The sequence below is a fragment of the Butyrivibrio sp. WCD2001 genome (assembly GCF_000424485.1).
Lineage (GTDB): Bacteria > Bacillota > Clostridia > Lachnospirales > Lachnospiraceae > Butyrivibrio.
Genome location: NZ_AUJZ01000004.1, coordinates 57672 through 115342, shown reverse-complemented (window position 1 = coordinate 115342; position 57671 = coordinate 57672). Strand labels below are relative to the sequence as shown.

The following is a 57671-nucleotide window of genomic DNA, read 5'->3' as shown; positions in this document are numbered from 1 at the left end:
GCCTTCAATTACTGCTTGAATGAGTATCCCGATATGATAGGAGTCATAACCGCTGATTCCGACGGACAGCATACAACGACAGATATCACAAGGGTCAAGAGAGAGCTTTTGGAAAACAGCGATGCTCTGATTTTAGGGTGCCGAAATTTTGATGAGGGCGGAATTCCCGCGAGATCCGTGTTTGGAAATAAAACCACCAGCAAGGTGATGGGTGTCCTGACCGGAGTAAAGGTGACTGATACACAGACCGGTCTGCGTGCGATTCCTGCGGGATTTATGCGCTACCTTTTGAATGAAAAGGGTGAGCGTTTTGAGTTTGAGACAAATATGCTCTTAGCCACCGGTTATCTGGGGATTCCGATAAGGCAGGTGGATATACAGACAATTTATATTGAGGAAAATAAATCCAGCCATTTCAGACCAATAAAGGATTCGCTTATTATTTATGCGGTGTTCTTTAAGTTTATTATTTCCTCGCTTTCATCGAGTGTAATAGATATGCTTATGTTTGCTCTGTTTTGCAGACTTTTCAGGAATGTCGAGGATCTTTTTATAGGATATATTCTGCTTTCTACGATACTGGCAAGAGTGATATCCGCCACCTACAATTTTATGGTTAATTACAAGGTGGTATTTAAGGGGAGAGGAAACAAATTCCTTGCTGCAGCCAAATATCTGCTGCTTGCCGTTATTATAATGCTGCTTAGCGGCTACGGAGTTACCTTTATTCACGGCTTCTTTGAATCGGCTCCGGAAGTATATGTGAAAATCCCGGTGGACACCGTATTGTTTTTGCTTAGCTTTGTTATACAGCGCGAATTTGTATATAAATAAATGACTTAGGTTTTGTTGGAGATTAGAGTAATGGATAATCGTCTAAATAGAAAACCGCGCAGAAAAAAATCAAAGAGCTACTACATGGGGATAATGGTTCTTTTTATCATCTGCGTGATGTATATGATAATGTATCCCCAGTTTGGTCCATCGAATGAGGGGAATAATGCCGGAAGTAGCAGCTCTGAGCTTTCAAGCTACGAGCCTGCGGAAAATTCAGCGCAGCTCCTTACAGACGATGCAAAAAGCGATGCCAAAAGTGCAGCAGAGGCTGCTATATCAGCAATTGAAGAGCGTGATGGGAAAACCTACAACTTCCGCTATCCTGACCGCTTATCCGGCCATTTCGAAAAGCATGGGGCGGAAATGGGCTTTTCTTCAGAGGAAGAATATCTTGAAGGAGCCAATGCTCTTATAAACAATCCGGAGGCTCTTCACAAGACTGAAGCCGAGGACGGTGATGATATTTATTATCTTGAATCAACCAATGAAATCGCCTTTGTTTCCACAGACGGATACATCAGAACCTATTTTATTTGCTCAGGCAAAGCTTATTATGACAGGCAATAGGTCCGATTTATAAAGTAATTATAAAGAGAGAATATCCTTATTTAGTAAAAATTTAGAACTGAATTTCGTCTATTCTGATAAAATATTAAGTGTGAGAGTATTTGTAACAATTGTTTGCATTTATATATCAGGAGGACAATATGGATAAGAACCAATTCTCCCGTGCCAATCAGCGAGCGTTTACGGTATGCCTAATTATTGTGGCTACTTGTGCACTCGCTTTTTTGTTTGAGGGTGTTACGGCAGGCTTTTCCGGCGGAAGAATTCTTGAAATAGCTTCCGTTGTGATAAGTATTGCGGTAATGTGCGTAGCGATGGCGAAGTTTAGGGAAGGCCGTATCGGTTCTACGATGATCATGCTTGGTGCAACGGTTACTTTCGTTGTTGTAATGGCTGTCGAAGGTCAGCTCTACTATGTTATTTTCGGACTTCCTATTCTTGTAAGCGGAATTCTTTATATGAACAAGCGCATTATAATAGGCGGAAGTTCGGTAATTCTGCTTATGTATGTCATCACCGCCCTAAGAGTCCTTTCGAAGGGGGAAAGAAGCGGTACAGAAATAGCACTTACCGGAATTGCTACAATACTTACGATTCTGGCATCATATTATACGATGAGCCTCTTGAACGCCTTTAATGAGGAGCATTTTGATACTATTCAGGAAAATGTAAAGGTTCAGGAAGCAGCAAGTCATGATATGGGAAAAATCGCGAGACGTATTTCCAGGCATTTCGACAGCGCTCAGGGTACTATAGCGGAACTCGAGTCGATTATTGAAAATACAAGCTCCGGAATGAAGGATATAGCAAGCTCTACAGAGAGTACCGCAAATGCCGTAACGGATGAAGCCCAGAAGGTGGCAGAGATAAGAGAGCAGACACAGGTTGCGGATTCTCAGAGACAGCAGATGATAGAAGCTTCGCAGAGTACCAAGGAGACGGTTGCTGAAGTGGCTCAGACCATCGAAGTTTTGAGAGACAAGGCAAGAGGCGTCCGCTCTGCCAGCCAGATTACTGCCGAATCTACTAAGGCTGTTCTCAACAAGGTAGAAGAGGTTCAGAAAATTCTTGGTTCGATCATGGCTATTTCAAAACAGACGAACCTCCTTGCACTTAATGCTTCAATTGAGGCTGCCAGAGCGGGAGAAGCCGGAAAAGGCTTTGCGGTTGTTGCAGATGATATCAGACAGCTTTCTGAGCAGACTAATAATGCATCCAATGAGATTACAAAAATTATCGGTGAACTTACAGAAGATGCAAATAAGGCTATGGAGAGTATAGATAATACGGTTGAGTCCGTGGAATTGCAGAATCAGGTAATCCGTGATACCGCTTCCTCATTTGAGACGATCAATCATAATTTCGAGGATCTGATTGATAAGATCAGTGATATCGGAACCAGTATGGAGATGATTGATAATTCCACAAATGAGATAAATGATAATATTTCTAATCTGTCCGCCACAAGTGAAGAAGTTGCTGCACTTTCCAATGACGGACTAAAGAATGCTCAGGAGGCGGTTTTGAAGTTCGAAAGCTTCAGAGAATCCCTGGATGGTATTTACAAGCAGGCACAACGTCTCAAGGAGATTAACTTTGATGCGGATGACTCTGATGACGATTGATTAAGGAGGTTAATATGAGAGTATTATTTGCTGCAGGACGTGTTCGTGAAGTTACAGATGTCGAAGTAGTCGGCATGGATGTCGGCGATGGCCAGATTATTGGAACACAGGTGAATTTTATTATGGCAAACGGAAACAAGGTTGAGTATATCTACAGTCAGGGTGTACCGATTGAGGAATCCGGTCAGAAAGCCGTAGAATTTGTGCAGGAATTATATAAAAACGGCTATGCAGACTTCTCACAGGAAGTTGTAGAAATGCTCTAAAATCTTGTTTTTTTCATAAAGAGAAACAGATCAGATCGCAAAATTTAACAGTATAGTTATGATAATGCACGCGATGATGAGGCTTATCATTCCTACATTTAAAACGGAGTCCTTACAGAATTTGTCCTGAATCGGAGTATTTGGGGAATTCTGTAGGAGACTTCCTTTTTTTACGTAAAAAAACAGCATGATAAGGCCTATTATAGCGACGATGTACTGAATCACGGAATAAATAATGGAACCCGTATTGGAGGGTGAAAGATTGGGATCAATCAGCATCGGCACAAAGGCTCCGAAGAAATTGAAGGTACAGTGCATGATGATGGTATAGATCAGTTTCCTTGTGTAAATATATACATAACCAAAAACAATTCCCAGCGCAAAAGCATAGAAGAACTGGAAAACATTGGTGTGTATAAGTCCGAAAATAAACGCGGATATAATGATGGCATTCCATTCACCATAGCGCCTGCAGTAACCGATCACTGCGTATCTGAACATGATTTCTTCAAAAATCGGAGCAAGTACAACGCTGAGAAGAAAGACCATAGGAAGTGACATATTTGTGAGAGTGGATGACAGAACATCAGTCATGTCCTGTCCGGTAATGCTGCCCATTATTACTGCAAGTATCTGCCCTATAAGGGAGCCGATTATTCCAAGCGGAAACATGTACATGATAAATCTGAAAAATTCTCCCGGGGTAAGCTTCCTTCCCTGAGCCTTCTCCTCAGGAGTCATAAACTGCATACCCTTAAGTGGAAGAAGATCCCTGGTAGCCGGAGCGTTTAAGATGATTATTGAAATCGGAACAGCAATAAGGTATCCCGAGCACATGGTGATTAAGGTTGTGAGAGTGGTGTTAGTCCGGAATTGTTCTATAAGCTGCATATAAAGCTCCATGTTCAGACCGTCACTTGTTTGCGGGGAAGCGCTCAGATACGAGAAGTAATTAACGAAGATATATATAAACATTGCTGCAGCTACAACAACTACGCTGAGTATATTGGAGAAAACCACATAAAAGAGAATTGAAAAACCAAGGTGCGAGAATTTCTTTTTTACAGACATAAATAAACTCCTTTTGATATGAAAAGTAAGTATGTATTTATCATATCCGTTTACGAAATTATACGAAATAAAATCAAGGGTGTAAAGAAACCCCTTCTGTGATATTATAACATCTATGAAAGAACGGGACGAATCAAGAGTCGGCATCAGAAGAACCAAGCGTGCTGAATACCGACGGGAGCTTAAAAAGTTCATAAGTGAAGGAAAAGGCCACTACAGATGCAGATTTGCTGAGGCTGCCTATGAGCTTGGCGATATGTACCGAAAGGGAATCGGAGGTACGGCGGACATATCACAGGCCTATTATTACTATTTGCAGGCAGAGTACGCGGTTATCTTAAGACTCCAGGTCAGAAGAAACAGTGAGGATGAAGCGTTTATAGCCAAAATCAGACTAGCGCTCACAAGCCTTCGAAGAAAGCTTGGCTACGGCAGTGAGAGACTCTACTGCAGTACACATCCCTTTGTGCTTTATCAGGCTCTTGAAGGCGGCTATGAGATTATGATTTCCTTCAGACGAATGAAGAGCGGCAGGATTAAGATTATAGGAGCCAGAATACCCAAGGCAGGCGCGGACGAATGTAAGAGGTCCAGGATGCTTGTCACTTATGACAGATTCCACTATTGCGAGCTCAAGGATTTCGTTATTACCTATGCACAGAATGTTCAGGGCTTGTGGTATGAGAATTCCGAGGATTGTATCAGGGTTGATGCGATTACACTGGTAATGGATGAGATAAAGGGAAACCGCTGTGAATTTTATTACCATGGGAAACTGGTTGCTTATATTTGGGCAGAGGATTACGTGGTAAGTTCGGGTAGACCTAGGTATATCAGGTTCTGAGAGGAAACTGGTTTATTAAAAAATTATAAAAAACGCCTTAAAATCACTTTTTTCGGGTTGTATTATTGCGAAAGTGTGATAAAATCTAATTATATTGATGGGTGAGATATTTTAGTGCAGGCAGGACCTGCTAAATAAATCGTTCTGCGGTTTATGTATTTATGAGGGAGAAAGAGCCGATGGTTTTTACCACCGGCTCTTTTGTGTTATGATTCGTTTTCAGCTGCTTCCATGACGCTCTCAATCTTATTGTGCAGCCAGACAATATCCTGGTCAAAGGCTTTCAACAAAGCTGATGAATATTTGGATTTTCTTATAGCATCGGTTTTTCTCACATCTGAAAGAAGAGACTTAAGCTCATCAATATTCTCAAGAGTTTCTGTCATTTCTTCCTTAAGAGAAGCAGAGCCGCGTATGCAGCCGTCCAGAACACTTCCTATACGGCTTCCCTTATATAGTATCTCACGGGCGGAGGTCATTATATCAGATCTGAAAACCTCCAACGCTTTCAGGTAATCAGCCTGAATAGCATCCTGTTTATCAAGTGTCTCCCTGAAATCCTGATTGAGTCTTGAAAGACTTTGGATCAATATGTTCGTGTAATTAGTACTCTGTCTGTAATACTCGTTACTGGCAGATGAGTACATATCCGCGTATCTGGAAGCATCCCTGTGAGCGGATTCTATGGTGTTTACGGAAGACCTTACGGTCCTAAAGCCGTTTTCCAATGCACCGAGCTCTGCATCAAGGGCAGCAGAGATATCATGAATCTTCCTGGACAGATCTCCAACCTCAGCGGCAACCTTCGTGGAAAAGGCCCTGCTTTCTTCGTTCATATGAGTGGCATCTATAGTTGTATTAAGCGCCAGAAGATCAGCCTCCGATGCCAGGGCTTCGAGCATTTCTTTTTTCTTTGAAAGGCTTTGTACCTGCTTGTGGTACTGATCGAGGGATGAGAGTGTGTACTCAACGGATTTTTTTAATATGTGTGAAAAGGATGAGTAGCTGCGTATCTGCGCAACAAGCTCGGAATCTGGCATATATTCGGCAGAGAGCTTTGGCAGGTTTATCTGCGGAATCTCTATCTCATCGCTGAGCTCCGAATTGTCGGGGAGCTCAGGTAGATTATCGGTTGTCTCCTTTATGGATGAAAGAGCCTCGCGTACCTTTTCTATGGTTTCGTTTAAAGTGTCAACATCGTCTATATGTCCCTTGGTATCATCCACGATGTCGGAGAGCATTTCCTCGAGTTCATCAAAGCTCTCATCCTGATCCGATGAAAAGGATGAAAGGTCACTTTCTATTTGGTCTCTTCTTCCTCTTAAAGCTGTGGGAATGTCACGAATAGGGGAAATGAGGTCTGAGAGCTTTTTCCGCTTGACCACTTCCTGCCTGCTGATGGTAGGAGCAAACTCTTCGAGCGGCACATAATTATTATCAAGTTCATCATCATATTTTCTGCCAAAAAGCGCCAAAGTTCTATGCTCCTCCCCACGGAAATAATAACTTATAAACTCATTATATCATAATATTTTTAGAATAAATTAATTGCATTTAAGGTATGGTTTACCTAAGATTAATGATAGTGGAAAATATGGAGAAACCATATATGACAAGGCTTTTGACATTATATAAAAAGGTAATTATACCGGCTTTTATAATTATTCTATGTACGTTCGCACTTGCAGGCTGCAAAGGCTCTTCTGCAGGGGCGGACGGCGTCAGCACGATTAAAATTTGTGTAGCTATGCCCCGGGATGACTTCAGATGCGACTATGTCAGGCAGTTTGCATCTGATGTTGAGACCGGCACGCAGGGGCGCGTTAAATGCGATGTTCATTACCAGGATGAATACGGGGACCAGCTGCTTATCTATGATGATATGAAAAAAGGAAAGGTCGATGTTTCGATCATAGCTGCACCCTATTTTACTGATATAGTTCCTGAGGAAGGAATAACCGGACTTCCTTATCTTTTCACAGATCATGAGACCGCATGGAAATTTTCTGAGTGTGATATCAACAGAGAAGTGGATGACAAACTGGAAAAAAGAGGCTTTAAAGTGCTGAGTCATTACTGCGGATCCTTCAGAAATCTGTCCAATTCCGTTCGCCCGATCAATACTCCCGAGGATATGAAGGGACTAATAATAGGAACCGTTAAGAGCAAGACTCTGATGGATATGTTTTCAGTGCTTGGAGCAACCTCCTACAGTTATGTGAGCTCTGAACTATATGACAATCTGAACAGAAGGACTTTTGACGGAGCCGACTGGTCAGCAACTACCTTCTATACAAACGAATACTATAAGATTCAGAATTATGTTGCAGTTACCAATCATGCGTATAATTTATGGAACATGGTTATGAGGACAAGCGTGTACAACAGTCTGAGCGAAGAGGACAGAGCTGTCATTGATGCTGCAGCCAAGGTATCCGCGGAGGGAGAGCACGAGGCGGTTCATCAGAATGAAGAGGATATTTTTAAGAAGCTTGAGGAGCTTGGACTTGAGGTTACATATCCGGATCTCAAGCCGTTTATAGAGGCGACCGAGAAAATTCGCGAGAATTACTCAGGTGATTTCAAGGATGTTTACGCCAAGACCAGACAGTGGCTGGATAACAGGTAATCACTAATTATAGTATTTTTTAGTATGAACAAACCCAAAATATGGTATAATTCTTACATAGACGTAAGGGTTATACCATTTTTTGTGATATAGCATCACACGTCTAAACTAAACAGGATGGGGGGAAGTGCATGAAAAAAATCTATGTACTCGATACTAATGTCCTCATTCAGGCGCCACATGCTCTGCGGTGCTTCGATGACAACGATGTTGTCCTGCCGCTGGTGGTACTTGAAGAATTGGATACGCACAAACGCGACGAGGGTGAGCGCGGTGCCAATGTCCGAGAAGTAATCAGGTTACTTGAAGAACTGAGAAAGGAAGGAGATCTTACAAAGGGAGTAGAACTGCAAGACGGAGCGATCCTTAGGGTAGAGAAAAACTATAAGGATGTAGAGCTTCCCAAGGATATGGTGGAGTACAAATCCGACAACCGTATTCTCAGAGTTTGCAAAGGGCTTTCGGATACACATAAGGAGCAGGTAATCCTTGTAACAAAGGATATTCTGATGCGAATAAAGGCACAGCTCCTCGGGATCCAGGCTCAGGACTTTACAACTGAACAGGTAGTATCAGGTGACGATCAGTATGCCGGAAGAATAAGGGTATACGCACCGGAAGAGAATTTTAAAGAGTTTAGAAGAAAGGGAGTACCGGTTGATGTAGTTTATATCTGCGATGAAAACGGAGATAAGATCAAGCCGGAACTCTATGAGAATGAATTTGTAGTACTTCAGAGCGACCAGTCCACCAATAAGACACAGATGGGCAGAGTCGACCACGGAGTTATCAGAAAGCTTGAATTTGAAAAAGCGCAGCCCTACGGCGTAACGCCCAGGAACGCAGGTCAGTACTTCCTTCAGGAGGCGCTAATGCAACCCGCGGACAAGGCACCGCTGGTTATAGTTAAGGGTATGGCAGGAACAGCAAAAACCTTCTATTCACTGGCAGTAGGCCTTGAGAAGATGATAAACAGACCTACGGGAGAGTACAGGAGAATCCTTGTCTGCAGACCTAATTCCCAGTTTGATGATGACATCGGATTTTTGCCCGGCGATGAGCAGGAAAAGATAGGACCTCTTATGAGACCTATAATCGATAACCTGGAACAGCTCATCGATTCGAGCGAGGAAGAGCGCTATAACGATGAGAAAGAACTTCAGGATAAGACGGATGAGATCTTTCAGAGAGGAATCGTCCAGACGGAAGCCCTTAATTTCATCCGAGGCCGTTCAATCCTTAAGACCTACCTCATAATTGACGAAGCACAGAATATGACGCCGGCTCAGGCGAAGGGCATCATCACAAGAGCAGGTAAGGATACCAAGATAATTCTATTGGGAGATCCCAATCAGATAGACAGACCTTTCCTTGATGAGAGGACAAACGGTCTATCCTATGCTTCCGAGCACATGAAGGGCTCCGAACTCTGCTGGCAGATTACACTGTCTACAGAAGAGTGCGAGAGATCCAGACTCGCTATGGACGCTATCGGAAGAATGCGAGACAAAGTAATATTATAAGTGTCAGCGAATACATAATGCCTTCCCCCCACTGGGGGAAGGTGTCAGCGAAGCTGACGGATGAGGGGAGCTCCGGTACGCCGGAGCTTCTTTTTGTTGTAAAAAAGCCTTCCCGGCTATAAAATCAATATAAGCGCGTTTAATCCATTACAAATCTGATAATGAGGACTTTCCCATGAAATCTTTAATGGCTGCATTTTTGACCATAACCTGCCTATTAAGTACAGTAAACTTTGGAGGTGGCATAGTGACAGACAGACCAAACGGTGGCATACGGCAGGGACTTGCCATGTACTGCCAGCCGAGGGACAGCATAGATGTGGTTATGCTGGGATCAAGCCATGTAAATTACGGAATAAATACCTATAAGATGTGGGAGGAATACGGAATCAGTGCCTATGACTATTCCTCTGCAGAGCAGGCGATTTGGATTTCCTACTATTATCTTAGAGAGATCTGTAAATATCAAAAGCCCAAGGTTGTGGTGCTGGACTTCTTTGCGCCCTGCGCCTTTCTGGACAACTACGCCGATAAGTACTATTATCTGAACGATGCGCTTTGCGGCATCAGATATTCCCTCAATAAAGTTGAAATGGTCGAGACCGCGGTTGATGGCGATGAGAATATGAAAAAGAAATATCTTTCCTCATATTATGGAGCCGATTCCGAAGGAGATCTTGCCACACTTAAGGAAGGATGGAGTAAGGACTACAGTTCTTTTAAGGGTTATACACCTTCTTTTAAAATGGCTGCCGTGAATACACCAAGTCCAAATACCACTGATGTTAAGGCACCTTCCGAAAAATCTCAGAAATACCTAAGAAAAATAATCGATTATACATATAAAAACGGAATAGAACTGTACATTACGATAGTTCCCTATAACCTGAATGTAGGGCAGCAGGAGGGCGTAACCCAGGAGGAAGACCTGAGGTACAACTGGCTGGAGAATTACCTGGCGGAGATAAAGAACGAGGGTATAGACAATGTTTATTTTGACTATACTTTTAAACATATAGGTGATCTTGGAATAGACTACGAGGGCGGTACGCATTTTGCAGATGGAAGTTCGCACCTGAATTATTACGGTGCCACACAGTTTGCAAAATACCTTGCGCAGGATTTAAGAAGCAGATACGGCGAAGAAAAACTTCCGGATCACAGAGGTGATGCATATTACAGTTCATGGGACGCAGGCGTGGAAGAGCTTAAGGCAGAGGTTGCCGGTGAGGGCTGGGAATGGCGATAAAGAAGAATAAAAAACTAAGACGCATAATTTTTATAGCCATCACGGTGCTGGTAATAGTAATACTTGCCACTGTACTTATTCTGCTGTTCAGACCGGGGAAGAGTGATAGTACCGGCATGACTTCCTATGACGATCTGAAAGAGACAATCACAGAGGAATCTGCCGGAGACAATATAGAGGCGACTGAGGAAGAACCTGTAGAACAAGCTGTTGTAGATCCGGGCGAAGTCCTTGCAAGTGCAGCATACAAGGAAGGTATCATAAGCAGGGCGACTCAGTTTAGGGATGAGTGTGCTTCTTTGTACACGGATATATCCGGAGACCTTGCCAGATTTTCTCTTATTGATATTGATAAGGATGGGATTTCGGAACTTATAATGCACGATGTTTCCGGAAAGAGAGCTTTCTACTGCAGCTATGTAGGTGAAGCTGTCTCCGAGCCCTTTGAGATTTATGTCGATGAAACTGACGATGATTCTTCATATATGCCGGGCACTTACGCAGCTCTTTTTCTTGAGAAGAATCTCTTTATAAAATATGTTATTTCAAATAACGGCGGCAGAATAGAGTCGCATCTTTACAGGGTTAATGAACAGACCAAAGTTCCGGAACTGATAAATAATGTTGCGGTGGAAAACGGAACTTCATTTATGGCAGGAGACGGAAGCAGTGTTTCTGAGGAGGACTACAGGGCTGTCTTTTCGAATGTGCTCGGGGATGATTACGGTCATTATTTTCTTGACGAGCTTATGATAGCTGACGGTGAGTATGATTTTAAATCCCAGTATTCCTGGGGATCATCGCCGGCTCTTTCACATATGACTCTTGACGAATTATCAGCTAAGATTGGGGGATAATTTACTTGCTTTTTCAGCTTACGACTATTGGCTTTATAATCATATCGGTTTTACTTTTTCATATCACACCGGGGAGATTTCGTAAGTGGGTGCTTCTTGCTGCGAGTGTATTTTTTATATACTGGCAGGGAAAAGCATTCGGGCTTACGGTGCTCCTTTTTATTACGGTGATCTCATACCTTTTCGGGGGATTGATTTCATATTATCAAAAAAGAGATGAGGTGAAACTTGCGCATATATCTACTGCTATAGGCATAGCTATTCCTGCTCTTATTCTCTTTGGCTGGAAATATCTTTATATCGCAGCATCATTAGTCGGAGTATCTGTTCCGGAAAAAGCGGCAGAGCTCGGACTTCCGATAGGTTTATCTTTTTATACATTTCAGGCAATCAGCTATGTTGCCGACGTTTCAATGGGAAAAACTACATTACAGAAGAATCCGTTTATCTATGCGCTTTACATGATGTGGTTTCCTAAGTGGATGAGCGGCCCGATTGAAAGAGAAGGGGCATTCCTTGAGGAGATTAAGAAGACGGAGAGCGTAAAGCTTTTTGACTTTGACAGGACAATTCGCGCGCTGTCATATCTTATTTGGGGACTTTTCATGAAGATGGTTATTGCCGACAGGATAGGAATTCCCGTTGACGCTGCCTTTGAAAATCCGTCGGAATATGGCTTTCTGACTCTTATGCTGGTTTCACTTTTATATACGATGCAGATATACTGCGACTTCGCAGGCTATACCAACATCATGATAGGAATCTCCGCGCTGTACGGAATAGAACTTACACAGAATTTCAGGACGCCTTATCTTACGGAGAATATAGTGGAATTCTGGCGAGGCTGGCATATTTCGCTAAGTAATTTCCTAAAGGATTACATCTATATTCCGCTTGGAGGAAATCGCAGGGGCGGTGCCAGAAAAGCCTTTAACACCTTGGTGGTTTTCTTTGTGTGCGGTATGTGGCACGGAGCAGGACTTACTTTCATAATCTGGGGAATTTTCCACGGAGTTATGAATGTACTTTCAAGCTTTTTGAGAAAGAGCAAAGCGGCATTTCTTGTAAAAGGAATGCTCGGACGAATTATAAGCTTTATTCTGGTATCCTTTGCCTGGATCTTTTTCAGAGCTCCGGATATGAGCGTTGCCGCTTCGTATATCAAAGGGATGATTCCTTTTGTGGGTACAGCAGGAATTAGAACTGGGCTTTCCTTTGAGGACGGACCAATGCTGGGACTCGTGCAGACAGAATGGTGGATTGCAGGATTATCCCTGGTTATCCTTACAGTTATGGATATCATTTCGTACAGGAAAGACACCATCCCGCCTGAAACCATGTCCGCAAGATGGGGAGACATTACCAGAGGTGCGGTGTTTGTTTTCCTCGCACTTGTAATATTGATATTCGGAAAATACGGAGCCGGAGAAGAAATCAGAAGCTTCGTCTACGCACAATTTTAAAAGCCTTCCCCTAGGGGGGAAGGTGGCACGAAGTGCCGGATGAGGGGAATAACCTAATAGGATAAAAACATGAAAAGAATAATAGTTACTTCAATTAGTTTAATAGTATTTTTCTGCCTTCTTTCAGTCGCCAACAATGTCCTCTGCGTTAAGACCGAGGCCGGTGTTACGCAGTCGAGGGCACTATACGATCAGCCTAAAAACACAATAGATGTGGTTATGCTCGGTTCAAGTCATGTTCACTGCGGAATCAACACGGCGAGGCTTTTTACCGATTATGGCATAGCTGGTTATGACCTTTCTTCCGCGGAGCAGCCTTTGCATGTTTCCTATCATTATCTGAAGGAGCTGTGTAAATATCAAAAGCCTAAGGTTGTTGTTCTCGACTTTTTCACGGCAGCAGCTTTTCAGGAGGATTACAAATACCACTATTATTTCCTCGGTGACAGCTTGTATGGCATGCGCTTTTCGCTAAACAAACTGCAGCTGATGACAGCTTGTTTTGATAATAAAGAAGAACTGTGGAATAAATATTTTCCGTCCTTTTTCGGCTATCATGACAGATATAACGATCTTGAGGAAAAGGATTTAGAGGCTGCTTTCGGCAAAGATTACAGCTATTATAAGGGCTTTGTTCCTCATTTTCATAACGAGTCTATGCCCGATCCTGTGATTGATACCGATGAGTGCAAGGCACCGCTTGAAAAGTCGGTGAGATATCTGGATAAGATAATAGAATATACAAAAGAAAATGATATAAAGCTTTATATAACAATGGTGCCCTACGAGCTGAATGTGGAGCAGCAGGAGGGCCTTAAGCAGGAGGAAACCCAGCGCTACAACTGGCTTGAAAATTATGTGAGAGAGCTTAATGCAGCCGGGGACGATCACGTCTGCTTCGACTATGTATTTAAACATCTGAGTGACATCGGTCTTGATTATACCGGAGGCTCCGACATATCGGATGGTAGCTCTCACCTCAACTACAACGGAGCAAATAAGTATTCCGATTACCTTGGAAATACTCTGATTAACAACTACGGAAGAGACCTCCTGCCCGATCACAGAGGTGATGTCGCCTACGATTCATATCTAAGACACGCCGAAGCAATAGATCAGCTTGTCGCTGAAAATCAAGATTAAAGTAATCCTTCCATTTCTTTGCTGTTGTGGAAGACGATTATATTTACGATTCCAAAAATGACACCAATAATGCAACCGCCAAGGTGTGCTACGGTATTGGCATCCTTCTGGAAGAAGCATTCATAGACAATCAGTAAACCAAACAACAGAATATTTATCAGCATGTTTTCTTCCTTAACAAGCTGATCTCTGTTTACGATTAGCCATACCACCATAAAACCTGATAAACCCATGGTGCATCCGCTCGCGCCAAGGGAACCAAAGAACTCGTCAAAAGTAATATTGTAGGCCAGTGTGAGAACATTACCTGCAATACCGGCCAAGGAATACATGATGAAATAAAGACCGTGTCCCATATAGTTTTCAAGTAATGCACCGATTGCAACCAGGCACAGCATATTTCCGAAGATGTGATCAACGTCTGCGTGCATAAAGGTTGCCGTAATCAGTCTATACCATTCTATTTTATCCGTGTAAAAAAATGCGGCGGGATCCAATATCAGATCATCATAGAAATTCGGTGCGATGCTGTTAGATGCAAGATAAACAAGAACGTTTATAATTACAAGAGCTATCGTTACATAAGCTGTCCTATAAATCTGCCCTCTTGTCTTTTTGAAAACCGGACGATAAATATTGTTATCGGACGGGGCTTCTTTGATTTTATTCATAATCCATATTCCTCTAAAGCTTTCTAAAGATTCCCCTCAAAGGCTAATTATATCGCATGTTGAGTATCAAAGAAACATGCAAATATTGCAATTAAAGAGGTTGCGGCAATCGATATTTTTAATTTGTTAAGGAAATTTATAGTACTAGTATTGTTTTATGTTTTTTTTACAAATAAGAAATACTTTATGCTATATAATGAAAAAAGACTATATAAATGGATGTTTTGGTATTCGAAAGGGACAATTATTATGGATAAAAATGAAATAATATGTGCTGAAAACATTGTCGTTGAGGCTGAGCAAACTCCAGGCAAGGTCAGTTTTCATAACTTTCCTGAATTAAAGCAGTACATGGAAAGGGGATTGTCTGTTTATAACACAACAGAATATACAGTAGATAATCTGAAGCAGGCTGAACATGATTTGAAGGAATTAAAGGCGATAAAGAAAAAGCTTACTGATAAGAAGAAAGAACTTGAAACAGCTTATTCTATGCCTATTGAAGAAGTAAAAAAACAGCTAGAAGAACTTATAAATATGGTTAAAGTTCCGCTGGATACGATAGATAAGCTTATTAAAGATAATGCGAAGAAGGCAAAAGAACAAGAGATAATGAAATATGCCAGGACCCATGCCAGTGTTCTTGGAGAATATGCCGAGAAGGTTATTGGAAGTGACAACTTTTTTAATCAGAGATGGCTAAATGCGACATATAAAACAAAGGATTGGCAGGCGGATATTGACGAGATTATCACAAAAACATCAGATGCATTTGAAACCATCGAGAAGATTGGGGGGAATCAGAAAGCTGCATTAAGGGCACTTTATTTCGATAAGCTTTCATTGGATGGGGCAGACAGATTTCTTCAAGAAGCATCTTCTGACAATGATAAAGTTGTCGAGACAAGTGTGGAAGATGAGGATGCTGTTGTTGGATATAAGGTCCTAAAAATATTTGGAACTGATAGACAAATGCGCCAGTTGATGACTGAACTTACTCTTTCCGATATGGAATTTGAAGAGGTTGAAGATGGAATGCCTAAGTCGATGGAAGAAGTCATGACGCCTCATTTTTCTTCCTTTGTCTGTTTTGACATAGAACATACTGGTACATTTGGGATTAGTAAAGGTGATGCAGAATCAGAAATAATTGAGATAGGGGCAGTGAAAGTTAGCAATGGAGAAATAGTAGACCGCTTTGATATGCTGGCAAATCCAGGAAGAAAGATTGTTCCGAGAATTGCAAGACTGACACATATTACAGATGAAATGGTGGCAGATAAGCCTTCTGTTGATGAGGTAATAAAGAAATTTAAAGAGTTTGTTGGCGATGATATACTGGTTGGACATAACATAAAAAGCTGTGATATACCGCATATATCAAGAGCTGCAAAGAGAGCGGGAGTTGCATTTGACAATAAATATTTAGATACAAAACCTCTGGCTAAAAATGTAAAGGATAGTAAAGGCTGGGAAAAGATTACATTGTCATATTTGGCGGAGTATTATGGGCTCGAGCATAAAGAAGTACATAGAGCATGGAGTGATGCTGAAGTGAATGCAAGAGTCTATTTCGAATTACAGAAAGCGGTTCAGTAAATAATGGCATCGGGTTAGCGTGTAATTGTTGTACGGATAAGGAGTAATATGTGTGGAATCATTCTAAATTAGTATTGAAAAACTAGAGAAGATATGAGAGTAAAAAATCATATAGGAAATTATGAAAGGAGAATTATTATGTCAGTAGAATCCAATTTTTTATTGAGATGTCAGGATGAAAAGCAGATAGAAGTTGCTAAGAGTTATCCGGTTAATCTTAATGGGAGAGGACAGAATTATCCTATTGCAAAAAAAATGGAAGTAATGGGGAATGATATTGAACTATATAACTGTTTGTGTATCGATGATTTCGAGAAATATCTTATAGATTGGTGTATTTACATTGCAGAAAATACACCTGATTTACGTTTTGATGCGCATGGCGGATTTACCGTGGATACTGACGGTTACACAGTTATTCATAAGATCAATTATGAGAATGCGACGCTCACTATTGAAACAAGTAGCGGATATGAGGAATATGAGGACGAAGAAGACGAAGAAGATGAGTATGAAGATGATGAGTACGATGAGGATTGGGATGAAGAGAGTGGCATGAGTACATCAATCACTGTTTATAAACTAATAGATGGAAAACTAATACTGAGTGAATAGTATGAAGCACCATTAATATGACTAAACTAATATGATAGGATTGCAACAGTGAGCCCTTTGAGTCCTTCCGAAATAAAATGCGACAGTCATGTCCGAATTGTGAGAAAAAAGCCCTCTGTATGGGAGGATGTCCATTGATGTCTGAAATTGTTTTCTGTAAAAGCAGTAAACGAAAAAGATAGGAAATCAGATATATGAAGAATATTTTTTTTGAAATTGATATGAAAAAGTATCCTAATGTCCTTTTTCTTGGAAATGGAATATTGCGACTGGGAGAAAAAAGCTCTAGTTGGGGTGTGCTTATAAACAACATAAAAATGCGTGAAGGGAAAATTAATATTTCGGATATTCCATATGCTATGCAACCTGAAGCTGTATGTGGAGTAGATGTCGAGGAAATTCAAAGACGCGTTGCAAATAATATCAGTACTGCGCAGGAAACCAATCCTATACTTGCGAATTTGCTTTCACTTCCTTTTGATGCAATATTAACGACAAATTATACTTATGAAATTGAATCAGTGCTCTCTGGGAAACCATTTACAAGAAATGCAAGGAAGGCCGCGTTTTTTGCATTAGATGGAAATACGAAAGTGAATCACAATACTTTTGTATGTAATGTGGTTAGAAAAACAGACGGCTCTATCATTCCGGTATTTCATGTTCATGGTGAAGCTGAACGTAAGCATTCTCTAGTTTTGAGCTATTATAGTTATGCGAAATCTGTCTCACTGTTACAACAATATAACAGAGATAAGCTCGGAAATAATCTTTATCAAAAACAAATACAGGATGAACGACATTTATGTAGGTGTTGGCTTGATTATTTTATAATGGGAAATGTATGGTCTGTAGGTTTGGGACTGGATGTTTCAGAATTTGATATATGGTGGGCGATTGAAAGAAAAGCAAGAGAAAATGCCTCGCATGGAAAATTCAAGGCATACCTTGATAGAATGGTAGAAGAAAAACCACAGGCTGTTTTGCTGGATGCCATGGATATGGAATATGAGATATATCCAGTTTCAAATGGAAACTTTTTGGAAATGTATCAAAAAGCCTATGCAGATATTCAACAAGAAATAATATAGAATACTTTGAATGCTTGTGTTTTAGTAAAAAAGTGTATGTCGAGATATAGTCATGAATATGTACTATAGACATAGCGATTATAGCAGGAGGATGAATATGTCTGCAGATTTGAGCACATTCATAGAATTAGAAGGAACGCAAAAAGAATTAAAATCCATGATTATGGTAATAAAAGAATATTGTGGGAATAAACACGATGCCAGTTTAGAGAATACAAAAATAGGGCAGAAGAAGAAATTTGATGGTAAGAATGATGTCCTTTTGGATGGACTAACTAAAAAAGCGATAGATGATTTTCTCGCAGCAAGTAAGAAAATATATGTTGAGGCAAATGGACCATATGGCAGATATGGAAGAGTTGATGAGGCTGGATTGTTTGAAGCAATCGCAGAAGCAGCGCCTAAAGCAAAATTTAAAGCAAAGACGAATGGGTTCACAACTGGACAGCAGGATATTTTTACAGGAGACCTGAAAAGAGGGAAGCTCTATTTAACTTATAGCTGTCTGCCAGATGATTGGTCAGATTCAGATGAAAATTCTAGTACTTCTGATGAGGATTGGCTTACCGAAGAATGTATATATGATCCTATAAAGAAAGAATACAAAAGAGAGCATTCTGTAGAAGAGTTTGTGCATGAAATGATTAAATTATTACCACTGTCTGAATTTAAAAGTGCTTTTGGATTGTCCAAAGCAGAAATAAGTAATGAGAAGTACCACGATTATATCCAAGAATGCTATTTTTCTTATCAATTTCCGAAGATGAGTTATATCGATTTCAAGTTTGCATTTCCTGATGCTGAAATTGAAGAGAAAGAGTTTAATCAAAATGTGTTGAAGGTTATTGAGAATAATGGTTTGGTGAGCTATGAAGAGTATTGCAAGTAATACTAATGTGTACGTTATTAACAGAAAGTTTTTGTAACAACAGATTCGATTATATAAATTGGCGAGATAACAGTAATTGATGGCATGGTGCGATGCTAAAGCGAATGCATATGTATATCTTAAGCTTATGAATGATGAAGGAGAGTTACATAATGAGCCAGTATAATTCAAGATTGTTTGTTATGGTAAAAAAAGCATCAGTTTGGAAAAAACTTGAAGAGATTTCTTTTGAAAAATATGGTATTGGTGCTCATGCGTATGAAGTATTTAATACAAAAAAGAAATCTGTTGAGTTGGACGAATTCTCATGTGATGATGATCAATTGCTAGGGTTAGTCAAAGAAATAGCAAAAAATATAAAAAATGATGGCGTAGTTATTGCTGATACGATTGAATATAATGTTGATCCATGCGTGTTCGGAGCATATTGTTTTGGGGGAAGAGTTCATTCTTGTGTTTGTGAAGGAGATGATGATGGAAATCTTCAAAGCGATGTGGAGATTAATGACATTCAAAAATGGATTGAACTAAGCGGCTGTGATATTTCTAAAAAGGAAGTATCCAATTTAAAACAGTATTCAATAAAAGCAAAAGAACATAAGCCAGAAAAAGAGGAATCGTTTGAAACAAAAATTATTGTTACAGATACTGAAAAGGGAAATATACAAAATACTCTAAAGCGTGTTCCTTGGTTGAATTCTGAAAAAACTCTATATGACATTATAACTGGTCCTGATTGCAATTTGTTTTATGGAGATGTTTATCAAAACATCTTTTCTGCATCGCTTGTGGTTCCTGAGATGACTGAGAATGATATTAAGGAATTTGTTGAAAAGGTCAAAAGAATTACGGGTGCAAGGGTCTATCTTTGCGTTTGGAAGGGTAAAAGTACAATAGTAAATGTTTGGAAATGCAGTAATGATTTAATTGAGGAAATAGAGGTGGATGAGAAAGAAAAGCTGATTGAGATGGAGGTACATATACCAGGATATTTACCTGTGGGCATTGATGACTTTATTGATGTGAATAAGTACATTGAATTGTAAACATAGTAAAAGTTTAAAGACAGCATTTAAGGAGTGATCAAAATGAGCGGTTCACAAAGTGGAGTTTATTTAAGTGTTAAAGGAAAAAAACTAGTAACAATCTTGGAGACCATGTTTTCAGCAAAATCCATGAAAGAGTTTTTTCAGATAGATAAAGAATATATGATTATTGATTTGGAAAATTATAGAGGACAGGACTGTGCTCTTAGAATTGAAGAACTATCTGAATCATGCGATTTTATACAGGCTTGCCAAAGACTATATGAGTTAGTATATGAAATGAATAAGGAATACGTGGAAAAAAATCAAGAAGCCGTGAAAAAAGCAATTGAAAGCGTGAAGGAAATAGATTGGAGATGCTTTAATTCATGCTTTGAACCATGGGATTTAGATTTGCCTGAAGATATGGAAGACGAAGATATAGGAGGGGCATATTCTTTTTGGCGGTTCGTTTATGATTCTAAAAAGAAGAAATGCGGTTATTCTTTTGAATCAGAGTATTTGCCCAATGGTGAATTTGTAGAAATGAAGGATTTTTTGTGTGATTGTGAAGAAATGCAAGTATTCTTGAAAAAGAATTCGAGCAAGACAGATAATAAAACGGCACTAAAGTCTTTAGAGGGGGATTATGTATCTGAAATAGTGGCGATGTCAAACGGATCGCAAGTAACGGTCATTATAAGAATTAAACCAGAAGAGCATTTTTGGGCTGAAACCAAGGCTAATATTGAGGGGCAAGATTGGTATTTTCTGCTTGAGTGTTATGATACTGTTTACTGGAGTGCATGTTCTGAGAGCGCGATAAATGTGGAAAATAGAAGAGTTGGTAACCACTTCGAATATGTGGATGAAGATAAAGGCTTCTATGAAAGAACTGAGTGTCTGTTTAATATAGAGGTTGCTGAGTATCTCAAAGATCATGTTATATTCTCAAGAGACAAGACTGATTATCACGATGAACAGTATCAGATAGCTAAGGAGGCATTGATAAAGGTAGCTAAGGAATACAAAACAAAAATGTTTGCATAACTATAATGTCTATTATCTGTGTGGGGGCTAGCATTTTTGGTGGTTGAAAGTAGGGTATGGTGTTGATAGGAATACTAATAATCTAAAAGGGGGCCGGTAGAAGTGGAGATGGGGGAGTATATATTTTTAGGAAAACAAAAATAAAAATAAAAAGTAAGAGTAAGAATAGTTGCTTTTGTGTATTGGGATGTCCATTGATTCTGTAAATTGTTTCTTTCAAAAGCAGCATACGAAAAATATAGGAGAAATCATAAAAAATTCAGATTCAAATATTGCAACAAACTAAAGTATTCAATTATTATGGTATTAGAATTGTGATCTGGGCGAAAGCTCTTTGGATCACCGTAGACGGGAAGAATTTCCCGTCATTTTTTTATGAACTTAAGGAATCAAAAACTATTTTTTCGAGGTATTCTTTTTTAGAAAAATTGCTACCATCAGAAAAATAGGCATTATATGCAACTAATGAAGTTCTAACATATCTGGCATTCTTTTCAAATAATTCTCTATTGATTATAAAAACATGCTCATCAATGAACTGACAGCAAAAAGTTACTGTTGTACGGGTATTACCTTCTCTAAACGGATGAATTTTCCAAAGTTTAGCCAGAGAATCAGAAAATTCCTTGGCGGCCTCTTTGGTGCCCATGCTTTTCCACTCTTTATTCCTCATGTCAGACAAAACGTGACGAACGTCTGTAACAATATCAAAAGGGTCAGAGTATTCTATGGATTGACCTCCAAGAACGTCCTCTTCTTTGTAGATGGCAATATTTCTCGATTGTCCAGCCCAATCAAATAGATCCTGAAAGATGTATTCATGCATTCTAAAAAAATGTTCAGTATGATAATCACCGGGAAGCTTGTTTAGAGCAATTTCCTTAAGCCTGTAAACAACATAATCTGCTTCAGCTGAATCCAGAATTTCTTGATTTTTGATCCCAAGTTTGTTTTTTAGGACAGGAGCGTCATCGTAAAGATAAGGGTCACGCATCAGCAGACTCCTTCATTTTGTATTTTTTATCAAGAAACTTTTTGGCATCTTCCATGGTAACTTCGCCGCGTTTTTCTTTTTCTATGTAGTCTTTAAAATCCTGGGTGGGTTCTAATCCGTCTACCTTAATCATGCCTATTGCATAATCCCATGCCTGACTATTTGTCATAGTAAAATCCTCCGTTAAGTAAGTAGATTATACCAAAAAAATGTGAATAAATCATTTCCGTATCAACTATTATGAAAACCCTTTTCTAATACTCTGTGTTCGTATAAAATATTGATATTATGGAAAATACAAACACAGAGAAAAAAACAAATTCAATATGGAGCATTTTACGAATAGTGCTCATTCTAATTCTTCTTGGGGTCATTATATATGAGGGAGTCATGATATATTTTGATCAAAAGGAGTATTCTGTCGCGATTTCGGAGTACGACAACATCGCCGATCAATATGTCATTGTAAAAGATGATAATTCCGAACTATTCGAAAAAATCGATGAGGATTCAGAGGACGAATATCCGAGGCTGGATATCAATTTTGAGGCATTAAAGGGCATCAATTCCGATTTCATTGGATGGCTCTATTTCCCAGCCATTTCCACAATTAACTATCCGGTGGTAAAGGAACAGTCAATCGATCAGTATCTTCATAAGACCTTTGAAGGAACACCAAATAAGGCAGGCTGCATATTTATGGATGTTGATTCTGATGCTGATTTTTGCGGCCTCAGTGACTTCTTATTTGGTCATAACATGAGAAACGGTTCGATGTTCGGTTCTCTTAAAACTATTTATAAAAACAAGGACAAGGATATCCTTGCGGAAAATCCGTATGTATATATTTATACGGAGGATAAGATATATAAGTACAAAGTATTCTCATACTATGCTACAACCGTGGGCTCTTACAGCTACACGGAAGTTAAGAACGAGAGTGAATACGAAGATTTTGTAAATTATGTTAAAAACTGTTCCATGAAGGAAATCTCCGGAGATATTGATTTTTCGGAGCATCCTTCACTTCTTACATTGTCGACCTGTTCCGGCCAGTCGGGCAGTGGAAACAGGTTCGTTGTTCACACTGTAAAGGTCGCTTCCTTTGACAGGCAGTAGCGACGTAATATCGTTAGCGATTATTTTTTCCAAAACAGAAAAATACAATATTTAAAGGCTCCAAAACCGATATATATTCACGACTTTACGTAGATTACAATTAAATCACAGAAACAAAAGTGTTTCAGAGAAAGGAAGGTCGTTATGACTACATCATTAACAATGGCAATCGTAATTGCCGCAATCATTATCATTTCTATTATCATTATTGCAGCCGGATATGTTAAGGCACCTCCGGACAGAGCATACATTATATCCGGTATGAGAAAGGTTCCTCGTATCCTCATTGGACGCGCAGGCATCAAGATCCCCTTCTTTGAGAGGGTCGACAAATTGTATCTTGGACAGATGACTGTTGACATCAAAACAGAGCAGTCCGTTCCTACCAATGACTTCATCAATGTTAATGTTGACGCTGTCGCAAAGGTAAGAATCGGTACTACTCCCGAAGCGATTCAGCTTGCTGCCAAGAACTTCCTCAACAAGAATCCCGAGCAGATCACACTTGATCTTCAGGATTCCCTTCAGGGTAACATGCGTGAGATCATCGGTACACTTGCTCTTAAGGCAATCAATACCGACAGAGACAGCTTCTCAGATCAGGTTATGGAGAAGGCTTCAAAGGACATGAGTAAACTCGGTATCGAGATTTTGTCCTGCAACATTCAGAACGTAACTGATGAAAACGGTCTCATCAATGACCTTGGTATGGATAACACCTCCAAGATTAAGAAGGACGCAGCTGTAGCTAAGGCTCAGGCTGAGAAGGAAGTTGCAGTTGAAAAAGCAAAAGCTGACAAGGAAGCCAATGATGCAAGAATTGCAGCTGATCTTGAGATTGCACAGAAGCAGCGTGACCTTGCTATGAAGCAGGCAGAACTGAAACTGGAAACCGATGCTGCAATGGCTAAAGCCGATGCCGCATACGAGATTCAGAGACAGGAACAGGAAAAGACAATTCAGACCAACACCGTTAATGCCCAGATTGCAAAGGCAGAGCGCGAGGCTGAACTTAAGCAGAAGGAAGTTGCTGTAAAGCAGCAGGAACTTGCAGCTGAGATTGAGAAAAAGGCCGATGCTGAAAAGTACCAGGCTGAGAAGGCCGCTGAGGCAGAGCTTGTAAAACGTCAGAAGAAAGCCGATGCTGATAAGTATGAGCAGGAGCGTGAGGCTGATGCTAAGAGAGCACAGGCTGAGGCACAGAAATTCGCAGCAGAGCAGGAAGCTGCAGGTATCAAAGCTAAGTACGATGCCGAGGCTGCAGGTATTGAAGCCAAGGGTCGTGCCGAGGCGGAAGCTATCAAGGCTAAAGGTCTTGCGGAAGCTGAAGCAATGGAGAAAAAGGCAGAAGCGTACAAGAAGTACAACGGAGCCGCTATGGCTGAGATGATGATCAAGATCATGCCTCAGATGGCTGCCGAGATTGCAAAGCCTCTTTCACAGATCGACAAGATCAATATATACGGAACAGGCGATGGAACAAACGGTGCAAGCCAGATTTCAGGCAACATGCCTATCGTTATGAAGCAGGTATTTGATACCATGTCAGAAGCTACCGGTGTTGATTTCACTGAGATCATGAGAGCCGGAACCTATGATGCTAAGGTAAACAAGAACATCAACCTCACCGGCAACGGTGTGAATGTGAGTGTTGAAGCAGAGGATACAGTTACTGAATAAGTAAAAAATGATCAAGATTTTTAATTTGAAAAAAGTTAAAAAAGTATCTTGACACATCTGTTTCATAAGCGTAAAATCACAAACTATAAAAGACAAGGGCGTCTTAGAGTTAACACTCTAAGGCGCTTTTTCTTATCTTTTTGAATACACTCCGGAGAATGTGTACTCACAATTGTATACATGTATTCATAAGTAATCACCGGGCATTGTTTTGACCGGAAGTTCTACAAATGATTTATTAGGCGGTGCAATGGGGCATCAGACTGTATGAGCAGTCTCCCTGCGCACCGCCAATTTTATTATCCCGACTAATTTAGGAATCGGAGGAGCAGGTTATGAGTGAAGAAATTTTAAGTGCAATTGATTCGAGTGTTTTCGGAGTTTGGTTTTTGATCGGAGCAGCTCTTGTATTCTGGATGCAGGCAGGCTTTGCAATGTGTGAGGCAGGTTTTACAAGAGCAAAGAATACAGGAAACATCATTATGAAAAACCTGATGGATTTCTGTATCGGTACTGTAGTATTTATTCTCATCGGTTTTGGATTACTCCTTGGTGAGGACATGATGGGAATCATCGGAAGACCGGGATTTGATATTTTTACAAATTATGCAAATTTCGACTGGTCCAATTTCGTATTTAACTTAGTGTTCTGTGCAACAACAGCAACGATCGTTTCAGGATCCATGGCTGAGAGAACAAAGTTCATTTCCTACTGTGTATACTCAGCAGTTATCTCAGCAATCATTTATCCTATTGAAGCTCACTGGACATGGGGCGGCGGTTTCCTTGCACAGATTGGATTCCACGATTTTGCAGGATCCACATGTATCCACATGGTTGGTGGTATCTCAGCCCTGATCGGTGCAGCATTCCTCGGACCTCGCATTGGAAAGTTAGAGAGAAATGCAAGAGGAGAAGTTGTTAAGGTAAACGCTTTTCCCGGACATAATCTTACAGCAGCCGCTCTTGGTGTTTTCATTCTCTGGCTTGGCTGGTATGGATTTAACGGAGCAGCATGTACTACAGTAGAACAGCTTGGAAGCGTATTTGTAACAACAACAATAGCACCTGCACTTGCAACAGTAACATGCATGATTTTCACATGGCTGAAGTATGGTAAGCCCGATGTTTCAATGTGTCTCAATGCTTCACTTGCAGGACTTGTAGCAATCACAGCTCCCTGCGATGTAACAGATGCTTTTGGTGCAATCGTAATCGGTATAGTAGCAGGACTTCTTGTTTGCTTCGGCGTATGGTTCCTTGATTACAAGCTTCACGTTGATGATCCGGTTGGTGCCGTAGCAGTTCACTGCTTAAACGGTATCTGGGGAACACTTGCAGTTGGACTTTTTGCAACAAACGCAGCACCCGGTTACAGCATTGCTGATGCAACAGGAAATGAGATGACAGGTCTCTTCTATGGCGGCGGCTTCAAGCTTCTTGGTATTCAGTTTGTAGGATTTGCAGCAGTTGCAGCATGGACAGCAGTAACAATCACAATCACATTCGTAGCTATTAAAGCAATCCTTGGCCTCAGAGTTAGTGAGGAAGAGGAAATCACAGGTCTTGATGCAACCGAGCACGGTCTTGCATCTGCATATTCAGGATTCGCACTTATGGATATCTCCAATACTCTTAACATGAGTGTCAATGAGAATACAGACCTTGGTGTTGATGAATATGACAAGGCTACAGAGTTCCAGAAGAATGCATCAGTTCCTGTTGTAACAGGTCCTGTTAAATCAGATTCTGCTATTCATAAGGTAGTAATTGTTACAAAGCTTTCAAGATACGACAAGCTTCGTAAGGCAATGAACGAACTTGGTGTAACCGGAATGACAGTTACTCAGGTTATGGGATGCGGAGTACAGAAGGGCTCAGGCCAGAAGTACCGCGGAGTTGAGATGGATGTGACACTTCTTCCAAAGATTAAGCTGGAAGTTGTTGTCAGCAAGATTCCTGTAGAGGATGTTATTGAGGCAGCTAAGAGAACTCTTTATACAGGAAAAATCGGTGATGGTAAGATCTTCGTTTACAGCATCGATAACGTAGTTAAGATTCGCACCGGCGAGGAAGGCGTACTTGCTTTGGCCGACGCCGAGTGATGAAATAATTCCCCGAAATAGCCTTCCCCTTTGGGGCGCACGACATCCGGGGGATGTCGGTTCTGCGCGGACCGGAGCGGAGCGGAGACAGGTGGCGCGAAGCGCCGGATGAGGGGAAATAAAATAACCAGGAGGAACAACAGATATGTGCGCAATACTCACATATACAAGGGAAGAAATCAGTAAGGATTTCTTTGAGGAAATGCTGCAAAGGACAGCATCCAGAGGGCCTGATAAATTCAGGACATTAAAGGTAAAGGGCGGATGGCTCGGTTTTAATCGCCTGGCGATCATGGGACTGAATTGCAAAGGAATGCAGCCCTTTGAACTTAACGGAAATGCTGTTATTTGCAACGGAGAGCTTTACGGATTCAAAGCCCTTAAGTCATATCTGAAATCAATGGGTTATACCTTTCAGAGTGACAGCGATTGTGAGATCATTCTTCCGCTTTATGAGAAGCTTGGAACCAAAATGTTTTCACTTCTCGACGCAGAGTTTGCGATGGTCATCTACGATGATGAAAAGAGAAAGTTTATCGCAGCGAGGGATCCGATAGGAATCAGACCTCTTTACTACGGATATGATGAGGATGGGTACATACTGTTTGCCTCTGAACCTAAGAACCTCACAGGTGTTTGTAAAAAAATATCACCTTTCCCGCCCGGACATTATTACGAGGACGGTAAGTTCATTTCTTACAGAGACATGACCGAGGTTAAGGAAATTAGAACCGACAACCTAGAGACAATTACTAAAAACATTCATGACAAGCTTTTAAATGGAATAAAGAAGAGACTGGATGCAGACGCTCCTGTTGGATTCCTTCTTTCAGGAGGTCTGGATTCATCTCTGGTTTGCGGAGTGGCCGCAAGTCTTCAGGACAAACCGATAGAGACCTTTGCAATCGGAATGGATATAGATGCTATAGACCTTAAGTATGCAAGAGAGGTTGCAGATTACATCCACAGCAATCACCACGAAGTGATCATCAGTAAACAGGATGTTCTGGATGCACTCGAGCCTGTTGTAAAGGCTCTTGGAACCTACGACATAACAACAATCAGAGCATCAATAGGAATGTATCTTCTTTGCAAATGGATCCATGAAAACACCGATATTAAGGTTGTTCTGACCGGAGAAATATCGGATGAACTTTTCGGATATAAGTACACAGACTTTGCACCAAGTGCCGAAGCCTTCCAGGAGGAAGCAAAAAAGAGAGTACGCGAACTTCATATGTACGATGTACTTCGAGCTGACAGATGCATAAGTGTTAACTCACTGGAAGCAAGAGTTCCTTTCGGAGATCTCGACTTCGTGGATTATGTAATGAGCATTGACCCCGAAAAGAAACTCAATACTTACGGAATGGGTAAGTACTTACTGCGAAAGGCTTTTGAGCCTGACAAGTTTATTCCTCATTCAATCCTTATGAGAGAGAAAGCTGCATTCTCAGATGCAGTCGGACATTCACTTCGAGATGACCTCATGGAATATGCAGAAACTCATTATACGGATGAGGAATTTGAAGAAAAAAGGAAAGCGTATACTCATGCGACTCCTTTTACCAAGGAATCGCTTTTATATAGAGAATTGTTTGAAAAGTATTATTCCGGACAATCAGATATGGTTATAGATTTCTGGATGCCCAATAAAAACTGGAAGGGCTGTGACGTAAACGATCCTTCAGCCCGCGTGTTATCAAACTATGGTGCATCAGGAAAGTAAATAAAAGGAGGAAACGGTAATGATAGAAGCAAGTAAACTTACAGAAGAATTTGGATGTCTTGTTTTTAACGATAAGATCATGAGGGAGCGTCTTCCTAAAGACATTTACAAGGCAGTACATAAGACAATAGAGATGGGTTCTCATCTCGAACTTGATGTTGCTAATACAGTAGCAGCTGTCATGAAGGAGTGGGCTATTGAGAACGGTGCAACACATTTCACACATTGGTTCCAGCCTATGACAGGCCTTACAGCCGAAAAGCATGACAGCTTTATTTCACCCACCGATAATGGCGGAGTTCTCATGGAGTTTTCAGGAAAAGAACTCGTAAAGGGTGAACCTGATGCATCAAGTTTTCCTTCAGGTGGTCTTCGTGCAACCTTTGAAGCACGTGGCTATACAGCGTGGGATCCTTCATCTCCCGCCTTCATAAAAGATGGTTCTCTTTACATTCCGACAGCATTCTGCTCATACGGCGGAGAAGCTCTTGACAAGAAGACACCCCTTCTTAGGTCAATGGAAGCTCTGTCCAAGGAAGCTGTTAAACTGCTCCACCTCCTGGGGTATGAGGATGTAAAGCGCGTAAACACCACAATCGGCTCTGAGCAGGAGTACTTCTTAATTGATAAAGACTTCTACAAAAAGAGAAAGGACCTTCTTTTCACCGGCCGTACACTGATCGGTGCACCGGCAACAAAAGGTCAGGAGATGGAGGATCACTACTTTGGAGTTATCAAGCCCAAGGTATCCGCATACATGCATGACCTTGATGAAGAGCTTTGGAAGCTTGGTATTCCCGCAAAGACAAAGCACAACGAGGTAGCTCCTTCTCAGCATGAGATGGCTCCCGTATTTGAGACAGCTAACATTGCTGTTGATCACAACCAGCTTACAATGGAGGTTATGAAAAAAGTTGCCGATAAGCACAACTATGCATGCCTCTTACATGAGAAGCCGTTTGAAGGAATCAACGGTTCAGGTAAGCACAACAACTGGTCAGTTTGCACTGACACCGGAATGAACCTTCTTGATCCCGGAAAGAACCCCGGAGAGAACATTCCTTTCCTTCTGTTCCTAATGGCTGTTATTTCAGCTGTTGATGAATATGCACCGATCCTTCGACTTTCCGTTGCATCTGCAGGAAACGACCACAGACTTGGCGGCAACGAGGCACCTCCGGCAATTATCTCAATTTTCGTAGGTGATGAGCTTGCACAGGTTCTCAGTGCAGTTGAAGAAGGAAAAGCATATGAGAGCCAGGGTAAGGTTCAGATGGCAATGGGAGCAAAGGTTCTTCCTCATTTCACAAAGGATAACACAGACAGAAACAGAACCTCACCTTTCGCATTCACAGGAAACAAGTTTGAGTTCCGTATGCCCGGTTCCTCAGTTTCAGTAGCAAATGCTAACATCGTTCTTAACACAGCAGTTGCTGAAGAAGTAGCTAAGCTCTATGAGAAGCTTTCAGCTTACAGCGGAGACAAACTTAAGGAGAAGATAAGAGAAGTCCTTAAGGAAACACTTGCAGCTCACAAGAGAATTCTCTTTAACGGAAACGGCTACACAGACGAGTGGGTTGAGGAAGCAGCAAAGAGAGGTCTTGCAAACCTTAAGTCACTTCCCGATGCAATGCCTTACTGGATCAGTGATGAGTCAGTTGAACTTTTCACAAAGCATGGCATCTTCACTAAGGAAGAGATCCATTCAAGATATGACATCCTCCTTGAGAACTACTCAAAGTCAGTTCACATCGAAGCACTTACAATGCAGGAGATGGTAAGAAAGGATCTTACAGAAGGTATCGTTTCTTATCAGAAGGATCTCGGAAAAGAAATCGCTCAGAAGAAGAGCCTTCTCGGAGACGGAAGTGCAGTTCTTGAGACAGGAGTTCTCAAGACAATCGATGAAGCATCCGCAGGAATGTGCAAGGCACTTGCAACACTTGAGGCTGATACAAAGAAGGCTGAAGAGAAGGAAGATCTTCTTGAGCAGGCAGCTTACTATCAGCAGACAATTCTTTCAGATATGGATGAACTTCGTAAGTATGCTGATGAAGCTGAAGCCCTTATCCCTGATAAGTATCTCAGCTACCCGACTTACGGACAGATGCTTTTCTCACTTAGATAAAAAGTACTAACTTAACAAGGCTCCTTGAATAAACTTTATTCTTGTGAGCCTTGTAATAAAAAACTACTTGAAAATGCTATTAGATTTTTATCAATAACCTAGTGGGGCCCACGGACTATTAACAAAAAATGGTAGGAAGAGAAATGGACAATTGGATGAATGAGCGTGATGCCTGCGGTATCGGCGCGGTTATAAATATAGACGGTAAGGCCGACAATAAAGTTCTCGACGATGCGCTGAGTATTGTTGAGAAACTTGAGCATAGAGCCGGAAAAGATGCCACAGGAAAGGTCGGCGACGGTGTTGGTATTCTGGTTCAGATTTCACACAAATTCTTTGGGAAGCAGGCGCAAAAACTCGGAATTACACTGAAGGATGCCGGAGACTACGGAATCGGAATGTTTTTCTTTCCCCAGGATTCAATGAAAAGAATGTTCGCAAAGCGAATGCTCGAAGTAATTGCGGAGAAGGAAAATCTCAAGGTTCTCGGATGGAGAGATGTGGAAATTCACCCTGAGATTCTCGGTGAAGTTGCAAGAAACTGCATGCCTTATATCTGCCAGTGCTTCATAGAAAGACCTGATGATGCAGAGAGAGGAATTGAATTCGACAGAAGACTCTATCAGCTTCGAAGAGAGTATGAGAAATCCTCCGAGGATACCTACATATGCTCATTTTCATCAAGGACAATAGTGTATAAAGGAATGTTCCTTGTGGGACAGCTCCGCAATTTCTATGAGGATCTTTTATCACCTGATTATCATACGGCAGTTGCCCTTGTGCACAGCCGCTTTTCAACAAATACGACTCCTTCCTGGCAGAGAGCGCATCCGTACAGAATGATCGCGCACAACGGTGAGATCAATACTATCCGCGGTAACAGCGACAGAATGCTTGCCCGTGAAGAGACTATGCATTCAGATGTTTTCGGAGACGACCTTGGAAAAGTTTATCCTGTAATAGCTTCTTCAGGTTCGGATTCAGCCATGCTTGATAACACACTTGAGTTCTTATATATGAACGGCATGGACCTTCCGCTTGCAATGATGCTTACTATTCCTGAGCCCTGGAAGCACAATGATTTCATGGAACAGGACAGAAAGGATTTCTATCATTACTATGCGACAATGATGGAGCCCTGGGACGGACCTGCGGCTGTCCTTTTCACAGACGGAGAGGTATTTGGCGCAACTCTTGACCGAAACGGACTCAGACCTTCCAGATACTACGTCACCAAGGACGGCAGACTTATACTGGCTTCCGAGGTTGGTGTTCTTGATATACCCGAAGAAAAAATCCTGAAGAAATCACGTCTTTCTCCGGGACACATGCTTCTTGTTGATACAAAGCAGGGACGAATTATTTCAGATGAAGAATGCAAGCAGAAGTATTCGACCGCAAAGCCTTACGGTGAGTGGCTCGACAGACATCTTCTGCATTTAAATAGATTAACGATTCCAAATAAGAAGATTCCGAGAAGCACGCAGGAGATGCGCGATAAGCTCTACAAAGTTTTCGGATATTCCTATGAGGATGTAAAGAGCCAGATCATGCCTATGGCAACAAACGGAATCGAGCCCACTGTTTCCATGGGTACAGATATCCCGCTGGCTATGCTTTCACAGCATCATCAGCCTCTGTTCTGCTACTTTAAGCAGCTTTTTGCACAGGTTACAAACCCTCCGATAGATTCACTTCGTGAGAAGGTAGTAACGGATACAACTGTGTACATCGGATCAGACGGTAATCTTCTTGAGGAAAAGAGCGACAACTGCCGCGTACTCGAGGTTAACAACCCGATTCTCACAGGTGTTGATCTTATGAAAATCGAAGCTCTTGATCAGCCCGGTTTCCATGTAAGAAAGATTTCACTTCTTTATTATAAGAACACTCCGGTGGAAAGAGCACTTGAGCAGCTCTGTATCTCAGTTGACAGAGCAGTTGCGGACGGCATCAACATCATCATTCTCTCAGACAGAGGTGTTGATGAAAACCACATGCCTATCCCTTCACTTCTTGCAGTGTCTGCAGTTGAGCAGCATCTCGTAAGAACAAAGAGACGTACGGCAGTATCACTTATTTTAGAGAGTGGTGAACCCAGAGACGTTCACCAGATAGCTACGCTTCTTGGTTTTGGTGCAAGAGCTATTAATCCTTATCTTGCTCAGGAATGTATTGCAGAGCTTATTGATATAGGAATTCTCGATAAGGATTATCACACTGCAATCGAAGACTACAACAAGGCACTCCTTGGCGGCGTTGTAAAGATTGCTGCGAAGATGGGTATTTCTACACTTCAGTCCTATCAGTCAGCTAAGATATTTGAAGCAATCGGACTTTCAAGTGAGTTTGTAGATAAGTACTTTACAGGAACAGTCAGCCGCGTCGGTGGTATCGGAGTCAAGGAGATTGGAGAGGATGTTGAGCTTCGTCACAACAAAGCTTTCGATCCGCTTGGACTTTCGACAGATACAACACTTGACTCGATCGGCTTCCACACTCTCAGAAGTGGAGAGGACAAGGAAGATCATATGTATAGTCCGAAGACTATCGTTACTCTCCAGAGAGCAGTAAGAGAAGGTGATTACGACAGATTCAAGGAATACACCAAGATGGTCGACGATGAAAACAGACCTCATACATTAAGAGCACTTCTATCCTTTGTCCCCACCGGTAAACCGGTTCCGCTTGATGAGGTTGAGAGCGAGGAAGAAATCGTAAAGCGCTTCCAGACAGGAGCGATGTCCTACGGTTCACTTTCCAAGGAGGCTCATGAGACTCTTGCTATTGCAATGAACAGACTTGGCGGAAAGTCCAATACCGGTGAAGGCGGTGAGGATGTTGCCAGATTCGGAACAGAGAGAAACAGTGCTGTTAAACAGGTTGCTTCAGGTCGTTTCGGTGTAAGCAGCAGATATCTTCAGAGTGCAAAGGAAATCCAGATCAAGATGGCGCAGGGAGCAAAGCCCGGTGAAGGCGGACATCTTCCGGGTAAAAAGGTATATCCCTGGGTTGCTTCAACAAGATTCTCAACTCCGGGTGTTGCGCTGATATCACCTCCGCCGCACCATGATATTTATTCCATCGAGGATCTTGCACAGCTTATCTATGACCTTAAAAATGCAAATGACAAGGCAAGGATTTCAGTAAAGCTTGTATCCGAGGCAGGCGTCGGAACTATCGCATCAGGTGTTGCAAAGGCCGGCGCACAGGTAATCCTGGTATCAGGCTATGACGGAGGAACAGGTGCTGCTCCGTCTTCATCAGTACACCATGCAGGTCTTCCCTGGGAGCTTGGTGTAAGCGAAGCTCATCAGTCACTTTTGGATAATGGTCTCAGAAGCAGAGTAGTTCTTGAGACAGACGGAAAGCTTATGACAGGAAGAGACGTTGCCATAGCTGCACTTCTCGGAGCAGAGGAGTTCGGTTTTGCCACAGCTCCCCTTGTATGTATGGGCTGTATGATGATGAGAGTCTGCAACAAGGATACATGCCCTGTCGGAATTGCTACTCAGAACGAGGAACTCAGAAAGAGATTTAGGGGTAAGCCCGAGCATGTAATGAACTTCATGCTTTTTGTTGCAAGACAGCTTCGTGAGATCATGAGCGAGCTTGGATTTAAAAAGCTTGAGGATATGATAGGAAGAACTGACTGCCTTAAGATGAGAAGTGTGCCTAAGGCAAGATGTAAGGATGCTGCAGATCTTAAGAGAATACTGGATGCTTCCTATGTCGGAAGAGACAAAAATCATTTTGAACCTGCTGATATATATGACTTCGGACTTGAGAAAACTCTTGATTCCAAAGTGCTTATTCCGGAATACGAAAAAGGAAAAGCAGCTCTTAAAAAGAATCTGCAGAGTGCTCAGACTGACAGTGATAAGAAGAGTAAAAATGCAGAGCTTAACATCAAGGTGGATATTTCTAGTACTGACAGAAGTTTTGGAACACTCCTTGGAAGCAGAGTTACTGCAGACTTTAATAACACTCTTCCGGATGATTCCATCAATGTGGAAGCACATGGCGGCGGAGGACAGTCCTTCGGAGCATTCCTTCCAAACGGTGTCACCTTGAAACTTTACGGAGATGCCAATGACGGTTTCGGCAAGGGACTTTCGGGAGGAAAGGTAATTGTAAGACCTTCTGAAAAAGCTACCTACAAGGCACATGAAAACATTATCATAGGTAATGTCGCTTTATACGGAGCGACTGCAGGAAAAGCGTATGTATGCGGCGTTGCGGGAGAGAGATTCTGTGTCAGAAATTCCGGTGCCATAGCAGTTTCCGAGGGCTGTGGTGATCATGGTCTTGAGTACATGACAGGCGGAAGAGCGGTCATTCTCGGAATGACAGGTAAAAACTTCGCAGCCGGTATGAGCGGCGGAATCGCTTATGTACTTGATAAGGAACACACATTATACCTTCGAATGAATAAGGATATGTCTTCACTTTACGAAGTAACTGAAAAGTACGACATCGCAGAACTTCACTCAATCCTTGAGGATTACGTAAAGGAGACCGATTCGGAGTACGGACGTGAGATTCTTGATAATTTCGATGACTACATCGCAGATTTCAAGAAGATTGTTCCGAATGATTATCAGAAGATGCTTACTGCAATCGGTAAATACGAGGAGCAGGGCATCGATCATGAGCATGCAGTGCTGGAAGCTTTTAAGGAGTTGACCTAAGATGGGAAAAGATACAGGATTTCTTGAATATAACAGAACAAATAACAGGGACGTTCCGCCCGAAGAAAGAATAAAGAATTTTGAGGAGTTCCACACTCCTCTCGATTCTGAAAAAAGAAGACAGCAGGCTGCAAGATGCATGAACTGCGGAGTTCCATTTTGCCAGTCAGCAATGAACTTAAGCGGCATGGTAGTGGGCTGCCCTCTGAACAATCTCATTCCGGAGTGGAACGATGAAGTATATAAAGCTCATGATGAGCATGCATTTGCAAGACTTCATAAGACCAGCAATTTTCCGGAATTCACGGGCCGTGTATGTCCGGCACTTTGCGAAAAGGCCTGCATGTGCGGACAAAACGGCGATGCTGTAACGGTTCATGACAATGAGTTGTTCCTGGTTGAGACAGCTTATGCTAAGGGTTACATCAAACCGTTTATCCCGAGCATAAGAAGCGGTAAAAAAGTGGCTGTAATCGGAAGCGGTCCCTCCGGACTGGCCGTAGCAGACGAGCTTAATCACAGAGGGCACAAGGTTGAAGTCTTCGAGAGAGAGGATGAAATCGGCGGACTTTTGATGTACGGTATCCCCAACATGAAGCTTGATAAGAGCGTAATTAAGCGAAGAAGAAAGCTCATGGAAAAAGAGGGTGTTGTGTTCCATACAGGAACCGACGTAGGAAAAGATGTTAAATCCGCTGAGCTTCTTCCGGGATTTGACGCAGTTGTTTTTTGCTGCGGTGCTAAAAAGGCAAGACCCCTTGCGGTAGCCGATCCCGAGAAGGTAAAAGGTGTTTATAATGCAGTTGATTTCCTTACATCAACAACCAAAGCGCTTGTAAAAGGTGGCGGCAAGACAGTTGCTTCACTTCAGGCACAGGGTGGATATATCGATGCAAAGGATAAAAATGTAGTTATTGTAGGCGGCGGAGATACAGGTAATGACTGTATCGGCACAGTTATAAGACACGGCGCAAAGAGCGTTACAGCTCTTGAGATGATGCCAAAGCCTCCGGTTGAACGAGCTGCAAATAATCCCTGGCCGGAGTGGCCAAAGACCTTAAAGACAGATTATGGTCACGAGGAAGCCATCCATGTTTTCGGAAGTGATCCGAGAGTTTTTGAGACAACGGTGAAGGGAATAACAACAGATAAAAAGGGTAACTTAAAGCAGATCGAAACGGTTAAGGTTACCTTTAAGGACGGCAAGCTCACTGAGGTTCCCGGTTCGGAAAAAAACTTGAAATGTGATATACTTTTAATAGCCGCAGGCTTCATAGGCTGTGAAGATTATACCGCTGATGAGTTTTCACTTAAGCGCAGCCAGAGAGGCACAGTATTAACTGCTGAGGACGGCTATCACATTCAGGGAACAAAGCTTTTTGCTGCAGGGGATATGCACAGAGGACAGTCTCTTGTTGTATGGGCTATCGCAGAAGGAAGAGCCTGTGCCAAGGAAGTTGACGAGTACCTGATGGGATATACGAATTAAAATCTTGTTGGGGAAGTTGTCATGGGTGAGAATTCAGCATATTACAATGAGTTACAGAGTAGACGCAGGGATAACATCAACAGTGTCAAGGCGCTGCTTCCGCAGTATGCGCATGGATTTGTTGATGAATGTCTTTTGAAATATCAGATAAATACTGCGTACAGCTATGCCCATGACATCTACTTTTTCTTCGGATACATAAAGGAGAACAATCCTCTATGCAGGAATCTTGAGATAAAGGATATCCCCCTTATGGTGCTTGAGCACATGAAGGCACCGGATATAAATGAATTCCAGACCTATGTCGCGCAGGGACATAAGGTCACAAAGTCAGGTGTCAAGCAGGCGAGGGAGAGAGCCATCGCGAGAAAAATGGCCTCTGTAAGAAATTTCTTCAAGTATCTGATTAAGTTTGATTACCTGGAAAATGATCCAACTTTAAAAGCGGTGACAAGGTCCAGGGAAAAGCAAAGAAGATCAATCAACCGTCTCGACAGCGACCAGGTGAAGATGCTGATGGACACGGTTACCAATGTGAAGTCAGGTTCGCATCATTCACAGGTTATGAGCGAACTTACGTCGAAAAGAGATCTTGCGATTATTACACTTTTGCTCAATACCGGAATTCGTGTATCGGAGTGCGCGGGACTTGATCTTAAGGATGTCGATTTCAAAACCAATACGATCAAGATTGTGAGAAAGGGCGGCTTCGAGGACGAGCTCTACATCAGTGAGATAGTTCGTAACACTCTTCGCGACTATATAAATAACGAGAGAGAATCCCTGATGGCTGAGGATGAGGAAGAGGAAGCTCTTTTCATATCGCTTAAGCACAACAGGCTATCAGTCAGAAGTATTCAGCACATGGTAGGAAAGTATGGTCAGAATACCGGACTTGAGAAGAAGCTCACACCGCATAAACTAAGGCGTACTTACGGAACCGCGTTATACAATAAGACCAGTGACATCTACATGGTTGCCGATGTTTTGGGACATAAGGATGTAAACACCACGGTTAAGCATTACGCAGCAGTGGAAGAGGAGCACAAGAGACGTGCTGCCGGAATTGATATTTACGATATGAATGATGATGAATGACTATGAGGGTTGTCACATATGTGGCAACCTTTTTTTTAGCACAATTGCTTAATGAAGTATTTTAAAAAATTGTGCAACATTTTTTAATGCTGAACTGTATAATAGGTAAAGTCGATTTTATTTAGGAGGGACTATGAAAAAACAAGCATTATCAGTTTTATCGGTTTTACTGGGCATATGTCTGGTAACCGGATGTGGGGGATCAAGTGGGATTAATGAATTAACAAAAAAAGTCGGGGGATTTAAATCTTCTGAGAGAACTATCGGAGAGTCCGACATACTACCTACCGATGATCAGAATGGTGACAAGGATGTGTCTTCAAATGATGATCAGAAAGGCACCAAAGACGTACTTTCAAACAATAAAAAGAGCGGTACCATAGACGTACTTTCTAACATCAAAAATAAGTATGCATCTGCTACGGTAGACAGCGCACATGAATTCGGCGAGCCTATGTATAATCTTCCCAAAGATTATGTATTTGAGTTTGACTGTAATGAAGAAGCAATGAAGTGGGATTATAACATGGCTTTCAGTGTATATACAACACTTGATTTCGAAAATCCTGACAAGTATACCCACGACTGCAGCGTATGCTCACTTGAAAACGGTAAAATATTAGTAGAACCATCTGTTGTAGATAATTTCTATGACATACCCGAGAGCACTATTACCGCAGAAACAGATACTTTTGCTGCATGGGAAACAGAGTGTGATGGTACATGGGGAAGCCTTAATAAGCTGTATTTAGTACAGAAATACGATCTTCAAACAGGTGAGGAACTTGCTAAACCGATTATCACACCTTTTAGTATTCGCCATGACATTGAATCAACAACGGTAAAGCAGAAAATAGATGACAATAACAATTATTATCTTGAATGGACTCCTGTAAGAGGAGCTTCCTCATATCTGGTTTTTAAGCTGACTGATTTAGGCTATTATCTGGTTTATAAGACAACAGATACAAAAGCGTCTGCAGATAGTTTTTGGGGACAGCTTGATTCCGATAGGTGGAGTGAGTTAGTAAATAAGGATTTAGAAGAAAGTGGTTATGATACTACCACTTCTGAAAAACTTTACATGAATAGTGATCTGCATGATGACAAGCACTGCAAGTTTGCTGTAGTAGCCGTAAGAGATGGAAAGACATCAGGTATCAGTAATATAGTTGATTCTGATGAACTCGCTGATTTATTACCATATACGAAAGAAGGAAATCTTGAGGTTACAATAAGGCAGGTAAGCGATCTGCCGGTTTACATTAATGTGACAACAGTAAACGATAAGACTATGCAGATGATTATCGACTATCATGGATGTGTTTGCAAACATGGGGACGATGATTCAACAACATATTATCTGTTTCCTAAGATTTATCATACGGATTTATCTCCGTTTTTGATTACTGTACATGGTATGCCCTATGGTGAATTTACAAAATATGCGCAGCAGGTAGCTGACAGACAGGATAAAATTACTGCTACAATGCCTACAGGCAGAGTAGAGACAAATGTAGATGTTTCTAACGTCCCTACCATGGAAGATCCGGAGGTATCAGAAAATCCGGAGACATCAGTAGAACCTGCAATACCCGAAGAACCTACCACCCAGGTTAATCCCGGTTCAGCTAATGAACTGATGACAGAAGTGGCAGACATGGTTAACACCAATTTGACATTATTGCAGGAGCAGAGCGGTGTTTCTCTGGATGATGTTATATTCGCTGAGTCACCTCTCGAAGAATGGATGGCGTACTGCCTGATGGCCAGAAGTGAATATATTCCGGTTCCTTACAGCGAGTTCCCCGAAGGAGCCGATGTAGAAGGCACGACTAACAAACTGTTATCTATGTACAGACAGAATCCTACAAGTGGTGTAATCAATGGTATTAAGTATTCATATGATTATGAGACATATATTGTAGAGTATGTTGACGATACAAATGACAGACTGGGCAAGTCGGTAGAGGAGTTTAAAAAGGCTAAGGAAGTAGCTGACTGCGTAACAGCAGGCTTATCAACAGATTATGATAAGGTAGTTGCATTGAACGATTATTTCTGTACCAATGCATCCTATGATGAAAGCTCTATGTCTACTGAAGTAGATATGAATTCACTCACACAATCATTTATTGATGCTCATACACCTTATGGTATTTTGTGCAATAACTACGGTGTATGTGAAAGCTATTCTGAAGCTATGGCTCTTGCAGGAAGACTTGCCGGTCTGGATGTAATTATTGAAACCGGAGATCTGTATGGTGCCGGCGGACATGAATGGAACAGAGTAAATATTGATGGAAACTGGTGTATTCTTGATATAACCAACAATGATAACGAGATGGTACCTAACGGTCTTTGCAACATAACGGACAGTATGGCAACTCAGCTTTTGATATCAGATAAAACATCGTATTTGTTCGATGCTTCAGCTAATACCGATTCTTATGAATACTATCACATGAACGGTGAGTATGTTGAATCTACTACCGATCTTGCAGATAAGCTTAGAGAGCAGTTAGACAGTGATGGTGTTGCGCATGTTCGCTGCAGCGAAAACATGACGCAGGATGATGTTACTGCAGTAGCTCAGCAGCTGTATAGTGAGGGCTATGACATCTCTGAAGGATATTTCGTATACAATATAGCTATACTTTCAAAGTAAAACACTTTTGTAGAGTTTGGAAAGTGAAGTAAAATAAAAAGTCGTCCTTTCAAAAATGAAGGGATGACTTTTTTTGTAAAAATTACAAAAATATTACAAATATTTAAAATGTTCGTTGCAATTTTCGGCTATTACTGTATAATTCTATTTTTGTGGGGGACTATATAATTGGAGGAGTGTTATGAAAAGAGTATTCAATGATCTCGGAAGATTTATTCTTCTGTCTGCATTCGCGCTGACATTATCTGCAGCAGTTTTAATAAGTTATCCCATGAGGGATGTTAAGGCATACGTAGAGGAAACCAAAAATTCTGATGGAACTTACACATATACAGATAGCGATACCAATGAGTCTGTTACATCAAAATGGAAAGACGGCTACGCAGAAAAATATATCGGAAAAGAAGAGGCAGCCTGTGTGATAGAGACCAAGTCCTATTACAACGTGATAGATCTTTATACCACATTGGATGTTGCAAGGTTAGGAAATTTCAGGACAAACAGTGACAAGCTCAAAGTAAAAGTGATGTACAGTCATGAAAACAATTACGGCCTTGATAATGCTGATACCAGCTCCTGCTGGATAATCACTCCTGATGGGAAAAAACTTTACAAGGATATTTACGGAAACAGGAAAGAATTCAATGCTTCCACGGAACAGGAGATATTAAAGACAAATAAATTTGAGGCAAAAGGAAGCTATAAGATAAGGCTTTATACCAAAAAAGCCGGTAAATATGTATTTTCATATGATGCCCTGGATCACAATGGGAACGTCATTACAACAAAGACAGTAAAGGTTGTGGCCAAAGAGGATACAGATCCCATCAAAGAAGCAACCTTTGCAGGTAAGCGTTTCTATGTAAGCAATGTCGGAAAGCAGAAGGGACTTAAGACTGATCTGTATAACATCAAGGGAGGCTATAACACTAAGAAATCCGGCAAGCTAAAGATTATCATGAACAAAGGCTACAAAATCAAAAAGATTGAGATGGGCTATCAACATGTAGAACGCTCCAAGGCAAGTACGGACGATAAATGGACAAACAGTTTTGCTGATGTTACTTGGAAGACAATTAAAAACGGCAGGAAGATAAAGCTTAATTCAGAGAATGTGTATTCATATTTCGATAAATATGAGAAGAAGTCAAATGAAAAAGCTCCCGGAGGTTATGACATCTACTCCGATGAAAATCATGGACAGATATCAACCACATATATTCGCGTTACCTATTATGATACAAAAAGCAAGAGAACAGAGCGGACACAGCTTTCTATCAACAGGAACATCAAATGATTCATGGAAGGTGAGATACGAGGATGAAAATGACAGGAATAATGAAAAAAGCAGTGCTGCTTTTTGCTGCAATAACTATTACACTTACAGGTTCGCTTAATGCAAAGGCTTACACGACAGTATCATGGAGCGATCAATACAAAGCAAATGTTTTTATAAACAGTGATACCAATGATTCATGTGTTAACAAGAATTCCGGAGATCATGCAGCTAATGCTTATGTATGTGAGCAGATAAAAACAAAGACGATAACAACAGAATATTACGGTACAAAAAATGAAATAACACTCTATACAACCTACGACGTTGCGAGATTCGGGAATTTTAGAACAAATAAAAAAGTCTTAAAGCATAAGGTTACCGAGAAGGTGGAGGATAATTATTCAGAGTCCAACAGCTACGTTACCGGAACGGATGGGAAAAAATATTGCAAGGATATTTTTGGAAATAAGCAGGAATACTCCGAGGCTACTATAGCAAAGGCAGAGAAAACCAATAAGTTTCATGCTTATGGGGAATACGCTATCAGGTTTTATACAAAAAAAGCAGGTACATACAAGTTTTACTATGATGCATTGGATCAGGACGGAAATGTTATAACCACTAAGACTATCAAAGTAGTTGCAATGGAAGACGGTGACCCGATAAAGGAAGCAACCTTTGCGGGAAAAAGATTCTATGTCAGTGCCAATACACAATATAAAGGAAAAGAAACCAATCTGTATTCGACTAAGGACAGAGCATATACAACAAAAAGCTCCGGTAAGCTCAAGTTCAAAATGAATAAAGGCTTTAAAATTCAAAAGATTGAAGTCGGATATACTACCGTAGGATACAGGGATAACAGTACAGATGATAGCTGGGCAATTCAGGATAAAGGAACTGTGTGGACTGAGGTAAAAAACGGTATGAAGATTACACTGTCCTCAACAGATGAGGGGAAACCATGGTATGAGAAAGCAAAGAGACATGATGCCCCCGGACAAAGCAGAATTTATAGCACAGAAAGATATGAGCAGCGTGCAAGGACGTTTATCCGAATTACATATTTGGACAAGCGAAATGGGACGACAGGAAGTTCAACATTTACAATTTACAGACTTATAAATAAATAGAGAGTTTGAAAAAATATCTCTGTAAATTTAATATAAGGTTATTTAGAGGGTCTTCTATGATAAAATTATATAAATTATCATAGAAGACTTTTTGTAATGTCGAACAAAAAAGTGAAGTTTACAAACCGAAACCGATGACAGCGGGGAAGAAAGCAGCCATGAAAGAATTTCTGACAAAGCTTATCAACTTCTACAAAAAAGAAACGGAACTTGATGTAATATTCTTTAAGCTCCTGGGAACATCGGGAGCCATCATAAGCCTGATAGGAGCTGTGCAGTCTCTATTTACGCTTAGTGATCTGTCGGGATTTTTTATAAACATGGGCGCTGCAGTAGGAAGCATAGCCCTTATCCTTTTTGTGGACAGGACAGGGCATTATCTTGCCGGCTATCTCATAACGTCCTTTGGAATATTCATGGGACTGTTTGGGATACTTTTTTTTGAGATGGGAGGACTCTATGGCTCGATGCCCTATTTTTTCTCCTTTGGAATCCTATTTACGCTCCTCATGTACAGAAGGCCGTCTCTTCGCTATGCAATGGTGGCTGTTCACGTCATCTACTATGCAGGGCTATGCCACATCGCATATTTTCATCCGGAAACCGTTACCCCGTTTGATACGGATATGGACAGGTACGTGGACCAGCTCACAGGTATCTTCGTATCCAGTGTGGGCATAGGAATCATCTTCCATATGTATCTTAACGAATACAGGAAGCAGCAGCGTCTTGCCCAGGAATCCAGCAATGCCAAGAGCGTGCTGCTTGCCAATATCAGCCACGAGATAAGGACACCTATCAACATGCTCCTTGGCATGAACGAGATGATCCAGAGGGAAGCCGAGAACGCCCGGATACTTGAGTACTCGCAGAACGTCGACTCCGCAGGCAAACAACTCCTTTTTATGATCAACCAGTTTTTGGACCTTTCAAGGATAGACATGGGCAGGGAGGAAGTGTTTGAAGAGAACTTCGACCTCAAGGGGCTCATAGACACACTCTCTATTTACTATAAAAAAGAAGCTGACAATAAGCGCCTTGACTTTGTGGTTGATACGGATAAATATCTTCCAAGATACTTTGTTGGAGATGTAAAAAAACTTAACCAGATCCTCATGAACCTTCTTTCCAATGCCATCAAGTACACGAAAGAGGGTATCATAGTATTCAGCATCCATAAAAAAGAAGAAAAGGATGGAATCTTTACACTTCGCTTTGAAGTATCTGATACAGGAATGGGCATAAAAAAGGAAGAACAGGATAAGATCTTTGAGAGCTTTGAAAGATTAGATATAGTCCGTAATCGTGGCATCGAAGGTACAGGCCTTGGCCTTGCCATCTCCGGTAACCTTGCAAGGCTCCTTGGAACGCAGATAAAGGTTAAGAGCAGGTACGGAGAGGGAAGCCTTTTCTGGTTTGATATAGGCCTTAAAAGGGGCGCAGACATAGAAATTGACAGCTCCTTAAATGAGAGCTTCATTGCTCCTGACGCAACGATCCTGGCAGTGGATGACAATAACATGAACCTGACGGTCCTTAAGTCTCTTCTTAAAAGAACTCTCATCAGGGTGGATACTGCTCAGTCAGCTCAGGAGTGCTATGACCTCTGCAGGGAGCGGGACTATGACCTCATCTTTATGGACTACATGATGCCTGATATTGACGGGATAGAAGCCATGGAGGAGCTTCGAATCATGGACGGTGGCAGGATGAAGGATACACCCATCATCGTCCTTACAGCGGATGCAACTCCCGAGAGCAAGAGGATCTTTATGGAAAAGGGATTTGATGACTACCTGCTAAAGCCCGTGGATGTAGGCCTTCTTGAGAATACTCTTATCAGGAATCTGCCGGGAGGTCTTGTTACAAAGGTAGAAAAAGAAAAGCCCATAGAGATTCCACAGGAAACTCTTTTAAAGATTAAAAAGATACTTTCAGGGTATGACATCTCACTGGATATGGCAATGAAGCACCTTAGCGGCGATATCCTGCAGTTTGTCAGGATTGCAGAGTTTTTTGTTAAGAGTGCTGATAAGAACATGAATGAGCTTAAGAGCCTTCTTGATAAAAAAGATTACAAAAAGGCAGCGCTCATAATCCATTCCATTAAGGGTAATTCCGGAAATGTAGGCGCAGAGGATCTTTATTATAACGCCAGGAGATTAGAGAAGAGAGCAAAAGAAAGCGATGGCACATACGTTGACGCAGCATCTCCTTTGTTCTTCATGGAGTGGGAGAGGGCAAAAGACGGGCTCTTAGCTGTCCTGTCCGAATTTGACAGAATAAGGCATGATGCTGCAGCTGCGGAACCGGAGGAGGAACCCCTTGATAGAGATGCCATCATAGATGAGCTTATAAATGCCATTAGTAACGGCAATCAGGCCCCTGCTCTCAAATACGCAGATAACCTTGCTGCAATCCTTTGCGGGGATGATACAGTTGATAAGATCAGGAACTGTATCATGAATATCGACTTTGACAGTGCAATGGAACTTGCCATGAAACTAAAGAAGTAACAAAAAGGCACTTATATATTACGTGATAACTGCTATGATTGATTACAAAGATATAAGCAGGATGATCACCTGCACATATGAGGGGAAAATGGAAATGATGGAGAACTACAAGATTCTCTGCGTAGATGATGATATAAATATGCTGAATACTCTGGAAGATATACTTATAAATGCCGGCTACAGCGTAAGCCTTTCAAAGTCCGGAAGACAGGCCATTGAATTTGTCAGAAAAGGCATCGGCTTTTCCCTGATCCTCCTTGATGTGGATATGCCCGGGATGGACGGATATGAGACACTTAAGGAGATAAAGGACCTTGATATGGCAAAAGACATTCCGGTCATCTTCCTTACTGCCAAGGACGAGCCTGATTTTGAAATAAAGGGTTTTGAGTACGGCGCTGCAGACTATATCACCAAACCCTTTGTAAAGAGCGTATTTCTTGCAAGAGTAAGGAACAGGATCACAGCTCCTTCAAGGCAGAAAGCCATCGAGGCTGAAAATCTTGGGAAACTTAGGAATATGCTCTCTGACCTGGAGCTGAAGGTGGCAGAGTACATAGCAGAAGGTCTCTCAAACCAGGAGATTGCAGATAAGACCAGCTACTCCTATGGCTATGTAAGGCGAGTCGTATCCTCGATCCTTGATAAAACCGGGATGGAAAAGAGGACAGACATACGGCATTTTTTGAAATCGGGGGAGTACTAGGCCTGATATTTCATATGCTTTTTGGAAGGAAAGTCCATATGGGCTTTCTTTTTTGCGTAATAATAAAAAAATTATAAATATGAAAAGAGGTAACAAAAAGGCACTTATTTTTTGAAATTAATTGCTTATGATAATTTGTGGAAAAAGATATTGGAGCGCCGGGCATATGTATGCCTGTGTACTTATGAGAGGTGGGATAAAAAAATGAAAAAGAGGTTTTTGACCGGGCTATTGACTGTAGTGATGAGCACTGCACTGGTGGTGATGCAGCCGGTAAGTGTTTATGCAGCGCCTTCGCCTATAAGTAAAGAAATATTTGTTGATCCCGTGACTTACTATAAGGTTGATACCAATCAGTTCTCAAAGAGCCAGGTGGATTTTTACCGGGATATGCTTACTACGCACAGGAATCAATGGCCTAGTCCCAAACAGAAATGGAACAAGATTGCCGGGGCAATATTAAGGCAGAAAAACAATCTGAAGGACGGGGATTCTGGTCGTCTTAATTCTGCTATAAGCGCTATGAGTGGAACCGGTCATATTTTGGATGATGATGGATCCTCTAATACTGACCACTGTAGTACGATACCTTTTCAGGAGGCAGGATCTCTTCAGCAAATGGAGAAGGACCTCCTTAGTGGTCTGAACTATTCCGGATCGGTCATCGACATGTGCGGCTTGTTTAAGGATGGTGAAAGCTTAAACAGCGGCCCTGTATTCTACCAAGGAGGTATGTCATGGGAAAATGATGGTAAAGCATATATGGTTGTCGCGGTTCTTTTCAGCGACTTCAAGGTAACGCCTATCCTTCCGGATGCTGACCCTGCCAAGGGTAATTTTGTTGAGACTACGGTTAGTGATGTAACAAGTGAAGGTGGGGAATTAAACTCACAGCTGATAAACAGAGCGGCAGACAGGACTCTTGACGCCTCACAGACAATAGGCAAAGACTCAGTTGTAACTATAAGGACCGAGGTGACAGGAAGCAAGGAGTATTCGATTAGTGAAACTTTAACTGTAGGCGCTGAATATGGATTTACAGGTGCGTTTAAGGGATCCGTAGAAGTGAGTGTAGGCGCCTCTCAGGTTTTCCATAAATCATTGACTGAAGGTCAAGATACTTCAAAAACATTTCACACTGACAATACAATTTCTGCCGGGCTTCCGCCATTTACAGGTGGAATGCTTAAGCAGGTTTATGGAACCCAGCAGGTGGAGACGACATATAACTGTCCGGTTGCTCTTACTTACAGGGTACGAGTACTTCAGTATCGTGCCGGGTATGAGAAAAATGCGAAGAAGTTACTTGATGCGCAGTCGTATGAGAGAGCGGATTTTGGCAAGGATAACGGTGGAGATGCGCGAAAAGACCTTTACAACCGGGCTGTTATAAATAAAAATAACAATGTTGACCCGGATGGAATCCATTGGAATAATATGCCTGAATCTATCCTTACAGCAAATAGAATATATGAAAGAGCAGCGACTGAGGTACCTATGGCCTCAACGCCGGCGACATTCATCGCGACGCTTAAGACTACAAGCGGTGAGCTTAAGGGCATAGCTCCACTTTACCCGCTTAAATATGTGCGGCTGGAGAATAAGGCACTTAATGAACTGGAAATGAAAACCGGTGATACCTACAGGGTGGATCTGATCGAGCTTGAAGGACTTGCAGAGAATGAAGAACGGTTGAAGGGACCTTACTACGGTTTTGATAAATCATTCGGTAAGTGGATACTTACAGATAAAAACCATAAAGAGTTGACTGACGGCTCTGTGGCAACCCTTACAAAGAACGAAAGAACCGGAGCGGTAACCTTAAAGGCAGTTTCCGAAGGAATGGTCTATCTGGAATATCTCATAGATGAGAACAGATACAGTACTTTTACAGACGGGAGCAGGTATGCAACAAACAAAAACTTGAAGGAATTCCCATCGATTGAAGTAAAGATTACAAGCGCTCCTGTAACAGCCGAAAAGGATGCCGACCAAAATGAAGCTGGCAATAATGGTCAGGAACAGAGCGCAAGTACACCTGATCAGAATCAGCAGACTACGCCTTCTCCGGCAGTTGACCAGGTACAGAGTGAAAATACAACACCACCGGTAGTACTGGAAAAAACAGATACCGTTGATAAAAAGCTGAAAAAGACATCCCTTTCAAAGCTGAAAGCCGGAAAGAAATCCATCACGATTACCTGGAAAAAGAACGATGAAAAAGGCATAAAAGGCTACGAAATCCAGTACAGTACAAATAAGAAATTTAATGAGGATTCCAAGAAAGTAACTATCAATAAAAACAAGACTACTTCGAAGACAATTAAGAAGCTTGAGCCTAAGAAAACATACTACGTAAGAATCCGATCATTTAAGAAGTCCGGCGGTGAAAAGATATACTCAAAATGGAGTAAAACAAAGAGCATTAAGGTTAAATAAATAGCCAAAAAAACTAAGCGGCCTGTCATAGCAGGTCGCTTAGCTTTTTTTCATAAAAGAAATTCTTTTCCATCTTATAAAAGTCAGACCACATGGAAAGGGTTTTACACTTTTCTTTTCTGGGACATTCCTCGGCGTTGTCCTCTAAACAGACAACAGGAGAAAAGGTTCCTTCCATAAGTTCAATGATTTCTCCTATAGAGTATTCATCAGGCTCTCTAAGTAATTTGTATCCACCATGCTTTCCGCTGGCGCCTTTAATTAGACCACCCTTTACCATTTCTTTTGCAATTATTTCAAGATACTTCTTGGAAATATCCTGTCTTTCGGCTATGTCTTTAAGAGGGATATAATCTGAACTGTTCTGCTGTGCCAGATCTATCATGACTCTAAGAGCATAGCGGCCTTTAGTTGAAAACATAAATCTCCTCCTTATAGCAGGCAAAAACAAAACCTTATCGTAAAACATATTGACACAGTAGGTAAATAGATTGTATCATCAATTTCAACAAAAGCAAACAAAAAAGCGAAAACAAAAAGCAAACCAAAATAAAAATGAAAATCAGGAGGAGAAACGGTATGAGCAATTACAAATTCGAAACACTTCAGTTACATGTAGGTCAGGAGCAGCCGGATCCGGCAACAGATTCAAGAGCGGTTCCGATTTATCAGACCACATCTTATGTCTTCAGAAATTCACAGCACGCAGCTGACAGATTCGGTCTTGCTGATGCAGGTAATATCTACGGAAGACTTACAAATTCCACTCAGGATGTTTTCGAAAAGAGAATAGCAGCACTTGAAGGCGGAAGCGCAGCACTTGCAGTTGCATCCGGTGCAGCAGCTATAACTTATACAATCGAGGCACTTGCAGCAAACGGCGGACACATCGTTGCACAGAAGACCATCTACGGCGGAAGCTACAATCTTCTGGCACACACACTTCCTCAGTACGGTATAACAACTACTTTCGTAGATGCTCATAATCTTAGCGAGGTTGAGGGAGCTATTCAGGATAACACAAGAGCGATCTACTTAGAGACACTTGGTAATCCCAATAGTGATATCCCGGACATCGATGCAATCGCAGAAATCGCTCATAAGCACGGACTTCCGCTGGTAATCGACAACACCTTCGGAACACCTTATCTCATCAGACCCATCGAGCACGGCGCTGACATTGTTGTTCATTCAGCAACAAAGTTCATCGGCGGACACGGAACAACACTTGGTGGAATCATTGTTGAGTCAGGAAAATTTGATTGGAAGAAGAGCGGCAACTATCCTCAGATCGCGGCACCCAATCCCAGCTATCACGGAGTATCATTCTATGATGCTGTAGGACCTGCTGCATTCGTTACTTATATAAGAGCAATCCTTCTTAGAGATACAGGAGCAACAATTTCACCTTTCAATGCATTCCTTCTTCTTCAGGGAACAGAGACACTTTCCCTTCGTCTTGACAGACATGCAGAGAATACAAAGAAGGTAGTTGAGTTCCTGGCGGGGCACCCTCAGGTTGAGAAGGTTAACCATCCTTCACTTGCAGACCATCCGGATCATGCACTTTATGAGAAGTACTTCCCGAATGGCGGAGCTTCAATCTTCACATTTGAAATCAAGGGCGGAAAAGAGGCTGCATGGAAATTCATTGATAATCTTGAGATCTTTTCACTTCTTGCAAATGTTGCAGATGTAAAGAGCCTTGTTATTCATCCTGCAAGCACAACACATTCTCAGCTTACAGATGAGGAACTTGCCGACCAGGGAATCACACAGAGCACCATCAGACTTTCAATCGGTACAGAGCACATAGATGATATTATCGCGGACCTTGAGAAGGGCTTTGCCGCAGCAAAATAATATGCAAAAGATGAGCTGATTTTTTAAGGAGACAGGGATATGTCTCCTTTTTTCTTGTATAACTCACAATAAGATAATTATGGTACGATATATATGTCTCTATGAATTTTTATTCAAAGAAGAGGTGATCTGAGTGAGCAGAAAAATACTTATTATCAACACAGGCGGAACGCTTTCGGCGGTGATGAAAGGTAATGGTCTCATTCCGGGACTGTCCATTTATGATATGCAAAAAGAACTCCGTATGGTGTCCGGAGATACGGATATCGAGATAGAGGATTTTTGCTCGCTGGACAGTGCCAATATTTTTCCTGAGGACTGGGGATTGCTTGCAGAGCGAATAAGTGAATGTAGAAATCAGTATGACGGGATAGTGGTTATACATGGCACCGATACGCTGGCTTATACATCATCAATGCTTTCATTTATGCTTAGAAATATCGGAATCCCGGTTGTTATAACCGGCTCACAGTTATCAATTACCAATCCCGTTGCGGATGCAATGGAGAACTGCAGATGTGCCATACATATGGCGGCAAGTCAGATACCGAGAGTGTTTGTTGCTTTTAATCGTAAGGTCATGCTCGGCTGCAGGGCGTCCAAGGTGCGCTCACTTAGCTTTGATGCCTTTGAGAGTATTAACTATCCCAATATTGCGACTATAAGTTCTCTTGGTATGAAAATCGATACGACAGCTGTTCCCGAAAGAACAGGAATATTTAAGCTTGCAAACTCTTATTCCAATAAAGTCTGCATGATAAAAATGTTCCCGGGGATACATACCGGATTTGTTGAAGCATTAGCAGATCAGGGCTATAAAGGGCTTTATATAGAGGCATACGGAATCGGTGGTATGCCGTTTTTGAAACATGATTTTATCGGAACGCTTGATAAGCTAATAAAGGGCGGAATGACCGTGGTTGTCGGGACACAGTGCAGATATGAGGGGACTAAGATGGATGTCTATGAAACCGGCAAGAGAGCCCTCGAAATAGGAGCCCTTGAGGCATGTGACATGACCGGTGAAGCAGCACTTACAAAGCTCATGTGGATCCTTGGAATGACAGAGGACCTGTCAGAGATACGGGACTACTATTCGATAAATGTGGCAGGAGAGATAACTCCCCACAAATAATGTGAAGATTATCTTATTAGGTCAGTCAGCTTTTTGCTATAGAAAAAGTCATGACTGATTTTGGCATATTCTTCCCACATGGGAAGAGTTTTGCAGTCACTTTTACGCGGGCAATTATCTGCATCGGGAAGGAGACAGGCTACAGGTGATATAGGCCCTTCCATGGTTTCAAGTATTTCTCCGACAGTATATTCTTCAGGTAATTTGGTCAGTCTGTACCCGCCATGCTTGCCGCTGGCTCCGGAGAGCAGCTTTGAACTGACCAGTTCCTTCGCAATGATTTCCAAATACTTTTTTGATACTCCGATTCTTTCAGCAATATCTTTAAGCGGAATAGGATCATCCGATTTCTGCTGTGCAAGATCTATCATAATTCTAAGAGCATATCTTCCCTTTGTTGAAAACACAATAAAAACCTCCAATAATCGTATTACCTATTATTTTAAAGGGTAAATCAACAATTAACAATGTGCATTTCGCACAGAATCACTTTCGGATTCATTTTTTGATAATCTGGTCATATAAAAAGTATTTAAATTGACTATATTTATATAATCAGAAATGGTGTATATTGGCACATAAATAATTCAAAAAACGGAGACATGTAGAAAATATGAAGGTTGCGGCTATTAATGATCTGTCCGGCTTTGGTAAATGCTCACTAATTGCAGATATATCAGTATTGTCTGCAATGGGTATAGAAGTTAATCCTGTACCTACAGCGCTTTTTACTGCTCAGACCGGGTTCCCATCATTTTACATGCATGATACAAAGGATATGGTCAGACATTGTACAACCGAGTGGAAAAAGCTTGAGGCAGAGTTTGACGGCATACTGACAGGTTACATCCCCTACGAAAGAGAAGCGGATTATGTTCTGGAATTTGTGGATACTTTCAATAAAAAGGACACGGTACTTCTTGTAGATCCTGTAATGGGAGACGGAGGAGAGTGCTATTCAAACTATTCGGACGGATTGCTTTCCAGGATTAAAAAGATGACTGAGATAGCAGACATCATCACTCCTAATCTTACGGAGCTCTGCATTCTTGCAGGCGTCAAGGCGGATCAGGTTGTCAGGGACACAGCTAAGGGCAATCACCTTAAGAAGATAGAGAATATTGCAAATAAAGTTAGAACCGGTGACAGGCAGAGCGTAGTGGTTACCGGGATTTTTACGGACAATGATAAGCTTTGTAACTTAGTTGTTCATGAAGGTGGAACTGAGGTTATAGAGTGCAAATATAATGGACGAAGTTATTCCGGTACGGGAGATCTTTTTGCAGCATCGCTTCTGGGAAATGTTCTTAAAGGAAAAGACATAGCGAGTGCAGTTTCGGATACTACAGAATTTATTGGAAAAGCAATATTGGCTACCACCGAAGAGGACGGAAATTATGGGGCTGATTTTGAAAAAATATTGACAGGTTGTTTAGGAGGAGTCACATTATGAAAAGAGAAAACGTAAACTCAAAGACAAGGCTCATGGCCTTTACCGGTGTTATGGCCGCGCTTACCACAATTTTTACGGCATACATTTTTCATATACCGGTTGGTGTAAACGGCGGTTATGTTCATTTTGGCGATACGGTTATTTATCTTGCGGCAGCTATGTTACCGGCGCCCTATGCAATGGCCGTAGGTGCACTTGGAGGAGGACTGGCGGATCTTCTTACCGCTCCCATGTGGACTATTGCGACAGTGATTATAAAGATGCTTATCGTCATTCCTTTTACAAGTCGCAGTACATCCTTGTTAAATAAGCGCAATATTGCAGCTCCGATTATTTCGTTCTTTATTTCCGCAACCGGCTATTATATAGCAGAGATGCTTCTATTCGGTGCAAAGGTGGCTCTTATACCTGCCTTTGCGGGAAGCTTTGTTCAGTCATGCGGTAGTGCACTGTTTTTCTATATAGCAGCTGCGGCGTTTGACGGGGTTGGAGTAAAGAAGACTATTTTTGAATTTTAAATACGACAAGAGGAGTGAAAAAAGTGGCGGACATTTTATATACTTACAAGAACAGCGTGTATGCAAACATTACAAATAAATGTAATTGCAGATGCACCTTTTGCATACGTTTCCAGAAGGATGGGATAGGAAGCTCAGATACCTTATGGCATCAGCAGAATCCCACAAAGGAGGAGGTTCTCGACGCAATAAGGAATTTTGATTTTACAGGTTTTGATGAACTGGTATTTTGCGGGTACGGAGAACCAACCTGCGCACTGGATATCCTTCTTGCAGCGGCCAAGACAGCCAGGGAAGAGAAGGGACTGAAAACACGTCTTAATACAAACGGACTTGGAAACGAAGAAAACGGAAGGAATATAATTCCTGAGCTTTCCGAGGTTATCGACAGCGTATCTATAAGTCTTAATGCACCGGACAGTGCAAAGTATCAGGAAGTTACAAGACCGCAGTTTGATGACGGCTTTGAAAAGATGATAGATTTTGCAACAAAATGCAGGGACGAAATAAAGGATGTCAAATGGTCTATTGTCGATGTTCTTCCTGAGGAAGATATAGAGAAATGTAAGGAACTGTCTGAGAAGACCGGAGTTCAGCTACGAATTAGACATTTCAGCAAAAATTCACAGTAAAATATATAGTCAGATAAGTGATAAAGAGATTTCTTCATCAGTTATTCTTAGGGCAAAAGCCCGAAGAATACTGGGCGGAGAAGTCTCTTTTTTGTTTTGTGCGCATGGGTAAAAGAAAAACTTATATTCACCTATAAGATTAGTATGCTTTACGTTTCGATGGTCTGGCTGCATAATCTCCTTAACAACAAACGAACAGAAAAACAACAGAAGATAAGCAGTATCGGGAAGGAGGAGATTATGATCAAATTTGAAAACGTTGGAAAAGTATTTACTCAAAAGAAAAATAAAGTAAATGCTCTTCAGGATATAAATCTTGAAATAGAGACCGGCGATATATTCGGACTCATCGGATTTTCGGGAGCTGGAAAAAGTACACTTCTAAGAACAATAAATGCTCTTGAAAAACCGACATCCGGAAAAATAACAGTAGACGGCGATGACATCTATAGTTTAAGTCCTAAGGAACTAAGAGCAAAAAGAAAAACTATAGGGATGATTTTTCAACAGTTCAATATTCTTGAGACCAAAACAGTTTGGGAAAACATCGCACTTCCATTAAAACTCAATCACACACCGAAAAAGGAAATCGAAGAGAGAGTTGATCAGATGCTTAAGTTCGTAGAACTGGAAGATAAGAGGGATGAATATCCCGGAAAACTTTCCGGAGGACAAAAGCAGAGAATAGGAATTGCAAGAGCACTTGCAACAAGGCCAAGCATTCTTCTAAGCGATGAAGCCACAAGTGCACTTGATCCCAAAACAACAGATTCGATCCTGGCTCTTCTAAAGAAGATAAACAGAGAACTGGGTGTCACAATCGTAATTGTTACTCATGAAATGAATGTTATTTCCAGCATATGCAATCATGTGGCGGTTATGGAAGCGGGAAGAATTGTTGAACAGGGGAATGTAATAGATATTTTCAGTGAACCCAAGGCAGATATTACAAAGAACTTTGTAAAGACAGTGATCCAGGATGAGGTTCCGGAAAAGCTTCTTCAAAGTATTTATGAGGATACAAGAAATTATAAGCTCCTGAGACTTAAGTTCCAAAGCTCAGACAGTACAGAGTCAGTACTCGCACAGGTAAATAAAAAGTTTGATATCGAAACCAATATTCTATTTGCAAATATTAGCGAGATACAGGAACAGATATTAGGAATACATATAGTTCAGATTATCGGTTCGGACATCGAAATCAAAAAAGCCGAGCAATATTTCACCCTACATGGTGTAGGTTACAAAGAACTTGAAGAATACAAAGAAGAACTGAAGGAGGTGGTATAAATGGCACAAATAGAAAACTTTCTCGGAATACCGATGGAGAAAATATTCACTTCAATTGAAGAAACTCTCTATATGGTAAGCATATCACTCATAATCGGAGCCGTTTTAGCCTTCATCATCGGAATAGCACTTGTATTTACAAAGAAGGGCGGGTTGTATGAAAATAAGGTGATATACACAGTCATAAACGTGATCATCAATGTAATTCGAAGCACACCTTTCGTGGTACTCCTGATTGCAGTGATGCCGCTCACAAAAGCGATAATCGGAACAAGAATCGGACCAACTGCAGCAATAGTACCGCTTACGATTTATATTGTTCCGTTCCTGGCAAGGCTGATAGAAAATTCACTTCTTGATACGGGAAAAGGAATTTACGAAGCGGCAAAATCGATGGGAGCTACACCGTTTCAGTTAATTTTTTACTTCATACTTCCTGAGGCAAAAGGTTCCCTCATTCTCAGTATTACAACAGGAATCGTCGGACTGATAGGATCCAGTGCTATGGCAGGATATATCGGAGGAGGCGGAATAGGAAGTCTCGTACTTAATTATGGATACAACAGATTCAATTTTGAGCTGATGTACACCCTCGTAGTATTTTTGATAATCGTAACTCAGTTTATACAGAGCCTTGGAAGCAATCTTTCAGTCAAGGCAAGAACAAATTAACAGTTGAAGCTAAGCATAAAAAAGTGTGCTTGCAATATAAATGAAAAACGGAGGAGAAAAACATGAAAAAATTAACAGTGGTAAAGAAGATTACAGCAACAGCAGTTTTAGCAGGATTACTTGCAGGTTCACTTACAGGATGCGGAACAAATGCGAAAGCAAGCGCAGCGCAGTCGGATAAAAAAGAAATTACCTATGCAAAGGGTGTAGGCCCTTATACAGAGCTTTTTGAAGAGGCGATAATTCCTATTCTGGAGAAGAAGGGGTATACCTTCAAAGTATCAGAACTTGATCTTAATCAGGCAGACGCAGCAATCACCGCAGGTGACGTAGACGTATCAGTAGAACAGCACTCGGCATTTTTAAAAGCATACAATGAACAGTCAGGAGGAAATCTCGTAGCATTGTCAAAGATTCCAACCGTACCGGCATCTGTTTTCTCAGAAAAACATGCATCGGTCGATGAGATCGGCGAGGGTCAGGTAATCGCAATTCCGCAGGATGCGGGAAACCAGGCAAGAGCATTCGTAATGCTTCAGGATCTCGGTTGGATAACACTTAAAGAAGGAACTGATTTTGCAACAGCTTCCGCAGAGGATGTTGAGGAGAACAAGTACAATCTTGAGTTCTATGAACTTCAGACAACCTACATCGCAACAAGCCTTTCGGATTTTGACTTCGGTGTTATTACAGGAAGTATTGTTTACAACGCAGGAATTGATCCTTCCACAGCACTTTTCAATGAGAATCTTTCAGAGGATTTCTGGCTCCAGGTTGTAGTAAATGCTGATAATGCAGATGCACAGTGGGCAAAAGATATTGTGGATGCATATCAGTCAGAAGAGTTCCTTACATGGATTGGTGAGAACAACGGACCTAAGTACAATGAGCTTTGGTCAATCCCTTCCTACAACTAAGATGGCGAAAATTTCAGACAGAATGGAGACCGGATAATATGGATGCTATAGAGAAAAAAATTATAGACATAATAGATTCGCACAGAGATGAAATTATAGAATTTGCAAGAGATATTTATGATCATGCGGAGCTTGGATACAAGGAGTTCAGGACAGCAGAAAAGTTTGCGGATTTTACAAAAAAACTTGGACTGGAGGTTACTGAGGGGCATGCAGTAACAGGTGTGAAGGCATATCTTAATCAGGACAAAAAGGACAATGTAAGCCTTGCTCTTATCGGAGAACTTGATGCTCTTAGAATTACAAATCATCCTCATTTTAACAAGGAGAGTCAGGGAGCACATTGCTGCGGACATCATGCTCAGCTTACAGGAATCCTGGGAGCTGCAATTGCTCTTTCCAA

The 57671-nt window shown here is 41.4% G+C and carries 47 protein-coding genes (2 of these 47 cut by a window edge); 40 read left to right on the top strand and 7 right to left on the bottom strand.

What is annotated here, in order from left to right:
- The 4 genes from G630_RS0103620 to G630_RS0103605 form a co-directional block, all read left to right on the top strand.
- Positions 1-834, top strand: the 3' portion of a protein-coding gene (locus G630_RS0103620; protein WP_026497789.1) for a glycosyltransferase family 2 protein. The gene continues 228 nt to the left of window position 1, outside the view; only the last 834 of its 1062 coding nucleotides appear in the window; its start codon lies off the left edge, out of view; it ends in the stop codon at positions 832-834.
- Between the two features lie 30 nt (positions 835-864).
- The gene (locus tag G630_RS20550; RefSeq protein WP_022761423.1) at positions 865-1404 is read left to right on the top strand and encodes a hypothetical protein; all 540 of its coding nucleotides are present in this window, start codon (positions 865-867) and stop codon (positions 1402-1404) included.
- A 140-nt stretch (positions 1405-1544) separates the two neighbouring features.
- The gene (locus tag G630_RS0103610; RefSeq protein WP_026497788.1) at positions 1545-3029 is read left to right on the top strand and encodes a methyl-accepting chemotaxis protein; all 1485 of its coding nucleotides are present in this window, start codon (positions 1545-1547) and stop codon (positions 3027-3029) included.
- 14 nt (positions 3030-3043) lie between these two features.
- Positions 3044-3295 carry a hypothetical protein gene (locus tag G630_RS0103605; RefSeq protein WP_022761425.1) on the top strand — a complete coding sequence of 84 codons (252 nt, stop codon included), beginning with the start codon at positions 3044-3046 and terminating at the stop codon, positions 3293-3295.
- Positions 3296-3325: 30 nt separating this feature from the next.
- On the opposite strand, the gene G630_RS0103600 is transcribed toward G630_RS0103605, so the two are convergent.
- Positions 3326-4366, bottom strand: a complete 1041-nt coding sequence (locus G630_RS0103600; RefSeq protein ID WP_026497787.1) for a CPBP family intramembrane glutamic endopeptidase — start codon at positions 4364-4366, stop codon at positions 3326-3328.
- A 115-nt stretch (positions 4367-4481) separates the two neighbouring features.
- Here G630_RS0103600 and G630_RS0103595 point away from each other — a divergent pair, with 115 nt between their 5' ends.
- The gene (locus G630_RS0103595; RefSeq protein WP_022761427.1) at positions 4482-5210 is read left to right on the top strand and encodes an SEL1-like repeat protein; all 729 of its coding nucleotides are present in this window, start codon (positions 4482-4484) and stop codon (positions 5208-5210) included.
- A 206-nt stretch (positions 5211-5416) separates the two neighbouring features.
- On the opposite strand, the gene G630_RS0103590 is transcribed toward G630_RS0103595, so the two are convergent.
- Positions 5417-6685 carry a hypothetical protein gene (locus tag G630_RS0103590; RefSeq protein WP_026497786.1) on the bottom strand — a complete coding sequence of 423 codons (1269 nt, stop codon included), beginning with the start codon at positions 6683-6685 and terminating at the stop codon, positions 5417-5419.
- A gap of 134 nt (positions 6686-6819) precedes the next feature.
- On the opposite strand from G630_RS0103590, the gene G630_RS0103585 reads away from it, so the two are divergent.
- From G630_RS0103585 to G630_RS0103560, 6 genes are all read left to right on the top strand, one after another.
- Positions 6820-7839, top strand: a complete 1020-nt coding sequence (locus tag G630_RS0103585; protein ID WP_026497785.1) for a TRAP transporter substrate-binding protein — start codon at positions 6820-6822, stop codon at positions 7837-7839.
- A 131-nt stretch (positions 7840-7970) separates the two neighbouring features.
- Positions 7971-9362 (top strand): PhoH family protein, encoded by a 1392-nt coding sequence (locus G630_RS0103580; RefSeq protein ID WP_026497784.1) that lies wholly within the window; start codon positions 7971-7973, stop codon positions 9360-9362.
- Between the two features lie 175 nt (positions 9363-9537).
- Positions 9538-10611, top strand: a complete 1074-nt coding sequence (locus tag G630_RS0103575; RefSeq protein ID WP_026497783.1) for a hypothetical protein — start codon at positions 9538-9540, stop codon at positions 10609-10611.
- Positions 10602-11468: a hypothetical protein gene (locus tag G630_RS0103570; RefSeq protein ID WP_026497782.1), complete on the top strand. Its 867-nt coding sequence runs from the start codon at positions 10602-10604 to the stop codon at positions 11466-11468. The genes G630_RS0103575 and G630_RS0103570 overlap by 10 nt, the downstream gene beginning before the upstream one ends.
- Positions 11469-11473: 5 nt before the next feature.
- Positions 11474-12931 carry an MBOAT family O-acyltransferase gene (locus G630_RS0103565; RefSeq protein WP_026497781.1) on the top strand — a complete coding sequence of 486 codons (1458 nt, stop codon included), beginning with the start codon at positions 11474-11476 and terminating at the stop codon, positions 12929-12931.
- 69 nt (positions 12932-13000) lie between these two features.
- Entirely contained in the window at positions 13001-14074 is a 1074-nt protein-coding gene (locus G630_RS0103560; RefSeq protein WP_026497780.1) for a hypothetical protein, read from the top strand.
- Here the strand turns inward: G630_RS0103560 and G630_RS0103555 are convergent.
- Positions 14071-14745, bottom strand: a complete 675-nt coding sequence (locus G630_RS0103555; protein ID WP_026497779.1) for a rhomboid family intramembrane serine protease — start codon at positions 14743-14745, stop codon at positions 14071-14073. The two genes, G630_RS0103560 and G630_RS0103555, sit on opposite strands and share 4 nt — an antisense overlap.
- A gap of 249 nt (positions 14746-14994) precedes the next feature.
- Between G630_RS0103555 and G630_RS23305 the strand changes: the two genes are divergently transcribed.
- From G630_RS23305 to G630_RS0103525, 6 genes are all read left to right on the top strand, one after another.
- Positions 14995-16344, top strand: coding sequence for an exonuclease domain-containing protein (locus G630_RS23305; protein ID WP_049946070.1), 1350 nt, complete (start codon positions 14995-14997; stop codon positions 16342-16344).
- Between the two features lie 138 nt (positions 16345-16482).
- Positions 16483-16959: a hypothetical protein gene (locus tag G630_RS0103545; protein ID WP_026497778.1), complete on the top strand. Its 477-nt coding sequence runs from the start codon at positions 16483-16485 to the stop codon at positions 16957-16959.
- 194 nt (positions 16960-17153) lie between these two features.
- Complete coding sequence (locus tag G630_RS0103540) at positions 17154-18050, top strand: hypothetical protein (RefSeq protein WP_026497777.1); 897 nt, start codon at positions 17154-17156, stop codon at positions 18048-18050.
- 97 nt (positions 18051-18147) lie between these two features.
- Positions 18148-18939, top strand: a complete 792-nt coding sequence (locus tag G630_RS0103535) for a hypothetical protein (RefSeq protein ID WP_026497776.1) — start codon at positions 18148-18150, stop codon at positions 18937-18939.
- Positions 18940-19091: 152 nt separating this feature from the next.
- Positions 19092-19985 (top strand): hypothetical protein, encoded by an 894-nt coding sequence (locus tag G630_RS0103530; protein ID WP_026497775.1) that lies wholly within the window; start codon positions 19092-19094, stop codon positions 19983-19985.
- A gap of 42 nt (positions 19986-20027) precedes the next feature.
- Complete coding sequence (locus G630_RS0103525; RefSeq protein WP_026497774.1) at positions 20028-21014, top strand: hypothetical protein; 987 nt, start codon at positions 20028-20030, stop codon at positions 21012-21014.
- Between the two features lie 373 nt (positions 21015-21387).
- Here G630_RS0103525 and G630_RS0103520 read toward each other — a convergent pair whose 3' ends face one another.
- Complete coding sequence (locus tag G630_RS0103520) at positions 21388-22008, bottom strand: Fic/DOC family protein (protein WP_026497773.1); 621 nt, start codon at positions 22006-22008, stop codon at positions 21388-21390.
- A complete protein-coding gene (locus tag G630_RS24975; protein WP_196805745.1) occupies positions 22001-22177 on the bottom strand; it encodes a hypothetical protein in 177 nt (58 codons plus the stop codon). Before G630_RS24975 ends, G630_RS0103520 begins: the two co-directional genes overlap by 8 nt.
- A 221-nt stretch (positions 22178-22398) precedes the next feature.
- Here G630_RS24975 and G630_RS0103510 point away from each other — a divergent pair, with 221 nt between their 5' ends.
- The 14 genes from G630_RS0103510 to G630_RS0103445 all read left to right on the top strand — a co-directional run bounded on the left by G630_RS0103510 (position 22399) and on the right by G630_RS0103445 (position 48788).
- A complete protein-coding gene (locus G630_RS0103510; RefSeq protein ID WP_026497772.1) occupies positions 22399-23127 on the top strand; it encodes a class B sortase in 729 nt (242 codons plus the stop codon).
- A 144-nt stretch (positions 23128-23271) separates the two neighbouring features.
- On the top strand, positions 23272-24807 hold the full coding sequence (locus G630_RS20540; protein ID WP_044958651.1) for a flotillin family protein: 1536 nt from the start codon (positions 23272-23274) through the stop codon (positions 24805-24807).
- Positions 24808-25142: 335 nt separating this feature from the next.
- Positions 25143-26912 carry an ammonium transporter gene (locus G630_RS0103500; RefSeq protein ID WP_026497771.1) on the top strand — a complete coding sequence of 590 codons (1770 nt, stop codon included), beginning with the start codon at positions 25143-25145 and terminating at the stop codon, positions 26910-26912.
- A gap of 145 nt (positions 26913-27057) precedes the next feature.
- Entirely contained in the window at positions 27058-28641 is a 1584-nt protein-coding gene (gene asnB / locus G630_RS0103495; RefSeq protein WP_026497770.1) for an asparagine synthase B, read from the top strand.
- A 19-nt stretch (positions 28642-28660) separates the two neighbouring features.
- Entirely contained in the window at positions 28661-30769 is a 2109-nt protein-coding gene (locus tag G630_RS0103490) for a glutamine synthetase III family protein (protein WP_044958649.1), read from the top strand.
- Between the two features lie 143 nt (positions 30770-30912).
- Complete coding sequence (gene gltB / locus G630_RS0103485) at positions 30913-35460, top strand: glutamate synthase large subunit (RefSeq protein WP_026497768.1); 4548 nt, start codon at positions 30913-30915, stop codon at positions 35458-35460.
- Position 35461: 1 nt separating this feature from the next.
- The gene (locus G630_RS0103480) at positions 35462-36949 is read left to right on the top strand and encodes a glutamate synthase subunit beta (protein WP_022761442.1); all 1488 of its coding nucleotides are present in this window, start codon (positions 35462-35464) and stop codon (positions 36947-36949) included.
- A 21-nt stretch (positions 36950-36970) separates the two neighbouring features.
- Positions 36971-38047, top strand: coding sequence for a tyrosine-type recombinase/integrase (locus tag G630_RS0103475; protein ID WP_026497767.1), 1077 nt, complete (start codon positions 36971-36973; stop codon positions 38045-38047).
- A 133-nt stretch (positions 38048-38180) separates the two neighbouring features.
- Positions 38181-40715, top strand: a complete 2535-nt coding sequence (locus G630_RS0103470; protein ID WP_026497766.1) for a transglutaminase domain-containing protein — start codon at positions 38181-38183, stop codon at positions 40713-40715.
- Between the two features lie 181 nt (positions 40716-40896).
- Positions 40897-42012, top strand: coding sequence for a hypothetical protein (locus G630_RS0103465; RefSeq protein ID WP_026497765.1), 1116 nt, complete (start codon positions 40897-40899; stop codon positions 42010-42012).
- A 29-nt stretch (positions 42013-42041) separates the two neighbouring features.
- The gene (locus G630_RS0103460; RefSeq protein WP_026497764.1) at positions 42042-43127 is read left to right on the top strand and encodes a hypothetical protein; all 1086 of its coding nucleotides are present in this window, start codon (positions 42042-42044) and stop codon (positions 43125-43127) included.
- Positions 43128-43285: 158 nt separating this feature from the next.
- Positions 43286-45643 (top strand): response regulator, encoded by a 2358-nt coding sequence (locus G630_RS23300; protein ID WP_026497763.1) that lies wholly within the window; start codon positions 43286-43288, stop codon positions 45641-45643.
- Positions 45644-45677: 34 nt separating this feature from the next.
- Positions 45678-46349 carry a response regulator gene (locus G630_RS0103450; RefSeq protein ID WP_081667777.1) on the top strand — a complete coding sequence of 224 codons (672 nt, stop codon included), beginning with the start codon at positions 45678-45680 and terminating at the stop codon, positions 46347-46349.
- 204 nt (positions 46350-46553) lie between these two features.
- A complete protein-coding gene (locus G630_RS0103445) occupies positions 46554-48788 on the top strand; it encodes a fibronectin type III domain-containing protein (RefSeq protein WP_081667776.1) in 2235 nt (744 codons plus the stop codon).
- 25 nt (positions 48789-48813) lie between these two features.
- Here G630_RS0103445 and G630_RS0103440 read toward each other — a convergent pair whose 3' ends face one another.
- Positions 48814-49209, bottom strand: coding sequence for an RrF2 family transcriptional regulator (locus G630_RS0103440; protein WP_026497760.1), 396 nt, complete (start codon positions 49207-49209; stop codon positions 48814-48816).
- A gap of 158 nt (positions 49210-49367) precedes the next feature.
- On the opposite strand from G630_RS0103440, the gene G630_RS0103435 reads away from it, so the two are divergent.
- Positions 49368-50651, top strand: coding sequence for an O-acetylhomoserine aminocarboxypropyltransferase/cysteine synthase family protein (locus G630_RS0103435; protein WP_026497759.1), 1284 nt, complete (start codon positions 49368-49370; stop codon positions 50649-50651).
- Positions 50652-50784: 133 nt separating this feature from the next.
- Positions 50785-51786 carry an asparaginase gene (locus tag G630_RS0103430; protein ID WP_026497758.1) on the top strand — a complete coding sequence of 334 codons (1002 nt, stop codon included), beginning with the start codon at positions 50785-50787 and terminating at the stop codon, positions 51784-51786.
- 8 nt (positions 51787-51794) lie between these two features.
- On the opposite strand, the gene G630_RS0103425 is transcribed toward G630_RS0103430, so the two are convergent.
- The gene (locus G630_RS0103425; protein WP_026497757.1) at positions 51795-52193 is read right to left on the bottom strand and encodes an RrF2 family transcriptional regulator; all 399 of its coding nucleotides are present in this window, start codon (positions 52191-52193) and stop codon (positions 51795-51797) included.
- Between the two features lie 206 nt (positions 52194-52399).
- On the opposite strand from G630_RS0103425, the gene G630_RS0103420 reads away from it, so the two are divergent.
- The 7 genes from G630_RS0103420 to G630_RS0103390 all read left to right on the top strand — a co-directional run.
- The gene (locus G630_RS0103420; protein ID WP_026497756.1) at positions 52400-53239 is read left to right on the top strand and encodes a bifunctional hydroxymethylpyrimidine kinase/phosphomethylpyrimidine kinase; all 840 of its coding nucleotides are present in this window, start codon (positions 52400-52402) and stop codon (positions 53237-53239) included.
- Complete coding sequence (locus G630_RS0103415) at positions 53236-53757, top strand: TIGR04002 family protein (protein ID WP_026497755.1); 522 nt, start codon at positions 53236-53238, stop codon at positions 53755-53757. Before G630_RS0103420 ends, G630_RS0103415 begins: the two co-directional genes overlap by 4 nt.
- A gap of 23 nt (positions 53758-53780) precedes the next feature.
- Positions 53781-54389: a TIGR04100 family radical SAM protein gene (locus G630_RS0103410; RefSeq protein ID WP_022761462.1), complete on the top strand. Its 609-nt coding sequence runs from the start codon at positions 53781-53783 to the stop codon at positions 54387-54389.
- Between the two features lie 240 nt (positions 54390-54629).
- Entirely contained in the window at positions 54630-55679 is a 1050-nt protein-coding gene (locus G630_RS0103405) for a methionine ABC transporter ATP-binding protein (RefSeq protein ID WP_022761464.1), read from the top strand.
- Positions 55680-56351, top strand: coding sequence for a methionine ABC transporter permease (locus G630_RS0103400; RefSeq protein ID WP_022761465.1), 672 nt, complete (start codon positions 55680-55682; stop codon positions 56349-56351).
- Positions 56352-56413: 62 nt separating this feature from the next.
- Positions 56414-57268 (top strand): MetQ/NlpA family ABC transporter substrate-binding protein, encoded by an 855-nt coding sequence (locus G630_RS0103395; RefSeq protein WP_022761466.1) that lies wholly within the window; start codon positions 56414-56416, stop codon positions 57266-57268.
- A gap of 38 nt (positions 57269-57306) precedes the next feature.
- Positions 57307-57671: the 5' end (the start) of an amidohydrolase gene (locus tag G630_RS0103390; RefSeq protein WP_026497754.1), read on the top strand. 967 nt of this gene lie beyond the right edge of the window; only the first 365 of its 1332 coding nucleotides appear in the window; the start codon lies at positions 57307-57309; the stop codon falls past the right edge of the window.

What these genes read in the sequence shown, in the direction of transcription:
- G630_RS20550 (WP_022761423.1), top strand. Translation starts at nt 865, where the DNA reads ATGGATAATCGTCTAAATAGAAAACCGCGCAGAAAAAAATCAAAGAGC.
- G630_RS0103610 (WP_026497788.1), top strand. Translation starts at nt 1,545, where the DNA reads ATGGATAAGAACCAATTCTCCCGTGCCAATCAGCGAGCGTTTACGGTA.
- G630_RS0103605 (WP_022761425.1), top strand. Translation starts at nt 3,044, where the DNA reads ATGAGAGTATTATTTGCTGCAGGACGTGTTCGTGAAGTTACAGATGTC.
- G630_RS0103600 (WP_026497787.1), bottom strand. Translation starts at nt 4,366, where the DNA reads ATGTCTGTAAAAAAGAAATTCTCGCACCTTGGTTTTTCAATTCTCTTT.
- G630_RS0103595 (WP_022761427.1), top strand. Translation starts at nt 4,482, where the DNA reads ATGAAAGAACGGGACGAATCAAGAGTCGGCATCAGAAGAACCAAGCGT.
- G630_RS0103585 (WP_026497785.1), top strand. Translation starts at nt 6,820, where the DNA reads ATGACAAGGCTTTTGACATTATATAAAAAGGTAATTATACCGGCTTTT.
- G630_RS0103580 (WP_026497784.1), top strand. Translation starts at nt 7,971, where the DNA reads ATGAAAAAAATCTATGTACTCGATACTAATGTCCTCATTCAGGCGCCA.
- G630_RS0103575 (WP_026497783.1), top strand. Translation starts at nt 9,538, where the DNA reads ATGAAATCTTTAATGGCTGCATTTTTGACCATAACCTGCCTATTAAGT.
- G630_RS0103570 (WP_026497782.1), top strand. Translation starts at nt 10,602, where the DNA reads ATGGCGATAAAGAAGAATAAAAAACTAAGACGCATAATTTTTATAGCC.
- G630_RS0103560 (WP_026497780.1), top strand. Translation starts at nt 13,001, where the DNA reads ATGAAAAGAATAATAGTTACTTCAATTAGTTTAATAGTATTTTTCTGC.
- G630_RS0103555 (WP_026497779.1), bottom strand. Translation starts at nt 14,745, where the DNA reads ATGAATAAAATCAAAGAAGCCCCGTCCGATAACAATATTTATCGTCCG.
- G630_RS23305 (WP_049946070.1), top strand. Translation starts at nt 14,995, where the DNA reads ATGGATAAAAATGAAATAATATGTGCTGAAAACATTGTCGTTGAGGCT.
- G630_RS0103545 (WP_026497778.1), top strand. Translation starts at nt 16,483, where the DNA reads ATGTCAGTAGAATCCAATTTTTTATTGAGATGTCAGGATGAAAAGCAG.
- G630_RS0103540 (WP_026497777.1), top strand. Translation starts at nt 17,154, where the DNA reads ATGAAGAATATTTTTTTTGAAATTGATATGAAAAAGTATCCTAATGTC.
- G630_RS0103535 (WP_026497776.1), top strand. Translation starts at nt 18,148, where the DNA reads ATGTCTGCAGATTTGAGCACATTCATAGAATTAGAAGGAACGCAAAAA.
- G630_RS0103530 (WP_026497775.1), top strand. Translation starts at nt 19,092, where the DNA reads ATGAGCCAGTATAATTCAAGATTGTTTGTTATGGTAAAAAAAGCATCA.
- G630_RS0103525 (WP_026497774.1), top strand. Translation starts at nt 20,028, where the DNA reads ATGAGCGGTTCACAAAGTGGAGTTTATTTAAGTGTTAAAGGAAAAAAA.
- G630_RS0103520 (WP_026497773.1), bottom strand. Translation starts at nt 22,008, where the DNA reads ATGCGTGACCCTTATCTTTACGATGACGCTCCTGTCCTAAAAAACAAA.
- G630_RS24975 (WP_196805745.1), bottom strand. Translation starts at nt 22,177, where the DNA reads ATGACAAATAGTCAGGCATGGGATTATGCAATAGGCATGATTAAGGTA.
- G630_RS0103510 (WP_026497772.1), top strand. Translation starts at nt 22,399, where the DNA reads ATGATATATTTTGATCAAAAGGAGTATTCTGTCGCGATTTCGGAGTAC.
- G630_RS20540 (WP_044958651.1), top strand. Translation starts at nt 23,272, where the DNA reads ATGACTACATCATTAACAATGGCAATCGTAATTGCCGCAATCATTATC.
- G630_RS0103500 (WP_026497771.1), top strand. Translation starts at nt 25,143, where the DNA reads ATGAGTGAAGAAATTTTAAGTGCAATTGATTCGAGTGTTTTCGGAGTT.
- asnB (WP_026497770.1), top strand. Translation starts at nt 27,058, where the DNA reads ATGTGCGCAATACTCACATATACAAGGGAAGAAATCAGTAAGGATTTC.
- G630_RS0103490 (WP_044958649.1), top strand. Translation starts at nt 28,661, where the DNA reads ATGATAGAAGCAAGTAAACTTACAGAAGAATTTGGATGTCTTGTTTTT.
- gltB (WP_026497768.1), top strand. Translation starts at nt 30,913, where the DNA reads ATGGACAATTGGATGAATGAGCGTGATGCCTGCGGTATCGGCGCGGTT.
- G630_RS0103480 (WP_022761442.1), top strand. Translation starts at nt 35,462, where the DNA reads ATGGGAAAAGATACAGGATTTCTTGAATATAACAGAACAAATAACAGG.
- G630_RS0103475 (WP_026497767.1), top strand. Translation starts at nt 36,971, where the DNA reads ATGGGTGAGAATTCAGCATATTACAATGAGTTACAGAGTAGACGCAGG.
- G630_RS0103470 (WP_026497766.1), top strand. Translation starts at nt 38,181, where the DNA reads ATGAAAAAACAAGCATTATCAGTTTTATCGGTTTTACTGGGCATATGT.
- G630_RS0103465 (WP_026497765.1), top strand. Translation starts at nt 40,897, where the DNA reads ATGAAAAGAGTATTCAATGATCTCGGAAGATTTATTCTTCTGTCTGCA.
- G630_RS0103460 (WP_026497764.1), top strand. Translation starts at nt 42,042, where the DNA reads ATGACAGGAATAATGAAAAAAGCAGTGCTGCTTTTTGCTGCAATAACT.
- G630_RS23300 (WP_026497763.1), top strand. Translation starts at nt 43,286, where the DNA reads ATGAAAGAATTTCTGACAAAGCTTATCAACTTCTACAAAAAAGAAACG.
- G630_RS0103450 (WP_081667777.1), top strand. Translation starts at nt 45,678, where the DNA reads ATGATTGATTACAAAGATATAAGCAGGATGATCACCTGCACATATGAG.
- G630_RS0103445 (WP_081667776.1), top strand. Translation starts at nt 46,554, where the DNA reads ATGAAAAAGAGGTTTTTGACCGGGCTATTGACTGTAGTGATGAGCACT.
- G630_RS0103440 (WP_026497760.1), bottom strand. Translation starts at nt 49,209, where the DNA reads ATGTTTTCAACTAAAGGCCGCTATGCTCTTAGAGTCATGATAGATCTG.
- G630_RS0103435 (WP_026497759.1), top strand. Translation starts at nt 49,368, where the DNA reads ATGAGCAATTACAAATTCGAAACACTTCAGTTACATGTAGGTCAGGAG.
- G630_RS0103420 (WP_026497756.1), top strand. Translation starts at nt 52,400, where the DNA reads ATGAAGGTTGCGGCTATTAATGATCTGTCCGGCTTTGGTAAATGCTCA.
- G630_RS0103415 (WP_026497755.1), top strand. Translation starts at nt 53,236, where the DNA reads ATGAAAAGAGAAAACGTAAACTCAAAGACAAGGCTCATGGCCTTTACC.
- G630_RS0103405 (WP_022761464.1), top strand. Translation starts at nt 54,630, where the DNA reads ATGATCAAATTTGAAAACGTTGGAAAAGTATTTACTCAAAAGAAAAAT.
- G630_RS0103400 (WP_022761465.1), top strand. Translation starts at nt 55,680, where the DNA reads ATGGCACAAATAGAAAACTTTCTCGGAATACCGATGGAGAAAATATTC.
- G630_RS0103395 (WP_022761466.1), top strand. Translation starts at nt 56,414, where the DNA reads ATGAAAAAATTAACAGTGGTAAAGAAGATTACAGCAACAGCAGTTTTA.